The organism is Mycobacterium sp. 1245805.9, assembly GCF_001672915.1.
GTDB lineage: Bacteria > Actinomycetota > Actinomycetes > Mycobacteriales > Mycobacteriaceae > Mycobacterium.
The window spans coordinates 1-56,011 of sequence record NZ_LZKR01000223.1; the positions used below are offsets into that span (position 1 = coordinate 1).

Sequence of the window (56,011 nt, forward strand, 5' to 3'; positions counted from 1 at the left end):
GCGACGTCGGTGCCGACGACCGCGTAGGCCGACTCCGGCTTGGGCGTCGCCGCGCCGGTGGCCGCCCGATCCAGCAGCGCATCGTCGGCCAGCTCCCAGTAGCTGGTGGACGCCCCTTCCGGGCCGGTGATCTCGCCGTCGTCGACGTCCAGGTCGTCGGGCGCCACGGCCAGCTTGGCCGCCGCGACGTCGAGGTAGATCGCCCGCGCCTCGGCGCACGCCTGGCGCAGCGCCGCGCCCGACTGCTGGATCGAGCGGCTGCCGGCGGTGAAGCCCTCGTCGGGGCTGCGATCGGTCGCCGCGGCGGTCATCCGCACCCGCGCGATGTCGACGTCGAGCTCCTCGGCGGCGATCTGCGCCAGCGCGGTCAACACGCCCTGCCCCAGCTCGACCTTGCCGGAGCGCACCTCCACGACACCGTCCGGCCCGATCCGAACCCATTCGCCCAGAACGGGATTGGCCGCCAACGACTCCGGCAGGTCAGGCATCCACCGACCCCCGCATCTCGGCTGCCGCGCTGAGCACCGCCGCCACCACCCGGTTGTGCGAGCCGCAGCGGCAGAGGTTGGGGTCCAGGGCGGCGCGGACCTCGGCCTCAGTCGGGTCGGGATTGGCGGCCAGCAGCGCCGCCGCGGCCACCACGATGCCCGACATGCAGTACCCGCACTGCGCCGCCTGCCGCGCGATCAAGGCGCGCGACACCGGGTGGGGCTCGCCGTCGTCGCCGAGCCCCTCCACCGTGCGGATCGACTTGTCGCCCACCGACCACAGCGGGGTATCACACGAGTAGATCGGACGGCCGTCGGCCAGCACAAAGCAGGCGCCGCACAACCCGACCCCGCAACCGAACCGCGTTCCCTTCAACCCCAGGTGGTTGCGCAACACGTACAGCAGCGGTGTGTCGTCCTCGACGTCGACCTCGTGGCGCCGCCCGTTGACCGTAAGAATTCGCATGGACTCCAGCATCCTCCGCCGAGGCGCTAGGGCAGGATCGACAGGTATGGATCAGCTCTGGGCAAACCGGGCGGCCAGCTCCGAAGCGGCTGTCGCGCAACGCCACCTGAAGCGGTTGTGGGCGCTGCCGGCGACGCAGCTGGGGGTGGTGGCCTGGCCGGCGGGTCGGGGGGACCGGCTGTTCGGCACCTGGCACTACTGGTGGCAGGCGCACCTGCTGGACTGCCTCCTCGACGCCCAGCTGCGCGACCCGCAACCGCACCGGCGCACCATGATCGACCGGCAGGTCCGCTCACACCGGCTGCGCAACAACCTGCGGTGGACCAACAGCTATTACGACGACATGGCCTGGCTGGCACTGGCGCTGGAACGTGCGGCAAGGATCGCCGACGTCACGCGCCGCCGCGCCCTGCCGAAGCTGGCCGACCAGTTCGTCAGGGCCTGGGCGCCCGACGACGGCGGCGGCATCCCGTGGCGCAAGCAGGACAAGTTCTTCAACGCCCCGGCCAACGGCCCGGCGGGCATCTTCCTCGCGCGCTACGGCGACCATCTGAAAAGAGCAGACCAGATGAGCGACTGGATCGACCGCACCCTGATCGACCCCGAGACGCACCTGGTGTTCGACGGCATCAAGGACGGCTCGCTGGTCCGCGCCCAGTACACCTACTGCCAGGGCGTCGTGCTGGGCCTGGAGATGGAGCTCGCCGCGCGGACCGGCGCGGAGGCCCGCGCCCGACACCAGGCGCGCCTGCATCGGCTGGTCGCGGCCGTCGGCGAGCACATGGCGCCCTCCGGCGTGCTGCAGGGCGCCGGCGGCGGCGACGGCGGCCTGTTCGCCGGCATCACGGCCCGGTACCTCGCCCTGGTCGCCACCACGCTGCCGGGCGACTCGGCCGACGATGCCATGGCCCGCGACGCCGCGCGCACCATCGTGCTGTCGTCGGCGAAATCGGCCTGGGACTACCGGCAAACCGTGAACGGGCTGCCGCTGTTCGGCCCGTTCTGGGACCGCGACGCCGAGCTGCCCCCCGAAAGGTCCGAGGCCGGCACCGACGCGGAGTTCGTCGAGGGCGCGGTCAACTCCTCCGAGATCGCCGAGCGGGATCTGTCGGTTCAGCTATCGGGCTGGATGCTGATGGAGGCCGCCTGTAACGTCACCGCCGTGAGCGCGACATGAGCAAACTCAACGGCGACTGGATCCCGGACGAGGCAACGCTTGCCGACGCCAACCTGACGCGCTTCATGGCCTGGCTCGCCGAGACCGGTCGCGGCGAGTACGGCGACTACCCCGGGCTGCTGCGCAAGTCCGTCGACGACATCGACTGGTTCTGGGACGCCGTCTGGAATTTCTTCGACATCCAGGCGGACAGCCCCCCGAGCGCGGTGCTGGGCAACCGGTCCATGCCGGGCGCCGAGTGGTTTCCCGGCGCCACGATCAACTACGCCACCGAGGTGTTCCGGCACGCCACCGACGCGCGCCCGGCGATGATCGTCGTCGGTGAGGACGGCTCGACCGAGTGGCCGTGGGCGCGGTTGCAGCGGGAGACCGCGGCGTTCGCGGCCTACCTCCGCAACGTCGGCGTCGGGCCCGGCGACGCCGTCGTCGGCTACCTGCCCAACGTCGCCGAGGCCGTCGTCGCCGCCCTGGCCGCCGCCAGCGTCGGCGCGATCTGGGCGGTGTGCAACCAGGACGTGTCCGTCGACGGCGTGATCGCCAGGCTGGGCCAGGTCGAGCCCGCCGTGCTGGTGGCCACCGACGGGTCGGTGTACGCCGGCAAGCGCATCGACCGGCGCGCCGAGCTGGCCACGATCCGCGCCGCCATGCCGACGCTGCGGGCCACCGTGGTGGTGCCGCGCCTCGGGCTACCGATCGACGACGACGCCGTGCCGTGGGCGACGGCGGTGGAAGCCGATGCCCCCCTGGACATCACGCCGGTCCCGTTCGCCCACCCGCTGTGGGTGATGTTCTCGTCGGGAACGACGGGCAAGCCCAAGGGCATCGTGCACGGCCACGGCGGCGTGACGCTGGAGCACCTGAAATACCTGACCCTGCAACTGGATCTGCATCCGGACGACCGCTTCCTGTGGTACTCGTCGACCAGCTGGATGATGTGGAACTTCCTGGTGTCCGGGCTGCTGGTCGACACGACCATCGTGCTCTACGACGGCAGCCCGACGCATCCGGGCACCGACGGGCTCTGGAAGGTCGCCGCCGACGCCGGCGTCACGTTCCTCGGCGCCGGCGCGGGCTACCTATTGGCTTGCGCCAAGCAGGAATTGAGGCCGGGCGAGGCACATCCGCTGGACGCGGTGCGCGCGGTGGGATCCACCGGGTCCCCGTTGCCGGCGTCCGGATTCCGCTGGGTGCAGGAGGGGCTCGGCCGGCCGGTCCCGGTGGTCTCGATGAGCGGCGGCACCGACGTCTGCACGGCCTTCATCGGCGGCTGCCCGATCGTGCCGGTCAAGGCCGGCGAGCTGTCGTCGCTGTGCCTGGGCGCGGCCATCGAAGCGTGGAATGGCCAGGGCAACCCCGTCATCGGGGAAGAGGGCGAGCTGGTGGTGACCAAGCCGATGCCCTCGATGCCGGTGTTCTTCTGGAACGACGAGGACGGCAGCCGGTACCGCGCCGCGTACTTCGACAAGTACCCGGGGGTATGGTGTCACGGCGACTGGATCACCATCAGTGAGCGGGGATCCGTTGTGGTGCATGGCCGTTCGGACGCCACGCTGAACCGGATGGGCGTGCGGATGGGCAGCGCCGAGATCTACACGGCGGTCGAACGCCTGCCCGAGGTGCAGGACTGTCTGGTGGTCGGCGTCGAGCAGGACGACGGCGGCTACTGGATGCCGTTGTTCGTGGCCCTGGCCGACGGCGCGGAGCTCGACGAGGACCTGCGGTCGACGATCGTCGCGGAGATCCGCCGGCACGCCTCGCCGCGCCACGTGCCCGACGACATCCTGGACGTGCCGGGCATTCCGCGGACGCTGACGGGCAAGCGGCTGGAGATCCCGATCAAGCGGATCCTGCTCGGGACCGCGCCGGACCAGGCCGTGCAGCAGAGCTCGATTGATCGGCCCGAGCTGCTAGAGGCTTTCGTTGCGTACCGCAGAAGTCGGGTGTCCTGAGTCGGGCTCCTCGGTCCCGCGCCGGCGGCCCCGGTAGCCGCGCCAGGCGGCGATGAACGCGGGGATCAGCGACACGAACAGGATGCCCAGGATGATCTTTTCCAGATTCTGGTGCACGAACGGCACGGTGCCCAGGAAGTAGCCCGCCAGCGTCACGCCGCCGCCCCACGTGATGCCCCCGACGATGTCGAACCCTAGGAACACCGGGTAGCGCATGTACGACACCCCGGCGATCACCGGGACGAACGTCCGCACGAACGGCGCGAAGCGGGCGAGGATGACCGCCCACGGCCCGTACTTCTCGAAGAACGCGTGCGACTCCGTGACGTAGTGCTTCTTGAAGAACCGCGAATCTTCCTTCTTGAACAGCGCCGGCCCGATCCGGCGCCCGATGAAGTATCCGGTTTGGTCGCCCAGCACCGCGACCACCGCGACAGACGGCGCCAGCACCCAGATGCTCGTCGGCGGGTTCGGGTGCGCGGTCAGCAGCCCGCCGGTGAACAGCAGCGATTCGCCCGGCAGCAGCGGAAACAGCAGCCCCGTCTCGATGAAGACGATGACCAGGATCCCGGGCAGCACCGCTTTGCCGAAGACGCCGCCCGAGCCCAGCCAGTACATCGGGTCGAGGATGTTCGGCAAAGCCGTCACCACGGTGCTCACGATGCTTCAACATACCGGTCTTGCGATACTGGACGGACCCAGCCGCCAGGAGGAGCCATGCCCATCGCCACCCCCGAGGTGTACGCCGAGATGCTCGGACGCGCCAAGGAAAACACGTACGCCTTCCCGGCGATCAACTGCACCTCGTCGGAGACCGTCAACGCCGCGATCAAGGGCTTCGCGGACGCCGGCAGCGACGGCATCATCCAGTTCTCCACGGGCGGTGCGGAGTTCGCCTCCGGCCTCGGGGTCAAGGACATGGTGGCCGGCGCCGTCGCCCTGGCCGAATTCACCCACAGCATCGCGGCCAGATACCCGATCAACGTCGCGCTGCACACCGACCACTGCCCCAAGGACAAGCTGGACAGCTACGTGCGGCCGCTGCTGGCGATCTCGGCCGAGCGGGTGGCCGCAGGCCAGGACCCGCTGTTCCAGTCGCACATGTGGGACGGCTCGGCGGTGCCGGTCGAGGAAAACCTCGCCATCGCGCAGGAGCTGCTCAAGGAGGCCGCGGCCGCCAAGATCATCCTCGAGGTCGAGATCGGGGTGGTGGGCGGCGAGGAGGACGGCGTCGCCCACGAGATCAACGACAAGCTGTACTCCACTCCCGAGGATTTCGAGCGGACGGTCGACGCGCTGGGCCACGGCGAGCACGGCAAGTACCTGCTGGCCGCGACGTTCGGCAACGTGCACGGCGTCTACAAGCCCGGCAACGTCAAGCTGCGCCCCGACGTGCTGGCGCTGGGCCAGCAGGTGGCGGCGGCGAAGCTGGGCCTGGCCGCCGACGCCAAGCCGTTCGACTTCGTGTTCCACGGCGGCTCGGGTTCGCTGAAGTCGGAGATCGAGGAGGCGCTGCGCTACGGCGTGGTGAAGATGAACGTCGACACCGACACCCAGTACGCGTTCACCCGCCCGATCGCGGGCCACATGTTCGCCAACTACGACGGCGTGCTCAAGGTCGACGGCGAGGTGGGCGTCAAGAAGGTCTACGACCCGCGCAGCTACCTCAAGAAGGCCGAGGCCGGCATGAGCGAGCGGGTCGTGGAGGCCTGCAACGACCTGCACTGCGCCGGCAAGTCGCTGGGCTCGAGCTAGCCGCTCGCGCGAACGTGCGGCTGGCCGCACGCTCGGTGTCCAACGTGCGGCTGGCCGCACGCTCGGCACAGGTTAGCCGCTGGGGGACTGGCAGATCTTCCACTGGTCGTCGCGGTACTGCAGGTCGAGGCTGCGCGTCGAACGCAGCGACGGGTCGTACGCCATGAACGTGGTGATGTTGGCCTCGGCGTGCTGGCCGTTGACGACGACCTGGTCGATGCTGGCGATCACCGGGTACTGCTTGGCCGCCGAGACCCGCTGATAGGTTTCCTGCCACGCGTGTTCGTCGTAATCCACGTATCCGTCGCGGACGGTCCCGCACGTGACGGTGCGCAACGCGGTCAGGTCGCCCCGCTGCACCGCGACGTCATACTGCTGGATGGTGTGCCGAACCTGGTCTTCCTCAGACACTTTCGAGTGTTTGCCGCGGGTCAGCAGCACGGTACCCAGGATCGCGATCGCCGCCAGCGCCAGCACGACAACCACCAGCGCCAGCACCCAGCCCCAGTTGAACTGCCGGGTGGTGCGCAGCTTTGCCCCCAGTCGCGGCGGAATCGCTTGTGGCACAGCGGCTTTCGGGGGAGCGCCGAGCTGGGTCGTCGCGGGTTCGCCGGGCGGCGGCGACGCGATGACCTCGGTGGCGGGCTCGGCGGACGACGTCGCGATGACCTGGGTCTCCTTCGCGTCGAAGCCGGGGGCCGTGAAACGACGCTCGCGCTGCTGGCCCTCCGCGGCCTCGGCGTCGCTGTCCTGATCGCCCTTGTTGATCACCACGGTCTCGGTCTCGGGGTCGACGGGCACCAGCGGCTGGTCCTCGGCTGCCCCTTCGGGTTCGGGTGGATTGGGCATAGAGGGAGCTTAGCGACCCGCCGCGGCGGAACGGCAAAATAGACGCCATGACGTCGATGGGAGATCTCCTCGGACCCGATCCGATTCTGCTGCCGGGCGATAGCGACGCCGAGGCGGAGCTGCTGGCCAACGAGAACCCGACCGCGGTCGCGGCCGCGCACCCGTCGGCGTCGGTGGCCTGGGCCGTGCTCGCGGAGGAGGCGCTGGCCGAGGACAAGGCCGTCACCGCCTACGCATACGCGCGCACCGGCTACCACCGCGGCCTGGACCAGCTGCGGCGAAACGGCTGGAAGGGCTTCGGCCCAGTGCCGTACGCGCACGAGCCGAACCGCGGCTTCCTGCGTTGCGTGGCGGCGCTGGCGAAGGCCGCCGACGCCATCGGGGAGAGCGACGAGAACCTGCGCTGCCTGGATCTGCTCGACGACTGCGACCCCGCGGCGCGCCCAGCTTTGGGTCTTTAGCAGGCCTCTAAAAGCCTTCCTCGCAGTCGGCGCGCCGTTCCGGCGGCTCGACCTGAACGGTGGCGTGGTCCAGCCCCCGCGCGGACAGCACCGCGCGCGCGTCCTGCAGCACCCGGGCGGAGTCGCCGTCGCTGGTGAGGTGTGCGGTGCACATGTCCTTGCCCGGCGACAGCGTCCACACGTGTAGGTCGTGCACCTCGGTCACGCCGTCGACCGCGCCCAGCGCGCCGCGCAGCTCCTCGACGTCGATGTGGGCCGGCGAGGCCTCGGACAGGATCCGCAGCGCGGCGCGCGCCAGCGAGATGGCTCGGGGCGCCACCCACAGCGCGACCAGCACCGCGACCACGACGTCGGCGTACGGCCAGCGCGTCGTCACGGTGACGATGCCGGCGATCAGCACGCCCAGGCTGCCGACGCTGTCGGCGACCACCTCCATGTAGGCGCCCCTGACGGCCAGGCTGCTGCCCGAGTGCGCCCGCAGCAGCAGCGCGACCACGAGGTTGGCCAGCAGGCCGAGCAGGGCGACCACGATCATCGGCACACCCGGGATCGACGGGGTCTCCTTGAGCCGCTGGATCGCCTCCCACAGGATGAACAGGGCCACCCCGATCAGCAGCCCGGCGTTGGCGACGGCCGTGAACACCTCGGCCCGATGCCAGCCGTAGGTCCGCGCGGCCGACGAGCTGCCGCGGCGGGCCAGCGTCACGGCGGCCAACCCCATGAACACCGCGACGACGTCGGTCAGCATGTGTCCCGCGTCGGCCAGCAGCGCGATCGAGTTGATCAGCAGCGAGGTGGTCAGCTCCACGACGAAGAACACCGCGAGGATCGCCGCGGCGGCGATCATGCGGGGGATCATCCGCGACGAGTCGCCCTCGGCGGGGCTGTGGTTGTGGCCGGCGCCCATAGCCAGCAATATATGCGTAATCACGCATATATTGCAAGGGTTAGAACCAGGCGCTCCAGAATCGGGTGAGCTGGTAGCCCCAGCCCACCAGCTGCTCCGGCACTCCGGAGAAACCGAACAGCCAGAGCACGACCGCGAAGAACCACCGGCTGCCCGCCAACAGCAGGAACAGCAGGATGAAAAAGCCCCACTGCTTGGCCGGGGCCAGCGCGCGCTGCGTCTCGGGGCTCAGGTGCGGCTCGAGGGCGTCGTAGCCGTCCAGGCCCGGGACGGGCAGCAGGTTCAGCAGCACGGCGGTGAGCTGGAGGAAGCCCAGGAAGGCCACCCCCGACCACAGCACCGCGTGGTTCGGGTCGAAAAGGAACCGCGTCGCCACCAGCAGCAGCACCGCCAGCACCAGGTTGGCCGCCGGCCCCGCCAGGCTGACCATGGTCCGGCGGGCGGGCGTCATGAACCACGTCCGCACGTACACCGCCGCGCCCGGCAGGCCGATCCCGCCCAGCGCGACGACCACGATCGGCAGCAGCAGCGAGAGCGCCGGGTGGCTGTAGCGCCGTGGGTCCAGGGTCAGATACCCGCGCACGGCGACGTCGTGATCGCCGAATCGCCAGGCCGTCGCCGCGTGCCCGAATTCGTGCAGGCACAGCGACACCAGCCAGCCGGCGATCACGAAGATGAACACCCCGGCGTAGGACAACGGCCGCACGCTCGACCCCGCCAGCCAGGCCAGCGCGCCGCCGGCCGCCGTCAACGCGACCAGGGCCAGGAAGAGCGGGCTGGGCCGCACCGATTCGTGTTGCCGGGCGGGGAAGCTCACCCGCTCGAAATTACCTTGGCACCCGCCTTGGCTGCGGGCGCAGCGCCCAGGAGGCGACGGTCAGGCCCACGAGTATCAGCGGACCGACCAGTGTCGTGGCGGGATCGCAGACCCACAGATGCGACGCCGTCGCTCCGGTGTAGATGAACATCAGGCCCGCATATGCCCACTCCTTGACCAGGGCGAGACGCGGTGCCAGGAGGACCACCCCGGCCGACAGGTAGCAGACGCCGAGGATGGTCATGAAATACGGCGGATAACCCAGGTGCGTCACGACACCCTTGAACGGTTCCAGGCGCAACGCGCCCATCACCCCGCCGCCAAAACACTCGGCGGCGAGCAGGGTGGTAGTCGTCCAGTAGATCCAATCGCGGCGGGCGGACGGTGTCATCGGCAAAGCCTCCTCACAAGGTCGACACCCCGCCGGCCTGAAGTTGACCGGCCAACGCTCTGCTAGCGGACCAGCAGCCACCCTTCGACGTTGCGGTAGAACGTCGATCGGCGCGACGCCGGGGGCGCCGCGACGCCGTCGCGCACGACGGTGACACCGGTGCTGCCCAGCTGGGCGGCCCGGCCGGGAACCCAGCGGCCCCGTCGTACCGAGGCCCGCAGGCCGGGCATGGCCAGCGTCGGCTCGATCCGCACGGCGGCGACCTCGCCGTCGAACAGACGGGTGTCGTCGACGACGGCCTCGCCGTGCACCACCCGCGCGCCGTCGGGGGGCAGCCAGTGCGCCCGGCCCACGATCACCGACCCGGCCTCGTCGCGGATCAGGGTCACCCGCCGGGCGGAGCCACCAAGGGCGCGCCGCGCCGCGCGACGCCCGGCCGGGACGCGGTAGGCACGGGTGGCCGGGGTGCGCCGGGCCGGCACGTAGGCCACCTCGACGTCGAGCCGCTCGGCTCGCAGCAACCGGGTGAGCACCGCGGCCAGGTCGGCGTCGGCGCCGAGGTCCACCAGCCGCCGGTATTGCTCGATCGCGGCGGCGACATCTCCCGTGTGGACCGGCAGGCCGGTCAGCGCCCGCGGTACCCGCCGCTCGCCGAACACCAACACCCCCACGGTTTCCATGCGTCGGTCGCAACCTCCTGGGTTAACCCTGGGATAGGGTGTGTCACCGGCTGGACCACAATAAGCAGGGTTTGAACACGTGGGATTAGGCGGGAGCAAGTCATGCCGGCAATCGTCCTCATCGGCGCCCAGTGGGGCGACGAGGGCAAAGGTAAGGCAACTGACCTGCTCGGCGGGCGCGTGCAGTGGGTGGTGCGCTATCAGGGTGGCAACAATGCCGGGCACACCGTCGTCCTGCCCACTGGGGAACACTTCGCCCTGCACCTGATCCCGTCGGGCGTGCTCACCCCCGGGGTCACCAACGTCATCGGCAACGGCGTGGTGATCGACCCCGGTGTGCTGCTCGACGAGCTGAAGGGGCTCGAGGACCGCGGCGTCGACACGTCCAGGCTGCTGATCTCGGCCGACGCCCACCTCCTGTTGCCCTACCACGTCGCCATCGACAAGGTCACCGAGCGCTACATGGGCAACAAGAAGATCGGCACCACCGGCCGTGGCATCGGCCCGTGCTACCAGGACAAGATCGCGCGCCAGGGCATTCGGGTCGCCGATGTGCTGGAACCCGACCAGCTGACCCACAAGGTCGAGGCCGCCCTCGAGCTCAAGAACCAGATCCTGGTCAAGATCTACAACCGCAAGGCGCTCGACCCGCACCAGGTGGTCGACGCGCTGCTGCAACAGGCCGAGGGGTTCCGGCACCGCATCGCCGACACCCGGCGGCTGCTCAACACCGCGCTGGAGGAGGGCGAAACGGTCCTGCTGGAGGGCTCGCAGGGCACCCTGCTCGACGTCGACCACGGCACCTACCCGTACGTCACGTCGTCGAATCCGACCGCGGGCGGTGCGGCCGTCGGCTCCGGAATCGGGCCGACCCGGATCACCGCCGTGCTGGGGATCCTCAAGGCCTACACCACCCGCGTGGGCTCCGGCCCGTTCCCCACCGAGCTGTTCGACGAGAACGGCGAATACCTGTCCAAGACCGGCGGCGAATTCGGGGTCACCACCGGGCGGCGCCGGCGCTGCGGCTGGTTCGACGCCGTCATCGCCCGCTACGCCACCCGCGTCAACGGCATCACCGACTTCTTCCTGACCAAGCTCGACGTGCTGTCCAGCCTGGAGACGGTGCCGGTGTGCGTCGGCTACCGCATCGACGGGGTGAGCATCAACGACATGCCGATGACCCAGAGCGACCTCGGTCGCGCCGAACCGATCTACGAGGAGCTGCCCGGCTGGTGGGAGGACATCTCGGACGCGCGGGAGTTCGACGACCTGCCGGCCAAGGCGCGCGATTACGTGTTGCGGCTGGAAGAGCTTGCGGGAGCACATGTTTCGTGCATCGGCGTCGGTCCCGGGCGCGATCAGACCATCGTGCGCCGCGACGTCCTGGCGGCCCGCCCGTGACGGAACCCGACCCGAAAGAACTCGACCCGGAATACGAACACCACGGCGGCTTTCCCGAATACGGCCCGGCCACCCCCGGCCCCGGATTCGGCCGGTTCGTCGCGGCCATGCGCCAATTGCAGGACCTCGCGGTGTCCGCCGACCCGGGGGAGGACGTCTGGGACGACGCGGCCGACCGCGCCGCGGCGCTGGTGGAGGTGCTGGGCCCGTTCCAGGCCGAGGAGGGCAAGGCGCCGGCCGGGCGGACGCCCGACCTGCCCGGCATGGGCAGCCTGCTGCTGCCGCCCTGGACCTTGACCCGCTACGCCCCCGACGGCGTCGAAATGACCGGATATTTCAGCCGGTTTCACGTCGGCGGCAACCACGCCGTGCACGGCGGCGTGCTGCCGCTGCTGTTCGACCACATGTTCGGGATGATCTCGCACGCCGCCGGGCGCCCGATCAGCCGCACGGCCTTCCTGCACGTCGACTACCGCAAGGTCACGCCCATCGACATGCCGTTGCTGGTGCGCGGGCGCGTCACCCGCACCGATGGCCGCAAGGCGTTCGTCGCGGCCGAGCTGGTCGACGGTGACGACGCGGTGCTGGCCGAGGCCAACGGCCTGATGGTGCGCCTGCTTCCCGGCCAGCCCTAGGGTTTGCCGAACCGACCTATCCTTGAGCGGTGACTGACGGCTTGAGCCAAGGACAGGACGACAAGACGACCGCGCTGGCCGTGTCGCCGCACCCCGCCCCGCAACCGCCCGAGGACCGCAGGCCGACGGTGCTGCTGCTCGGGTCCGGCGAGCTGAGCCGGGAGCTGGCGGTCGCGCTGCGCCACCTGGGCGCGCGGGTGGTCGCGGCGGGAGACGACCGGGAACTCCCCGCGCACGGCGTGGCCGACCAGTCGCTGACGCTCCCGCTCACCGACGGCGGCGAGCTCTCGAAGGCGATCCACCAGCTCAACCCGGACTTCGTCGTGACCGTGGCCGACGCGGTGGCCAGTCATGCTCTCGAGGCGCTGACCGGCGAGCGCACCCAACTGGTGCCCAACGCCCGCACCGTCCGGCTCACCTCCGACCGCGAGGCCCTGCGCCGGATGGCAGCCGACGAGTTGGGGTTGCCCACCGCGCCGTTCTGGTTCGTTGGCTCGGTCGGCGAGCTGCAGGCGGTGGCCGCCCACGCCGGCTACCCGTTGCTGGTGAAGCCGGTGTCGGGGCGGGGACATTCGGTGGTCTCCGGGCCCGACGACATCGAACCGGCCTGGCAGCGCGCGCAGGGGAGTTCGACCGGGCGGGTGCTGGCCGAGACGGTGGTCGAGGTCGACTTCGACGTCACCCTGCTCGCCGTGCGCAGCGAGGGCCCGAACGGTCCGCTGATCGAGTTCTGCTCACCCATCGGCCACCGCGACGTCGACGGCGCCGTGCTGGAATCCTGGCAGCCCCAGCAGATGAACGAAGCCGCGGTGGACGCGGCCAAGTCGATCGCCGCGCGAATCGTCAAGGCGCTCGGCGGGCGCGGCCTCTTCTGCGTCGAGTTGATGATCAAGGGCGACGAGGTGTACTTCGCCGACGTCAGCGCCCGCCCGCACCCGAGCGTCTGGGTGACCCTGCGCAGCCAGCGGCTTTCGGCGTTCGAACTGCAGGCCCGGACGATTCTGGGCCTGCCGGTGGACACCATGATGATGTCGCCGGCCGCCGCGCACGCGATCAATCCCGGTCCCGACGGCGGGCCGTCGGCCACCGACGCGCTGACCCGCGCGCTGCGGGTGCCGGAAAGCGATCTGCGGGTCTTCGCCCGCGGCTCCGGGCCCGCCGGCCGGGGCGTGGCGTTGGCAACGGCACCGGACGTCGCGGCCGCGCGCGCCGGTGCCCGGCAGGCCGCGAACGCCCTGAATACGCGGGAGTCACGCGGATGAGTTACGCGGACCAGTCAAGCTGAGGATCGCGTGGGCCACCTCGTCCGGGTGGGTCAGCATTCCGTTGTGCGTCCCCGGAACGACGATGGGTTTTACCCCGAGCCGGGCAGCGAATTCCGGCCCCGGCTGCGGCATCGCTTGATCGCTGTCGCCGGTGACGTAGGCGGCGGGAATACCGAGACTCGCCGCATCGACGTCGAGAGCGTCAAGGAAATAACCGCCGGGCTGCGGGGTCACCAGATCGGCCACCAACCGCTGCAGCTCCGGGGCAACGCCTTGCATCAGCAGCTGCTCGACGTGTTCCAGGCTCGATGGAATGGCGTCGAAAGGCGATTCGTCGATCAACCGCAGTATCACCTCGCGGCTGTCTGGCGGGGTCTCATCGACGAGGGACCTGCCGCCAACCGGCACGAACGCGTTGTAGTAGACGATCTTGGTGACCCGGTCGCCGAGAAAGTGAGCGGCGCCGGTCGCGGGGTAGCCGCCCCAGCTGTGCGCGGCGAGGATCACGTCGTCGAGCTCCCGCCGGCACACCTCGTCGACGATGTAATCGACCGCGTCCCTGAGCTGATAACCCGACGGATCATCGCCGTCGCCCAGGCCGGGCAGCGTCAGGGTGATCGCCCGACGACTCGCGGCGCGAAGGCGCTTGGCAACCGGTCGCCAGGACCAGGCCCCATGCCAGGCGCCCGGGATCAGCACATATGTCGGCCCTTGCGCGTCGAGAGTCATCTGGCAAATGCCTCGATCAGGCTGAATTCCGTTTCGGTGGCGACGATTTGGGTCATCTCGAAGCCGGCCTCGTCGAGGAGTCGCCGATACTCCTTCGCTGTGCGTTCACGCCCATCGTTGAACAACAACATTTCGATGTCGGCCAACTTGCCGATGAATTCGCTGCTGTCTTCGGGGATTACCGTCTCGACGAGCAGCAAGGCCGCGCCCGTTGGCGCAGCCCATTTCACATTCCGCAGGATTTCCAGCGCGGCGGCATCGGACCAGTCGTGCAAAATGTGCTTGAGCACATAGGCGTCACCCCCGGCCGGTACACCGCTGAAGAAGGACCCTTCGACCAGCCGAACCCGTTGTGCCACATCCAACTTCTGTAGTAGCGGCGCTGCTTCGGCCACCACATCGGGAAGGTCGAACAGCACACCCTGCGCCTTTGGGGCCGAGGCAAGGATGGCGGCGAGCAAGCGGCCGTGACCGCCCGCTACGTCGACGACGGTTCGGTATGGCGTGAAGTCGTACGCCGCTACGAGCGGCCCATCCACGTACGCCGACAAGCCCGTCATCGCGTCATTGAAAATCGCGCTGTATTCGGGTTCGTCGCGCAGATAGTCGAAGAACGGCTTACCCCGCAACGCCCGGACCGGCGAAGTCCCAGTCCTGATGGCCTCGGTGAGCAGGCTCCAATGTTCGCGCTCCCGCGGTGCGCCCACGAGCCGCGCCAGCGCCGCCATGGATACCGGGGCGTCCGAGCGCAGCAGGTCCGCGCGCGGCGTCAGCTCATAGCGGCCATCGTCGCCTTGAGCGAATATGCCCTTACAGATCAGCGCACGCAAAGCCCTGCGCAGCGCATCGGGATCAGCTCCGACTTTGCCGGCGAGATCATCAAGGTGCAGCGGCCGGTCGGCGAGCGCATCGGCCACTCCCAAGTCGGCGACCGCGGTGATCGTCTGGGCTACCCACCCGCCCAGTATTAATCCCTGCATCTCTTTCGCCGGGGAAGACACCTGTCGGTCGAATTGCGTTGTCTCCGAGTTGTTCACCTAACCTCCTCATGCTGTTGACAAAAAGCGGTCGCGCCGCCGTCAGGCGGTTTGGTCGAATTTCGGACGGCAGTGTTGCCTACCAGCTCATCGCGACGGCGGCCGCCACCAACACGACCGTGACGAGGCCATGGAGAACAAGCTGTCGCAGAACGGTGGCGTGGGCAAACAGGTCCAATTCGGTCGACTGCGAATAATCCGGGAGCACATATTGATTGCGCTTCGAGGCGAATCGCAGTCGCGCGCTTCGCTGTGCGGTCACGCTTTGTTCACCTATCGAGCCGGTCGGCCGAACCCGCTGGCCCGAAGTCGAATTGCACGCAGCGTTGCGGAGGCTTGACAGACATCGGAGGTTCGCCGAAGGTAGCTGCCCACGCGATGGTGATCACAAAGACCAGCAGTACCGTGATCAAGCTATGAACACACACTTGGCGCACGGTGCTCGCCAGGGACGGCGTCAGTCGGTAATGCTCCGGAAAATGCGTCACGGTATGCCTTTCGGTGTCGGGGGATCGGAAGGGTGTAAATCACTTCAGCGAGTAGCGGATCGGCAGGTGTTTGAGGCCACCGACGAACGTCGTCGCGGAAAGTTCGGGCTTGCCCGCTAGCTCGATCGATCCCAGCCGGGGGAGCAGTTCACGGTAGAAACTGCCGATCTCCATCCGCGCCAGCGCGGCGCCAAGGCAGAAGTGCACGCCATACCCGAAGGCCAGATGCTTGTTGGGGTCGCGGCTGACGTCGAAGCGGAACGGATCGTCGAAGACCTCCTCGTCGCGGTTTCCGGACACGTACGCCAGATACACCGACTCTCCTTCAGCGATGTCCACCCCTCGAACCGTTGTGTCGGCGGTTGCGGTTCGCATGAATTCCTTGACCGGCGTGGTCCACCGGATCATCTCCTCGATCGCCGTCGGCATCAGCGTGAGATCCTGCTTCAATCGCCATAATTCACTGGGGTTTTCGATGAGCGCACGCAGCCCACCGGAGATGGCATCCTTAGTGGTGTCATGGCCGGCGGCGGCGATGATCACGTAGTAGGACGCAGTGTCCACGTCGGAGAGCGGTTCGCCGTCGATGCGCCCGTTCGCGATGGCCGAGGCGAGGTCGCCGGTGGGTTCTCGGCGGCGCGTCGCGGTCAGCGTGGCGAAGTAGTCGAGGAACTCCTGCATCACTGCGAGCACGGTCTCGGGTTCTTGACCCCGCTGGTATTCGGCGTCATCGCGGCCGAACATCTCCTGTGTCAGCATGCGCATCCGAGGAAAGTCCGATTCGGGAAGACCCAGCAATGACAGGATGACGTAGAGCGGAAAGTAGACCGCGATGTCGGTGACGAAGTCGCACTCGGGTCCGATCTCGCGCATCTTGTCGACATAGCGCTTGGCCAGCTGGTCCACCTGCGCCTTCAGGTCGCGCATCGCCGCCGGGCGGAACCAGTTCACGCCGATCGCGCGCACCTTGCGGTGGTATGGATCATCCATCTCGACCAGGGTGCGCAAGCCGGTCCCGGCGTCTTCCTGCGCCATGCGCAGATCGTCGGTATCGGCGGGCGAAAGCAACGGACGGGGCGCGCTGACGAACAGCTCGTTGTCTCGTTCGATCGCCATGATGTCCGCGTGCTTGGTGATCGCCCAGAACGGCCGATACGGCGGATGGTCCACCCACGCAACCGGATTGGTTGCCCGCAGTTGTCGTAGCGCCGTATGCAGCCGCTCGTCGTCCGCGTAGGCCGTCGGGTCGGCCAGGACTTTGGCGGTAGCAACCATCGCGGGTGTGTTCACGTCAATTCCTCAGAGCTTGATCGGCTCTAGGCGGCCGAGGATCTCCTCGCGCCGCGCCTCAAACTGGTCCGGCAGCTGGAATCGCTTGCCCAGCTCCTGCGGCGACTCGTCGCAGTCCCAGCCGCCCTCGTTGTGTGTGACGGCCAGTTCGAAGAGGACACCACCGGGCGACCGGACGTAGACCGACTTGAAGTACTTGCGGTCTCGGATTTCGGACATATCTGTGTAGCCCGCGCCCTCGATCTCGAGTTTCAGGTCATTCTGATTCTCGAGAGTGTCTGCGTTCCAGGCGAAGTGGTGGATGGTCCCGGCGCCGTAGGTCCAGGTTCCCGGCGCATCTGTGCGATTGACAACGAGCTCGACCGCGCCGCCGAGGCCAAACTTGCCGGCCTCCAACGCAAATCGGTCACCTTCGGTCAAGCCCTCGCGCGCACCCAGGTGATTGGCGGCGAACTCGACGGCGGTGTCCGGCCCCGTCACGTGTACACCGACGCCGTAGATGCCGTGGATGGCATACTCCTCGGGCACCCCGCTGCCGCTGTAACCACGACGAGGGTCGTTGTCGACCTCGACCAGTTGGTACTCAATGCCGCACGGATGCCGGAACAGCACGCGACGTCGGTCGAACACGGTCGCGTCCCGGACGTCCGCGGCACGCGCGCGCAACCGCGAGGACCAGTAGTTCAGCGAACCCGCGGGAGCGGCGAGCAATACCTCCCGTGCCTGGTTGGTGCCACGCCGGCCGTGGATCCCGGCCTGGCCAAAAGGGAAGGTGGTGAGCACCGCGCTCGGGTCGCCGTCGGCGTTGCTGTAATACAGGTGGTAAATCGGGATCGACCCGTCAAACAGCACCGTCCGTTTGATCAGCCGCAGCCCGAGCACCTTGACGTGGAAAACGACATCCTCTTGGGCGCCGCTCACCGACATGGTGATGTGGTGACTATCGATGATGTACGACATTCGATCTCTCCCGTGTTTTCGCTGCGGTGATTCTCTCGAGCGGGCTGGCCCATTGGCGGCGAGATCTGCTTCCCGTCACAGCTTCGACGTTAAGAAGCGACAGGCCCGGTAGCGAACCTGCGCCCACTGACTGGGCTTTGCCGGCCCGGCCCCTGTTTCACCGCGCACGAAATAGTGTGGCGATAGCGGATGTTCGGCAGCGAGCGGTATCGAGGAGCGAGCGTTCATGACGGGTGACTCTGGTAGGCGAATCGCGATCTGGTTGGCAACGATTCCGGTATTGGTCGCCATGCTGGTGCTCACCACGGGGTGTGGCTCGACGACGACGACCTCATCGACGGACACGCCGGCGTCCGTCGGATTACCACAAATCCTGCAGCGCGGCACGGTTCGCGTGTGCAGTACCGGCGACTACCGCCCGTTCACCTATCGCGACCCACAGGGCATCTGGAGTGGGCTCGACATCGACATGGCCATCGACATGGCCACTCGGCTGGGAGTCCGATTGGACATCGTGCCGACCACGTGGGCAAGTGTTGTCGATGATCTGGGCAGCAAATGTGATGTGGCGATGGGGGGAATCACCATCACGCTCAACCGTGCCGAGCACGCGATCTACAGCGCTCCTTACCTACGTGACGGGAAAGCCGCCATCGTCCGTTGCGCCGACAGACCGAAGTTCCAGACACTTAGCGACATCGACCGCCCGGATGTCCGTGTGGTCGTCAACCCAGGTGGCACCAATGCTGAATTCGACAAAGGCCATCTCCACAACGCGCGCATAGTGAACTATCCAGACAACAACACGATCTTCGGACAGATCGCCAACGGTGCCGCCGACGTCATGATCACCGATATCAGTGAGATCCGTTGGCAGGCAAGCCAGGATCCGCAGCTCTGCGGTCAGAGTCTGGACCATCCGTTCACATTCGAGCAAAAGGCCTATCTCATCACTCGAACGGCGACGGACGTGCAGCAGTGGATGAATCTGTGGCTCAACATGTCACAGAACGACGGAACCTATGCAGCGCTAAGCCAGAGGTACTTCGGTGCGGTAATCGGACCGTGACTTCAGGTGACGCTGGGAAGCGCGATGGCGGTGAACACCGCGTCGGGGTCGTAGTGATTTTTGGCGGCGATGAGTCGTGTGGCGTTGTCGCCGTACGCGTTTGCGATCTGCTCGTGGTCGTCGGGCCCGAGCAGATTGGCGTATCCGCCGGCAACCGCGTGCGGCGCAAGCGCGTCCGACAACGCCTCTGCCCAGGCGCGGTGGGAGGCGCCGTCCCCGCCCTCCCAACAGGCGACGATCTCGACGACGAAATGCGGGCTGCGGTTCGCGAACGCGGTCTGGTCCGGGGCTACGCGAGTCGATGCGCCGTGACAGTGGTGGATGGAGATGAGGCTGCGTGGCGAGGTCAGCGTCCGCGCGGCCTCCACCAGGGCATCGATGACTTGGGGCAGGTACCCCGCAACCGTGCGCGTGCGAACCGCCCAGCGCAATCCACGGACACACCCGACGTCGAACAGGTGCAGTATTTCACCGTAGGCGACGGACGCGACTTTTGTGGTAAGCGGCGTTCCCAGCGTTGCGAGCAGATCGACGGCCGCCAGGCCGCAAAGAATCTCGCCGCTCCAGGTCGGCTGAAGGTAAACCACCGGGTCGCCATCGGGGCCGGGCAGCACACCGCTCTGGACGGTCAGCGCGTCAGGCGCCGTCGACAACAGCTCCTCCAGTCCACGCCACACCGTCGCGGCCTGCGACAAAGGAAACATGATCATCCCGCCGATCACCCGCTTCAGTGGATGCAACCGCACGCGCATCGACGTGACCACGCCGAAGTTGCCGCCGCCACCGCGCAGTGCCCAGAACAGGTCTGGCTCGTGAGTCGCATCGGCTGTGACCATTCGGCCGTCCGCCAGGACAACCTCTGCGCCGACCAGGTTGTCCAAGGCAAGGCCGAACCGCCCGTTGAGCGGTCCGTAACCCCCGCCGAGTGTCAGGCCGGTCATGCCAACCGCACCGCAGTTGCCGGTGGCGGCAACCAACCCGTAGGGCGCGACCGCCTCGATCAACTCAGCCGCTGTGACGCCCGCACCCACTGTTGCGACCCGCGCCCCGGTATCGACTGTGACACTTCGCATCCCGGACATGTCGATCACCAGACCGCCGTCGCACACAGCGCGGCCCGCCCAGTCGTGGCCGCCGCCGAGCACTGAGAGCCGCAGCCCCCGGTCACGCGCCACACCGATCGCCTCCTGCACGTCGCGCGGTGTCTCGGCCCGCATGACCAATGCCGGACGATGTTGCACCGCCGCATTCCAGATCAGCGGCGCACCGTCGGGCACACGCACCTGGGTGGCGTTAATGCGGCTGGCCAGGTCGTTGGCTGCAGCGGTTATCACGTCGGTTGTACTCATTTGTCTCCCATCGGTTGACGACCACGTCGAGCGAGAAGCGTGTTTCGCGGGGTCCAGAAATGCGGTGGACGCCTTGAGATTCCAGTGGCGCCAGCGCCATTCACGGCAGCATTTGCTTCCGTCACACTTGTGACGCTAAGGAGCGACGCAGCCAACGGCGAGTCCGTGCCCACTGATTGGGCGTTTCTCGCTTTCGACCACGCATGTCAGCCTTGAAAGGTGTTGGCGCGATGGTGTTTGCGCCTGCACGACGAAGGCGCGCAAGGCGTTACGAGTCGCAGCTGCGGCGAACTTGACGAGGCGCAGCCGAAGTGCCGGCTCGGTTCACGCCGTTCTTGCCGACGATCCTCCAACGACTGTCACGGGAGTACCTTCTCCTGAGCCATTTTTCGCCGGAGTCGTGGCCGTCACGGCCATGAGTTTAAGAATCCGCGCGATAACAGGCCAATCGATGCCCACTGAGTGGGCGATCACCAATTCATGGTGTATGAAGGAGCCCGGTGATACGCGCGCCGGTGGCTCTGGTGGCAGCGAGCAGTCCGAGCGGTGGTCGCGGTGCCGCGACGATCGTCGACAGGGCTGCCACAGCGCCGTTGCCCAGCGGAATCGCTACCGCGACACAGCTCATATCTGCTCTCAGCTCGCCTGCGTCCACTATCGGTGCGGTATAGCCCAATTCGGTGTGGGCCCGCGCAGCCGCGCATCTGGGTGGTACCGGGGTCCCAGGCTGGGCGCTCACTCCCAACGGAATCCGAGCGTCCACCGATTCGAGGTACACCGGCTCACCGCCGATCATCGCGGATAACTGCACCGCGGCACCGGTAGCGGTTGCGAGTTCGGCGATCGGCCGACGGGCGGCCGCCCGCAGTCGCCGCTCCGAGCTCACTCGCGCGGCCAGGCCCAGCAGGCTCGGGCCGAGCCGATAGCGGGGGCCTTCGCGACTGACCGCCCCGACGGCGATCAACTGCTTCAGCAGCCGACGGACGGTCTCCCGGGGGATCCCGCTCGCGTTCGCCAAATCGATCAACCGCACCGGCTCCAACGCACCCACGAGGTCCAACAGTTCAAATGCGCTCTCGATTACCGCCCGACCGTCGTTGTGAAACGCCCCGTCCGCACATTTACCGCTGGCTACACCACCGGTCAATCGATCCAACTCACATTGGTCCACCGTCGACCCCTTTATGCTCTGATGCGCGCACCACCGTCACCACATCGCAGGGTTCAACACGCAAACACAGCAAACTATGCCGAATGTCGAGAACAAAAACTCTTGCCCACCGCGAGCCCTGATTTTGTCAGAGCAGCCCGAGTAGTTGCAGGTCGCTGACGTACTTGGCGATGATCTGCGGCGAGACGTGCGGAATGTCCTTGTCCGGGCCGATTTTCGCCTCCCGCACCGCGGCGCGGAACTGCTCGGTGGGTGCCATCGAGCCGTTGATCGGCTGCTGGGGCTTCTGGTAGTTGTGCAGCAGCGGCAGCAGTGAGGCGTTGCGCTGCTTTTCGGGCAGCCCGCGCAGGCTGGTTTCGAAGCGCTGCAGCCAGTCGCCGTAGTCGTCGACTCGCCGGATGGCGCAGCCCGCCTCGATGAGCCAGTCGACGAACTGGTCCATCCCGATGCCGTCGTCGTAGGGGTTCATCACGTGGAAGGTGCGGAAGCCATCCGCGCTCTGGGCGCCAAGGGTGGAGATGGCCTCGGCGATGAACTCCACGGGCAGCCCGTCGTAGTGGGCGCGCTGCCGGTGGCCGTCGGCGTCGCGCTCGTAGAACGAGGCGGGCGCGATCCCGGTCGCGGCCAGGCTGAGCATCATCCGGGTGAACATGTCCGGGACGTTGAGCTGGCCGGCGTAGGTGGTGTCGGCCAGGATCATGTCGCAGCGGAACACCGCGACGGGTAGCCCGCACAGGTCGTGGGCCTCGCGCAGCAGCACCTCGCCGGCCCACTTGCTGTTGCCGTAGCCGTTGGCGTAGCTGTCGTTGATCGCCCGGGTGGGGCTGATCTGGCGGATGTCGGCGTCCTCGGTGAACTTGCCGGGCTGGATCTGGTCGCCCACCCCGATCGTGGAGACGTAGGTGTAGGGCTTGATCTTGGTGGTCAGCGCGAGCCGGATGAGCTCGGCGGTGCCCAGGGCGTTGGGGCCGAACAGTTCGCTGTAGGGCAGCACGTGGTTGACCAGGGCGGCGGGGTCGACGATCGCATCGACGGTGTCGGCTAGCCGCTGCCAGGTCTGGGCGTCCAAACCGAGGTCGGCTTCGCCCTTGTCGCCGGCCAGCACCTCGAGGTGGTCGGCGGCCAGCGCCTGGTAGTGGGCCAGCAGGTGGGGGTCGCCTTGAAACTCACCACCGTCGAAGGTCTTGTCCAGCCGGGCGCGGGCCTCCTCATCGGAGCGGGCGCGCACCAACGCGATCACGGTGCCATCCACTAGGTCCATGCGCTCCAGCCATTCCAGGGCCAGGTAGCGGCCCAGGAAACCGGTGGCGCCGGTGAGCAATACGGTGCGCACCTCGGAGGTGGGCTTGGGCAGCTCGGGCGCGCCCGCCAGCGTCGAGGCCTCCAGGAACTTGTCCAGCGTCAGCTCGGCGGCGTGCACCTCGGTCGCGTCGCGCCCGTGCACCGAGGCGAAGCTGGGCCGCTTGGTGCCCTTGCGCTCGCCCTCGATGTAGGTGGCGATGGCGGCCAGGTCGTTGGCCGGGCTGACGATCACCCCGACGGGCACGTCGACGTCGAAGATCTCGCGCAGCAGGTTGCCGAAGGTCAACGCCGACAACGAGTCTCCGCCCAGGTCGGTGAAGTGGGCGTGGGGGGACACCTCGCTGGTGGCGGTGCCCAGCAGGGCGGCCGCGGCGCGGCTGAGTGTCTGTAGCACCGGCGCGTCGGCGCCGCTGCGGCGCAGCTCGGCCAGCTCGTTGGCCTGGCTTTGGGCCAGCTCGGCGTAGAGCTGTTCGAGCCGCTCGCCGTAGTGCTGCTTCAGCTTCGGCCACGCCAGCTTGCCGGCATCAGTGAGCAGACCGTTTTCCAGACTGAAAGGCGTTGTCTCGATGAGGAAGTCGCGCGGCACCTCATAAGACTGCAGCCCGGCCTCCCTGGCGACGTTCTGCAGCGAACCGGCGATCAGCGGCTTGAGCTCGTCGAACGGGTAGCGCTCAAGGGCGTGCCCGGTGGGCACCACCACCGCCAACAGGTAGGGCTGTGCGCTGTTGCCGTAGACGTAGATCTGGCGCACCAGCGGGCTGTTGCCGAACACCGCCTCCAGCTTGGCCAGGGTGACGAATTCGCCCTGCGCGAGCTTGAGCACGTTGTTGCGGCGATCGACGTAGACCAGCTTGTCGGGGGCGACCTCGGCGAACACGTCGCCAGTCCGGTAATAGCCGTCCTCGTCGAACACGCCCGCGGTCACCTCGGGCCGCTTGTAGTAGCCGGGGAACATGTTGTTGGTCTTGAGCAGCAGCTCACCGCGCGGGTACGGCCGGTCGGTGGAGAAATAGCCCAGTTCCGGGACGTCGACCAGCTTGTAGTCGATGATCGGCGGGCGCTGCACCACGCCGTCGAACAGGACCATCCCGGCCTCGGTGGCGCCGTAGCCGTCCAGCAGGTGCATCTCGAGCAGCGACTCCACCCAGTTCCTCAGGTCGGGGGAGGTGGGCGCCGAGCCCGTTATCGCGAAGATGAACCGCCCGCCCAGCAGGTGGTTGCGCAGCTCGTCCATCACCTCGGCCTCGTCGGCCCCGCGGTCGACCCGACGCTGGTACTCGCCGTAGATGGTCTCCCAGATCCGCGGCACGAAGATCAGCTCGGTGGGCCGGACCAGCTCGAGGTCCTCCAGCAGCGTCGAGAGGTCGCTCTTGGCGGCGAAATACGCTGTGCCGCCGTTACCGAGCGTCTCGTACACCACGAAGCGAGCCATCCCGTGGCTCATCGGCATGAAGTTCAGCGTGATCGACGCGGCACTCGCCCCAACGAATTTGCGGGTCGACCATTGCCACATCTTGACAACGGCGCTTTCCCGGTATATCGCGCCCTTGGGCGCGCCGGTGCTGCCGGAGGTGTAGAGCAACAACGCCAGCGGGTCCTCGTCGCACGGCGCCGGCAGTGGCGCGTCGGGCAGCGATTTGCCGCGCTCGAGAACGTCGGCCAGGGCCTCGACGGTGACGGCGGTGCCGGCCAGCCGCGCCCGGGCGGCGTCGACGGCCTCGCGCTCGTCGTCGACCTCGGGGTGGTAGTCGAACACGACCAGCTTGGCCGGTGCCGGTCCGCTCAGGATCAACTCGACGGCGTTGGGAAGGTAATCGACGCCGGCCGCGATAGCGGACGGTTCGGTCTCGGTCACGATCGGCAGCAGTTGGTTGATCGTCGCGCTGGTCTGCAACGGCACCGACACGGCACCGACCTGACCCAGCGCCACGTCGATAGTGACGTAGTCGACGCTGGTGAAACCGAGAATGCAGACGCGATCGCCGGCAGACACCCCATCGTCGGCCCATGCGCGGGCGAGCGCGTCGATGCGCTCGCCCAGCTGCCGGTAGGTGATCGTGTCGAAGTGCGGCAGCAGCCGCACCGATGTGCGTCTGGTAGCGGCGTCGCTGACAAACTCGAACGCCCGCTGACCCATTGCCGGTCGATCCGCGTAACCCTCCAACGCCGTGCGAACGATCTGCGCAAGTCGGAGAGCAGGCTGCTCGAGCGCCGCGGCGATCGTCTCGCTCGGCATCGCGGCAGCGAACTGCGGGTCGGTCGTAGACAATTCGGCGATGCGACGTTGCAGCCGCTCGCCGCGGACATCAGTTGGCATGGAACTCCCTGGGTCGATGGTCATCGCTCGACGCGCCGAGCAAAGCTGTCGCCGCCCAGCAGCAGATCAGCTGCGTGCTCGCCGATCATGATGGAGGGCGCGTTGGTGTTGCCGGTGGTGATGGTGGGCATGATCGAGGCATCTGCGACGCGCAGCCGGTCGACGCCGCGCACTCGAAGATCGGGCCCGACAACGGCATCCGGGTCGTCTGCGGCGCCCATCTTGCAGGTGCCGACCTGATGGTGGTATGTGCCCACCGCCTGCCTGACGAAGGCGCGCAAGGCGTTTCGGGTTGTGGCTGCGGGTCCCGGAGCGACTTCGGCCTTGCGCCACGGCATGAAAGTCGCTGAGGCTCCGATGTCGCGGCAGATTTCGACCGCATCAACCATCGCTTCGAGATCGGTGTTGTCGGCTAAAACGTTGGGATCAGCCAGCGGCGGGTCGCTCGGGTCGGCGGAGGCCAGCCGCAGGGTCCCCCGCGCCTTCGGTGCCACCAGTCCCGCGGCGATCGTATACCCGTGCTCGGGCGCCGGGCCGCCGCCCGCGGCGTAGGGAATGTGGATGAACAGCGGCTGCAAATTCGGTGCAGCGCCGTGCCACCCGGTGCTGCGCGCGTAGAGCTGCGCCTCGAGCAGATTGTTGGTCCCGACCGTCAAAGGCTCCTTGGCCTCATAGATATTGCTGACCAACAGATGATCGTGCAGGTTCTCTCCGACGGCGGGCAGGTCCACCATGGTGGGAATACCGACGGATTGCAGGTGTGCACTCGGCCCGATCCCGCTGAGCAGCAATAGTTTTGGTGAGCCCAGGACGCCTGCGCTGAGGATGACCTCCGCGAGGGCGTACGCGCGCCGAAGCGGTTGGGCTTCTTGTGAATACGTGACCCCCACGGCTCGGCCCTTCTCCAGGAGCACCCGGTGGACGAGGGCGCCGGTGGTCACCGTCAACCGGGGATGAGCCTGCATCGGCGCGACAAAGCTCTTCCATGCACTCATCCGTCGGCCGCGGAACGCGGTGATGTGGTTGTATCCGACGCCGACCATCTCTTCGGCGTTGAAATCGTCGATCCATTTGTGTCCGAGGTCCAATGCCGCCTCGATGAATGCTTCGGACAGTGGGTGCGGATCGGAGATCGGGGTCACCGGTAACGGTCCGCTGGCGCCGTGGTACTCGTCGCCGCCCAGTTCATGTGCCTCAGAGCGCTTGAACAACGGCAACACCCGATCCCAGCCCCAACTGGGGTCACCGGTCGCCTGCGCCCAACGCTCGTAGTCACTGGCGTGCCCGCGTATGTAGATCATTCCGTTCAATGAGCTGCTGCCGCCCAGGACTTTGCCCCGAGGCCAAAACAGCCTGCGATTGTTGGCATGCTGCTGTGGGGTGGTGAATACTCCCCAGTCCTGTGGGCCGCCAAATAGCGTTGGCCAGCCCTGCAATGAGTGAATCGCGGGGTCGATATCGGCCAGGCCGGCCTCGATGACGTGCACGCTGCGGCCAGCCTCGAGCAACCTTCGCGCCACGACACTGCCGGTCGATCCCGCACCTACCACGACATAGTCCGCAACCTCACGCGCGAAAACCATTGGAGCTTCTTTCCGTAGCGTTATCCCGGCGGGTGTTTCCCACGAACTTGGCGAGGCGCAGCCGACGCGCCGGCCGGATCGTCCTGATTGTGCGTGCGGTCACCACGAATTGTTTTGAACCTATGTTGATTTCGCACTCCAGCGGGGTCAGCGGCATCTCGACCGCTTCCGGAGGATCGTCTGCTGAGCCATCGTTCGCCGGGGTCGGGGCTGTCACGGGCTTGACGTTAAGAATCCGCGCGACAAGAGGCCAATCGATGCCTACTGAGTGGGTTGATCACCGATTCACGGTGTATGAAGAAGGCTGGCGATGCGCAGACCCGTGGCCCTCGTAGCCGCCAGCAGTCCGAGCGGTGGGCGTCGTCCGGCGATGACCGTCGACACGACGGCCGTGGTGTTGTCGCCGAGAGGAATTGCGATGGCAACACAGCTGAGATCCGGCAGCACCTCGGCGGCGTCCACTATGGGTGCGGCTCGGCCTAATTCGGCATAGGCCCGCGCGGTCGCCGTGCCGGGCGGCACCCGAGCCCCGGGTTTGGCTGTGAATTCCACCGGAATCCGAGCGCTGATTTCGTCGAGGTATACCGCCTCGCCGCCGATCAGCGCGGACAAGTGCACGGCAGCCCCGGTGGCGGACGCCAGTTCGGCGATCGGCCGCCGGGCGGCCGCCCGCAACCGACGCTCCGAGCTTACTTGCGCGCCCAGACCCAGCAGGCTCGCACCGAGCCGATAGCGGGGGCCGTCGCGACTGACCGCCCCAACGGCGATCAATTGCTGCAGCAGTCGGCGGACCGTTTCCCGGGGCATCCCGCTTGCGTTAGCCAAGTCCAGCAGCCGCGCCGGTTCCAACGCAGCCAGGTGATCTAGCAGCTCAAATGCGCTCTTGATGACCCCGCGAGATTGGTCCACCATCGGCTCCAGGCGCGACGACCGGCAGTGTCAGCCGGCCTTGTGCGCCGTCAGCAGGTAGGCCGGCAGCTTGATCCGGCCCTTCTCGTCGCGGTCGCGCTGGCGAAATTCGGGCGGTCCGTCCGCGGCCGGGGGAATGTTCGCGTGGATGTAGGCGGGCCGGATCTCGTCGATCTCCCAGTACTTGCTCACCGCGGCGCGAAGTTCGTCCTCGTCGACCTCGTTCGGCTTGGGCTCGAAGTCCACGGGCAGGGCGCCCTTGGCGAACACCAGCACGAAATAGCCGGCGCCGGGCGCCGCCGCGCGGTGGATCGAGCGCAGGTAGCCGTCGCGCTCCTCGACTGGCAGCGAGTGGAACAGGGTCGAGTCCGCGATGGTCGAGAAGCGCTCTTCCGAACCGGGCGGGTAGCCGGTGAAGGACGTGATGTCGGCCTGCACGAAGCTGGCGGTGGTCAGGCCGCGTTCGGCGGCCGCCTTGGTGGCGGCCGCGATGGCGGTGGGCGCGAGGTCGATGCCGACAACGTTGTGGCCCCGCGCGGCCAGTGCCAGCGACAGTTCGGCGAACCCGCATCCGGCGTCGAGCACGTCGCTGCGAAACTTTCCGGCCGCGATCAGCGCCGCCAACTCCGGTTGCGGCTCACCGATGTTCCACGGCGGCGGCCCCTCGAATTCCCCCTGCTCGCGGTAAGCGCTTTCCCAGTCCGTGATTTGGGATGACATGTTTCTCCTATGTGTGTCACGGCATCTCAGGCGACGCCGCGGGCCAACGGGATGCGGTACAGCGGTTGGCAGTCTTGCGAAACGCGCTTGGCCAGCTTTCGTGATTGTTTGGCCAGGTAGCCAATTAGCGCGGGGCGGCTCAGCAGGCCATGGAAGTACAGGCCATCGGCGGCAGGTAACGGCGACAACCTAATCGGTACGCCATCGGGTGTGAGCACTCCCAAGTGTCCGACCAACGGCTGCAGCCCCGGCCGATACCCAGTCGCGCAGATCATCACGTCGGGCTGGATCCGCGCACCGTCGGCCAGCGCCACCTTGGCACCCTCCAGCGCGGTGACCGCCCCAACCACCTCGACGGACCCGTCGCGCACTGCGTCGACAACCTCGGGGTCGACGACCGTTGGCGCGGCGTGCAGCCGATGCGCTTTCGAGAAGGGCCCCTCATCGGGCACGGGCAGGCCCAATGCTCCGAGATCGCCGAACGCGCGGCGGCGCGCGGTGGCCACGATCCGGTCGGCAATCCGCGGGGGCAGGTGGAACAGTGGAATGGATACCACGTCGTTGGGCAGTCCCCCAGGCCCTTTGCGCGGCAGGATGTTTGGTGGAGTTCGCACTGACAGCCACACCTTGCTCGCTGCGCCTGTGCTCAGATCGTGGGCGATTTCCATGCCCGACGATCCGGAGCCGACAACCAGCACGTGCTTGTGAGCGTACGGCGCCGGGTCTCTGTAACGGTTTGAGTGCAGTAGCTCACCGGCGAAGACGCCCGGCCAGTCCGGGATGAAGGGCGTGTGCTCGTAACCCGTTGCAACCACGACGACTCGGGCGTCGATGTCCCCGTTCGACGTTGTCAATCGCCATCCCGGGGACCGTCGGTCGATGCGTTCAACCGCGGTGTTGAGCCCGAGCTCGATGCCATCCTCGCGCGCATGCCGGTCAAGGTGCGCGACGACTTGGTCGCGAGTCGGATAGAGCGGAGTGCCTTTCGGGTATTGCCGCCCGGGCAGGTGGGAAAATTGTCGACCGGTGTTGAGTCTGAGCCGGTCATACCGATTGCGCCAGGACGCCCCCACCGCATCGGCTCGATCGACGAGCAATGGCCGAATTCCCTTGTCCTTCAGGCTCAGGGCGGCAGCGATCCCGGCCGGCCCGGCACCGATAATCACGACCTGGGCGAAATGCGGGGGTGGACTCACGCCTACGACCGTAAAAGCCGCGCCATAGGCGGCGAACCGCACGCCCACTGAGTGGGCTTTTGGTAGGTGTCACGGGGCCGGATTTCTGGAAAAGCGGCTTTCACCTGCAAGGACTCTGCTGCGCGATACCTGGGCAGCTCGGCCGTTGTAGATTGAACTTGCTTCATGAGATGCCGTCGCCAAGCTCCGACTGGATGGCACGCCAACCCCACGCTCGTGGGTGGCTCGGATGACGAAGCGGCCGGCACCACCGGTGACGACAAGAGCGCCTCGGTTGGGCGCGGATATTGTGGCTCACAAAGTTGGCGAAGGACGAGGTAAACACCCATGAGCACCGGGCAAGCACGCGCATACGCAGGAGACATCACCCCGCTCGAGGCATGGAAGCTGCTCAGCGACAATCCCCACGCGGTGCTGGTCGACGTCCGCACCGACGCCGAATGGCGGTTCGTCGGCGTGCCCGACCTGTCGAGCCTGGGCCGCGACGTGGTGTACATCGAGTGGGTCACCGCCAACGGCGTGCCCAACGCGAACTTCGCCGACGAGCTGAAGAGTCACGTCCCACCCGCGGACGACGAGCGGCCCGTGATATTCCTGTGCCGCTCAGGCAACCGTTCCATCGGCGCGGCCGAGGTGGCGACGCAGGTGGGCCTGACTCCGGCCTACAACGTGCTGGACGGCTTCGAGGGCCAGCTCGACGCCAGCGGGCATCGCGGTGGAAACGGTTGGCGCGCGCTCGGATTGCCCTGGAGGCAAGGATGACCGACGACCAGTCGGTCCGCACGCCCAAGGCGCTGCCCGACGGCGTCAGCCAGGCCACCATCGGCGTGCGCGGCGGCCTGCTGCGGTCAGGTTTCGAGGAGACCGCCGAGGCGATGTTCCTGACCTCCGGCTACGTCTACGAGTCGGCGGCCGTCGCCGAGCAGTCGTTCACCGGCGAGCTGGACCACTTTGTCTACTCGCGCTACGGCAACCCGACCGTGACGATGTTCGAGGAGCGGCTGCGCCTGATCGAGGGGGCGCCCGCGGCGTTCGCCACCGCGAGCGGCATGGCCGCGGTGTTCACCTCGCTGGGCGCGCTGCTGGCCGCCGGTGATCGGCTGGTCGCGGCGCGCAGCCTGTTCGGGTCCTGCTTCGTGGTGTGCAACGAGATCCTGCCGCGGTGGGGGGTCGAGACGGTCTTCGTCGACGGCGACGACCTGTCGCAGTGGGAGGAGGCGCTGTCGGTTCCGACGCAGGCGGTGTTCTTCGAGACGCCGTCCAATCCGATGCAGTCGCTGGTCGACATCGCCGCCGTGACCGAACTTTCGCACGCGGCGGGCGCGAAAGTCGTGCTGGACAACGTCTTTGCCACACCCCTGCTGCAGCAGGGCTTCCCGCTCGGGGTGGACGTGGTGGTGTACTCGGGAACCAAGCACATCGACGGTCAGGGCCGGGTGCTGGGCGGCGCCATCCTGGGCGACAAGGAGTACATCGACGGCCCGGTGCAGAAGTTGATGCGGCACACCGGCCCGGCGATGAGTGCCTTCAACGCCTGGGTGTTACTCAAAGGCCTTGAGACGCTGGCGGTCCGGGTCGAACACAGTAACGCGTCCGCGCAGCGCATCGCGGAGTTCCTCGAGACCCATCCGGCGGTGAGCTGGGTGCGCTACCCCTACCTGACGTCGCATCCGCAATACGACCTGGCGAAGCGCCAGATGACCGGCGGTGGGACGGTGATCACCTTCGCGCTCGATTGCATCGAAAGTAAAGCCAAGCAAAGGGCTTTCGAGGTGCTGGACAAGCTGCGCCTGATCGACATCTCCAACAACCTGGGCGACGCCAAATCACTCATCACCCATCCGGCGACCACAACGCACCGCGCCATGGGCCCGGAGGGGCGCGCAGCGATCGGGCTGGGCGACAACGTGGTTCGCATCTCGGTCGGGCTGGAGGGCACCGACGACCTGATCGCCGATATCGATCAGGCCCTGAGCTAGCCGGCTGCTTGTTGTTCGGCTTGTTCGGCTTGGGTCAGCGCTTCTTGCACTTCCATCCAGTTCTGGGTAACCACCCTGGCGTAGATCATCTGCGTGGTGATTGCCATTTGGCTCCGGCCGTCGCCCAGGAAGGTGATGAACCAGGCCACGACGGTGGTGAACCGGTTCTTGAAGCCGACGAGGTAGAGCAGGTGGAGGCCCAGCCAGGCCAGCCAGGCGATGAAGCCGCCGAATTCCAGCTTGCCCACCTGCGCAACCGCGCTGAATCGGGAGATGGTGGCCATGCTGCCCTTGTCAAAGTAGTTGAAGGGCTTGCGATTTGCCGGGTCGTCGGTGCCTTTGACTATGTTTTTGATGCGGTCGGTGGCATAGCGTGCGCCCTGAATCGCACCCTGGGCCATGCCGGGCACGCCGGCCACCGACATCAGGTCGCCGACGACGAAGACGTTCGGGTGTCCCTTGACGGTCAGGTCGGGCTCGACGATCACCCGTCCGGCCCGGTCGGTTTCGGTGCCGTCGGACTGTTCGGCGATCATCTTGCCCAGCGGGCTGGCCTGCACGCCGGCCGCCCACACCTTGCACGCGCATTCGATGCGGCGCTTGGTGCCGTCCTTCTCTTTGATCGTGAGGCCCATGTAGTCCACGTCGTCGACCATCGCGTTGAGCTGGACTTCGACGCCCATCTTCTCCAACCGCCGTTGCGCTTTCAGGCCTAGCTTCTCGCCCATCGGCGGCAACACCGCGGGCGCGGCGTCGAGCAGGATCACCCTGCAGTCGCGGGGCTCGATGGTCCGAAACGCCTGCTTGAGGGTTCGGTGCGCGAGTTCCTTGATCTGTCCGGCCACCTCGACGCCGGTGGGTCCGGCGCCGACGACAACGAAGGTCAGGCGGCGTTTCCGCTCGGCGGGATCGTCGGTGACCTCGGCGGCCTCGAACGCGCCGAGGATGCGGCCGCGCAGCTCGAGGGCGTCGTCGATGGTCTTCATGCCCGGGGCGTACGTCGCGAACTGGTCGTTGCCGAAGTAGGACTGCTGGGCGCCGGCGGCCACGATCAGGCTGTCGAACGGCGTCACGGTCTCCATGCCCATCAACTTCGACGTGACGGTATTGGCCTTGAGGTCGATGGCGTAGACCTCACCCAGCAGCACCCGCACGTTTTTCTGCCGCTGCAGGATCAGCCTGGTGGCGGGCGCGATCTCGCCTTCGGACAAAATGCCGGTGGCCACCTGATAGAGCAGCGGCTGGAACAGGTGAGTGGTCGTCTTCGAGATCAGGGTGACGTCGACGTCGGCCCGTTTGAGCGCCTTGGCCGCATTCAGCCCCCCGAAACCGCTTCCGATGATGACGACGTGATGGCGCGACATGCCTACCCCTTCGTGTCGTGGTCCCCGCGGCCCATCACCACCCTATGTCCTATCGGCCGGCGCTAGCCGACTTGGTAGGAATCGCGCGACACCCGGAAGAAGTGACCGGTGCTGCCGTCGCTGCACGTCACCCCCGATGGCTCGCTGTCGCAGGTGATGGTGCCGACGACCCGCCGCTGGCCGTAGTCGAGCGTCGGCGAGCCGTCGGGGAACTGGTAATCCGAGTGCCAGATACCCGCGATCGGTGCACTGCCCTGGCCGAGAAGGAAGACGTTGCCCCGCCCACCCAACTGGTAGTCCGGGGGGCGCGGGATGAACCACGTGTAGTCCTTGATCTCGCACGAGGCAGCCTTCGCCGTCATCGAACAGCCGATGTTGCCCGACGGGGACTGGAAGTCGTAGCTGTCATCCGCGTGAGCGGTGGCCGCGAGGCCGATGGTTACCGCCACGGTCGCCGGGACGAGCAGCGCGAGCTTTGTGATTATCATGGCCTTGTCCTTTCCCGGCATCTCCGGTGTCTGGGTGTTCCGTTGATGCACAGGGTCTGGCAGGCGCCTTGCCTAATCCTTGCGTGGTCCTTGTCCGACGGGTTTCAGAAAGGCCACGCCGCGGCGTTGGTCTTGTACTTCCCGTTGAGTTGGTTGCAGAAGTCGTCGTTGGTGCCGGCGAGGAAGATGTAATAGGCCTCCGCGTTGCTGCGTCGGCTGTCGTAGGAATTGGGTGTCGTCCAGCCGCTGTTGCACGCGGCCGTGTCCGAACCCGTGGTGGGCTTGCGCCAATTGGTCTTGGCGCAGGCGTTCAGGGCGTCGACGTTGGGGGTGGCGCTCTTGGCGGCGACGAGCATCGCGCCACCCCACAGCCCGTCGTTGCGCCGGTAGGCGCGCGCCCCGAATCCCGCGTTGTTGGTCTGGCAGGCCAGCGCCCGCTTGAGCAGCCCGAACGGGGCGGCGAGCTGGGGATTGCTGAGCGCGGCGGCGGCCGTGATGAACTGGGCCGCGTCCGAGCCGTCGACCTCCTGGACATTCGGGTTGCCGAGGCCGGTCAGCTGCTGCGCGATCCCGGAGTTGTTGCCCCCGCCGATGATCGGTCCGCCGCCACCGGACGTCAGCGCGGGCAGCGTGACGGGATCGGCGGCGGCGACGGGGGCCGACAGGGCCACTCCGCAGGCGGCGGCCAGGACGCCGATCCGGTACAGGACAGATCTCATAGCGGTACTCCTCTCAGCGGAACGCGTCGCTGCCGGTGAACGCCTGGCCGAGGACGAGCTGGTGCATCTCCGGTGTGCCCTCGTAAGTCAGCACCGATTCCAGGTTGACCATGTGCCGGATGACGGGGTATTCCAGCGATATCCCGTTGCCGCCCAATATGGTTCGCGCGGTCCGGCAGATCTTGATCGCCTCGCGGGTGTTGTTGAGCTTGCCGAAGCTGACCTGTTCGGGGCGCAGGCCGGCGCCGTCCTTGAGGCGGCCGAGGTGCAGCGACAGCAGCTGCCCCTTGTGCAGTTCGACGGCCATGTCTACGAGTTTGGCCTGCGTCAGTTGGAATCCGGCGATCGGGCGGCCGAACTGGGTGCGCTGCGTGGCGTAGTCCAGCGCGGACTGCCAGGCCGACCGCGCCGCCCCCATCGATCCCCAGATGATGCCGTAGCGGGCCTCCGACAGGCACGACAGCGGGCCGCGCAACCCCGTCGCCTCGGGCAGCATCGCGTCCGCGGGCAGCCGCACGTCGTCGAGCACCAGCTCGCTGGTGATCGACGCCCGCAGCGACAACTTGTGGTGGATGGTGTTGGCGGTGAAGCCCGGCGTTTTGGTGGGCACGATGAAGCCGCGGATCCCGTCGTCGGTCGCGGCCCACACGATCGCCACGTCGGCGACCGAGCCGTTGGTGATCCACAACTTTCGCCCGTTCAGCACCCAGTCCGAACCATCTTGCCGCGCACGGGTTTTCATCGCGGCCGGATCGCTTCCGACGTCGGGTTCGGTCAGCCCGAAACAGCCCAGCAGTTCGCCGGCGGCCATGCCGGGCAGCCACTGCTGCTTTTGCTCCTCGGAGCCGAACTTCCAGATCGCGAACATCGCCAGCGACCCCTGCACGGAGACCATTGACCGGATGCCCGAGTCGGCGGCCTCTAGCTCGGTACACGCCAGGCCGTAGTGCACGGCCGATGCGCCGCCGCAGCCATAGCCGTGCAGATGCATGCCGAGCAGCCCGAGCTGGCCGAACTGCTTGGCCAGCTGGCGGACCGGAAGGTCGCCGATCTCGAACCACTCGCCGATGTAGGGGAGGACGTGCTCGGCGCAGAACTTTCGCACGGTGTCGCGCACCGCGAGCTCGTCGCCGGACAGGGAGGCGTCCAGGCCCAGCGGGTCGTCCCGGTCAAAGGCCGGAGGTGCATCAGTGCTCATAGGACCCAGCCTGCCACCCGGTAGTCTCGCGGCATGCGGAGGCTCCAGGGGATCGCCTACCTGCTCGTCGACGTCGTCGCCGTGCTGGTGTTCTGTGCCGCCGGACGCCGCAGCCACGCCGAAGGGCTCACCCTCGGCGGCCTCGCGATCACGGCCTGGCCGTTTCTGGCCGGGACCGTCGTCGGGTGGCTGCTTTCCCGCGCCTGGCGGCGGCCCACCGCCGTCGCCCCCACCGGGGTGATCGTCTGGCTGTCCACCGTGGTCGTCGGCATGCTGCTGCGCAAGGCCAGCTCGGCGGGCGTGGCGGCCAGCTTCGTGGTGGTCGCCGCGTCGGTCACCGCGGTCCTGTTGCTCGGCTGGCGGGCCGCCGTGGGCCTGGCCCTGCGGCGCCGCTCCAACGCCTGAGCGGATCATGGCACCCGCCAGCTGGAAACCGGCCGCCGGCGACGGCCTGACCACCACGTTCGACGCCGTCGTCCGGGCCGTGGCCACGAACAAGGGCCTCCTCGACGACCCGTTCGCCGAGTCGCTGGTGCGCGCCGCAGGCGTGCAGTACTTCACCCAGGTCATCGACGACGAGCGATACGCCGACGACGGCGGCGGCCACCCGATCACGGCGGGCCTCATCTACGTCCAGGCGGCCTACGGCAGGTTCCTGGACGAGTTTCTCGCCGACGCGGGCCGCTCCGGCATTCGCCAGGTGGTGATCCTGGCGTCCGGCCTCGACACGCGGCCGTACCGGCTGTGGTGGCCACCGGGCACCACGGTGTACGAGATCGATCGGCCGGACGTCCTCGACTTCAAGGCCGAGGTGCTGCGGGGGCTGAACGCGCGGCCGGCCGCGCACCGCCGCGAGATCGGCGTCGACCTTCGTCAAGATTGGCCCGCGGCGCTGCGGCGGGCCGGTTTCGACACCGCGACGCCCACGGTCTGGGTCGCCGAGCAGCTGCTCGTCGGCTACCTGCCGCCCGACGCGCAGCACCGGTTGCTGCAGGGCGTCACCGAGGCGAGCGCGCCCGGCAGCCGCTTCTCCGCCGATCACATGGCCAGCTGGACCCCGGAACGGCAGGCCGCGCGGGAGGCCTTCGTCGAGAGTTGGCGGCGGCACGGCCTCGACGTCGACCTGGCCAGCCTGACGTACGCGGGCGAATACCGCTACGTCCCCGAATACCTGGCGGCCCATGGCTGGGAGACGGCCCAGCGGAACGTCGTCGAGTTGTTCGCGGCCCTCGGTATGAGCGAATACTGGCGCGGCCGGCCCGAGGACGTCGAGCTCATCCCGCGATATGTGACCGCCACCCGGCCCGGAATGCCTCCGGACGACGAGCGTTAGACGTTAGGTGATGACGGAAACCCAGCTCGAGTTCGTCTCGGCCACCCACGACGACCCGTTGGCCCGGCCGTTGCTGGCCGAGCTGGCCGTCGAGTACGCGCGGCGATACGGCGGGACGCCGGACGCGCACCTGGCCTGGCTGCCCGTGCCGGCGGACGAGCTGGCGGCGCCCGACGGCGGCCTACTCATCGGGGTGGTGAACGGGGCGCCGGTCACCGGCGGGGCGTTTCGGCGTTTCGACGCCGACACCGCCGAGCTCAAGCGCATCTGGACCGACAGCGCGCACCGGCGCCGCGGCTACGCCCGGGCCCTGCTGGCGGCGCTGGAGGCCGAGGCCGCCGGCCGCGGGTACCGGCGGCTGTATCTGATCACCGGCAACCGGCAACCCGAGGCGGCGGCGCTCTACGACGCGACGGGCTACACCCGCATCCCCGCCGACCCGGTGCCGGACTGGGGGCCGTTCCTTCCGATCGCCTTCGAAAAGTGGCTGGCATGAACGGTCACTTTCTCCTGGGCGTCGCGCTCGACGGGTACGGGTGGCACCCGCACGCGTGGCGGGCCGCAGTGGCGGCCGGCGCGCCGTCGGTGCTGGACGGACGGTATTGGGCCGACCTGGCGGCCACGGCCGAACGCGGGCTGCTGGACTTCCTCACCATCGACGACAGCCTGATGCCACAGATCGGGCGAAGCTCCCGGATCCATCCGGACCGGCTGACCGGCCGCGCCGACGCCGTCCTGGTCGCGGCGCGGATCGCCCCCGCCACCCGGCACATCGGGCTGATCCCGGTGGCCACGGTCACCCACACCGAGCCCTTCCACGTCTCCAAATCCATTGCCACGCTTGACTTTGTGTCGCACGGCCGGGCCGGCTGGCAGCCGCGGGTGAGCGCCACCGCGCACGAGGCGGCCCTGTTCGGCCGCCGCGACGTGACCCAGGTCCCCCTCTTCGAGGAGGCCGTCGAGTACGTCGACGTGGTGCGCCGGTTGTGGGACAGCTGGGAGGACGACGCAATCATCCGCGACGTGGGCACCGGGCGCTACGTCGACGTGGACAAGCTGCACTACATCGACTTCGCCGGAAAGTACTTCTCGGTCAAGGGCCCTTCGATCACGCCGCGCCCGCCCCAGGGCCAGCCGGTGGTGGCCGCGCTGGCGCACGTCGGCCCCGCCTACGAGTTCGCCGCGGCCGGCGCCGACGTCGTGTTCATCACGCCCACGGACGGCGCGTCGGTGCAGGGCATCCTCGCGGAGGTGCGCGCGGCCGGTGGCACCCACCTGAAAGTCCTTGCCGATGTGGTGGTTTCGTTCGGCGGCGCGGGCGACTTCCGCTCCGATGCGCTCGTCTTCACCGGGGGCGCAACGGAATTGGTGGAACTGCTGCTGGACTGGCAGCGCCTCGGCATCGACGGCGCCCGCCTGCGCCCCGCCGTCAACGCCACCGACCTGCCGGTCATCGTCGACGAGGTGGTGCCGCTGCTGCAGCGGGCCGGGCTCTTCCGCACCGGCTATCGCGACGGCGAAACGCTGCGCGCCCGCCTCGGCCTGCCCGTGGCGCCCAATCGCTATGCGGCGGTGAACCGATGACCCCGGTGCCGCTGTCGATCCTGGATCTGTCGCCGATCAGCGCGGGCTGCGACGCCGCGACGGCCCTGCGTAACACCATCGACCTGGCCCAGCGCGCCGAGCGGTGGGGATATCGCCGGTACTGGCTCGCCGAGCACCACTTCGTCGGCGTGGCCAGTTCGGCGACGGCCGTGTTGATCGGCCAGATCGCGGCCGCCACCAACAGCATTCGGGTGGGTTCGGCCGCCATCCAGCTCGGGTACACCACGCCGGCCGCCGTGGTCGAGAGCTTCGGGATGCTCGAGGCCTTCTATCCCGGCCGCATCGACCTGGGCGTCGGCCGGGGACAGCGACGCGACACCGGGTACAAGCCGAAGTCGCCGTCGACCAAGTCCCGCCCGCCGCGGCAGTGGCACGAGGTCGACGGCGTGGTGGTGCCGCTGCCCTTCGACCTGCGCGGACTCCTCGACAAGGAACGGGTGCAGGCGACCATGGGGATCCTGCAACAGCCCGGGGCGGTGGCGCCCGGCTTCGCCGAGCAACTCGCCGACATCATCGCGATGCTGGACGGCACCTACCAGGTCGAGGGTTTCGACGTGCACGCGGTGCCGGGCGAGCGAAGCGGGCTGACGCCGTGGATCTTTGGCAGCACCCGCGGGGAGAGCGCCAAGCTGGCCGGCGCGCGGGGGTTGCCGTTCGTCGCCAGCTATCACATCACCCCGGCGACCGCGCTGGAGGCCATCGAGGCCTACCGGGCCGCGTTCGTCCCGTCGGCCGCCTTCGCGCGGCCCTACGTCTTGGTGTCCGCCGACATCGTGGTGGCCGACGACACCGCCACCGCAAGGCATCTGGCGTCCAGTTACGGGCATTGGGTCTATTCCATTCGGACGGGAGTCGGCGCGGTGCCCTATCCCGATCCCGACGACTGTCCCCCGCTCACCGACGAGCAGCTGCCCGTGGTGAAGGACCGGCTGGAAACGCAGTTCGTCGGCAATCCGGACGAGGTCGCCGAGCGGCTGTCCGCGCTGCAACGCGTCACCGGCGCAGACGAACTCGTCGTCACCTCCGTCACCCACCGGCACTCCGACCGGCTGCGCTCGCACGAACTGATCGCCAAGCGGTGGGGAATCAGCGGATGAGCGTGCGGGAGGGCAAGCAGCGCAAGCCGATTCATTTGGCCGCCCACTTCCCGGGCGTCAACAACACCACGGTGTGGACCGACCCGAGTTCGGGCAGCCAGATCGAGTTCGAGTCGTTCGTGCACCTGGCCCGCATTGCCGAACGCGGGCTGTTCGACTTCTTCTTCCTGGCCGAGGGGCTGCGGCTGCGGGAGCACCGCGGCCGCATCTACGACCTGGACGTGGTGGGCCGCCCGGACACCTTCACGGTGCTGGCCGCGCTCGCCGGCGTCACCGACCGGATCGGGTTGACCGGGACCATCAACACCACCTTCAACGAACCCTTCGAGGTGGCAAGGCAATTCGCGTCGCTCGACCACCTGTCCGGCGGCCGCGCCGGCTGGAACATGGTGACCTCGTCGGACGCCTTCACCGGCGCCAACTTCCGCCGCGGCGGTTTCCTCGACCACGCCGACCGGTACGCGCGGGCCGAGGAGTTCCTCGCCGTGGCCCGCCAGTTCTGGGACAGCTGGCAAGCCGGCGCCGTGCTGGCCGACGTCGGGGCGGGGGTCTATGCCGACCCCGACCGGATCCGCAGCGTCGAACACCGTGGCCCGCAGTTCGACGTGCGCGGCTTCGCCACACTGCCGGCGGGGCCGCAGGGGCACCCGATTCTGCTGCAGGCCGGCGACTCCGCCGACGGCCGCGCGTTCGGCGCCCGCAACGCCGACGCCCTGTTCACGCTGCACTCGTCGCTGGAAGACGGGCAGCGCTACTACGCCGACGTCAAGGGCCGCGCCGCGTCCTATGGCCGGGATCCCAACCAGCTCAAGGTCTTTCCGGCGGCGACGTTCGTCCTCGGCGACACCGATGCCGAGGCGCAGGACCGGGCGCGGCACATCCGCTACCAACAGGTCAGCGGCGCGACGGCGATCGCGATGCTCGAGCAGGTCTGGGGCCGCGAGCTGTCCGACCATGACCCGGACGGCCCGCTGCCCGATTTCGACCCGGTCGTCGACAGCGCGATCACGCAGGGCCGGGTGCGGCACGGCGACCCGGTCGCCGTCGCCCGCAGCTGGCGCGAACGCGCTTTAGCCGAGAACCTGTCGATCCGCGAGCTGGTCATTGCGGTCACCAGCCGCCAGCAGTTCGTCGGCACGCCGACGCGAATCGCCGACGAGATCGACACCTACATCCAGGCCGACGCGTGCGACGGCTTCATCCTGGTGCCGCACCTGACGCCGCGCGGCCTCGACGAGTTCGTCGACCGGGTGGTGCCGGTGCTACAGGAACGCGGCGCGTTCCGCACGGAGTACACCGGCGCGACGCTGCGGGACCACCTGGGGCTGTAACGCGCCCTACTTGTGGTACGCGTCGTCCTGGATGACCTTCACGCCGCGCCAGCCCCAGTAGACGCAGTGGCGCTGGATCAACCCGTCGGCGATCTCCATGACCTCGACGAAATCCATTTGCTCACCGTCGGGCGCGTCGCGCGGGTATTCGAACATCATCGTTCGCGCACCGTCGGTGAGGTAGCCGGTGCGGTAGTAGGTGCGCAACGGCGGCTTGCGGGCGGCGACCCGCTCGAGCAGCGGCCGCAATTCGCTGTGGCCATGGACTATTCCGGTTTCGGTGCCCAACGTCAGCGGAACCGCCGGGCTCTCCAGCACGGCGTCGGGGGCATAGAGCGCCAGGAGCGCGTCGACGTCGTCTTCGCTGAGCGCCTTGTCCCACTCGTGGTAGATGCGTTCGGCCGCCTGCTGGAAACTCTCGTTGTCTGGCATGCGCACCGAGTACCCGGCTGGCGCGAATCTCATCACGATTCGACCGAGGCGGAAAGCTTGGTGCCGGCGAGTTTGACGAGGCTGACGATCGCGGCGCTCACGCCGCCGATGTATGCCTTGGCCATGTCAAGCGTGGACGCGTCGGCGCCGCCCGGCAACGAATTGAGCCACGCGACTGCGTCGTCGCGTTCGTTGTCCTGATACACCCGCACCGGACACGGCATCCACGCGCCGATGCTGCGGGCCGGCATCCGAATCCAGCCAAGATCGCTCACAACCGCGCAGCCATCGAGCAGCCGTGAGTAGCTCACCCCGAGTCGGGCATCCGCCCACAGCGCACCCGGTGTGATGCGCTGGAAGCCCGGGCCGAACTGGTACGGCCGTTACGGTTCCGACGGCTTCCAAGGCCTGGACCCCGTCGGGCATGCCCGTTAGTTCTTTCAGCACAACGCCCCCTCGCTCAGCAGGTTACGTAATTGCCTAGTGCAACTATTGCCTAATGATATAATCATGTTGGCTGCATTGGAGGAGGTCCGCGCATGAAGGTTGCCATCGTCGGAGCCGGCATCGCCGGCCCGACGCTCGCGTACTGGCTTTGTCGTTACGGCCACGAGCCGACCCTGATAGAAAAGGCGCCGCGGCTGCGCACGGGCGGCTACGTGGTGGATTTCTGGGGTGGCGGCTATTCCGTCGCCGAACGGATGGGGCTTACGCCGGAATTGCACGCCGCCGGTTACGTGGTCCGGGAAGTGCGCCTGGTGGACCGGAATTCGCGGAAGGTGGGGGGCTTTTCGGCGGAGTCGTTCCAGCGCAACCTCGATGGCCGCTTCGTCACCATTCCGCGCGGGGATCTCGCGGCAATGATCCATCGCTCGATCGACCCGCATGTCGAAACCGTGTTCGGTGAAAGCGTTTCGGCCATCGCGCAAGACGGCACCGGGGTTCGGGTCACGTTAGCGCGCGGCCAGTCGCGACGGTTCGACTTGGTCGTCGGCGCCGGTGGCATCCATTCGCCGGTGCGCGGCTTGGTGTTCGGGCCCGAGTCTGAATTCGAGGTCGACCTCGGCTACCGCGTGGCCGCCTTCGAAGTCCAGGGCTACCGGCCGCGCGACGAACTCATCTACCTCGCCTACACCACCCCCGGCCGAATGCTCGCGCGGTTCGCGATGCGGGGCGAAAAGACTTTACTTCTTTTCGTTTTCACTGCCGAGCACATGCGCGGTCCCGACCCACGGGACCTGCCGGAGGTCCGGACCACCCTGCGTCAGGTCTTCGGCGACACCGGGTGGGAATGCCCCGAGATCCTGCGAGAACTCGACGGCGCCCCCGACGTGTACTTCGACCGTGTGAGCCAAATCGTCATGGACCGCTGGTCGCAGGGGCGGGTCGCGCTCATCGGCGACGCCGCGGCCGCGGTCTCGTTGTTGGCGGGGGAGGGGACGGGTCTGGCGATGGTGCAGGGCTACGTGCTCGCCGGCGAACTCGGCCGCGACGGTGCCGATCACCGCGAGGCGTTTCTGCGCTATGAACGGCGGCTGCGTCCGATCGTCGAGGCCAGGCAGCGGTCGGCGCGCGCGTTCGCCTCGATGTTCGCGCCGAAGACTGCGCTCGGATTGTGGGCCCGGAATCAGTCATCCAAATTGCTGGACATCCCGTGGCTGGCCGACCGGCTCATCGGGAGCGAATTCCGCGACGACATCGCCTTGCCCGAGTATGTCGATTCGCGCTAGCTCTTCGCCCAGTTCGTCATTGCGCCCGCTTGAGCGCCGCCTCCGTCGCCTCGCGGATGGGGCCGCGCCACACGTCGCCGTGACCGGGCAGCAGCACCTCGGTGTCCAGCGCGGCCAGCGCCTCCAGGCTGCGCAGGCAGTTCTGCTGGTCGTGGCTGAACACCGCCGGTAGCAGTTGGGGCCCGCCGCGGCGCAGCAGCGGGTGGCCGGTGATCAGCGCGTCGCCACTGGCCAGCACGCCGTCGACGACATATGAGCAATGCCCGCCGGTGTGTCCCGGGGTGGCGACGGCCGTCGGGTTGCCGGGCAGGCCGGCGGCCACCTCGGCGGTCAGCGGCAGCGTCGACGGGATGCCGTCGCGGATCAGCCCGCCGTTGCGCACCACGTGAACGCCCCAGACCGCCCACCGCGGCCGCCAAATGCGCAGTGCCACATCGAGAATGGACACCTGCTCCAGGTACTCGCGCTTGGCGTGCCCCACCTCGTCGGCGTGGCAGTACACCGGGGTGCCGTGCTCGCGGGCGAACCAGATCGCCGAGCCCAAATGGTCGATGTGTGCGTGGGTCAGCAGGATGGCGCGCACGTCGCCCGCGCCGTAGCCCAGCTGGCACAGCGAGGCCAACACGTCCTCGCGGTCCCCGGGGTATCCGGCGTCGATCAGCATCACGCCGGCGCCGTCGACGACAAGGGTCCAGTTAACGGCGTGGCCCTGGGCGAGGTAGACGGTGTCGGTGACCTGAACTAGCTGCGCCATGCCCGCGAGTCTAGGAGTAGAAATAAGCCGTGGCTGAACTCAAACTTGGATACAAGGCGTCCGCCGAACAATTCGCACCCCGTGAGCTCGTCGAACTCGCTGTCGCCGCCGAAGCGCACGGCATGGACAGCGCAACCGTCAGCGACCACTTCCAACCGTGGCGGCACAAGGGCGGGCACGCCCCGTTCTCGCTGGCCTGGATGACCGCGGTCGGGGAGCGCACCGAACGGATCGTGCTGGGCACCTCGGTGCTCACCCCGACCTTCCGGTACAACCCCGCCGTCATCGCCCAGGCCTTCGCCACCATGGGCTGCCTCTACCCGAACCGCATCTTCCTGGGCGTCGGCACCGGCGAGGCGTTGAACGAGATCGCCACCGGATACGAGGGCGAGTGGCCGGAGTTCAAGGAGCGCTACGCGCGGCTGCGCGAGTCGGTGAAACTGATGCGCGAACTGTGGCTCGGCGACCGTGTCGACTTCCAGGGCGAGTACTACAAGACGAAGGGCGCCTCGATCTACGACGTGCCCGAGGGCGGTATCCCGATCTACATCGCCGCGGGCGGACCGCAGGTGGCGAAGTACGCCGGGCGCGCCGGCGACGGTTTCATCTGCACCTCCGGCAAGGGCGAAGAGCTCTACAAGGACAAGCTGATCCCCGCGATGCGCGAGGGCGCCGAAGCGGCGGGCAAGAACCCCGACGATATCGACCGGATGATCGAGATCAAGATCTCCTACGACACCGACCCGGAACTGGCCCGGGAGAACACCCGGTTCTGGGCGCCGCTCTCGCTGACCGCCGAGCAGAAGCACAGCATCGACGACCCGATCGAGATGGAGAAGGCCGCCGACGCGCTGCCGATCGAGCAGATCACCAAGCGCTGGATCGTCGCGTCGGACCCCGACGAGGCCGTCGAAAAGGTCGGGCAATACGTCGAGTGGGGCCTCAACCACCTGGTGTTCCACGCGCCGGGTCACGACCAGCGCCGGTTCCTGGAGCTCTTCGAAAAGGACCTGGCGCCCAGGCTGCGCCGACTTGGCTGAACCCGGGCCTTTAGCGGCACCTTCGTCAAAGGCCATCTACATCGCCGCGCCCGAGCCGGAGACCGGCAAGTCGACGATCGCGCTGGGGCTGCTGCACCGCCTGACCGCGACCGTCGCCAGGGTCGGCGTGTTCCGCCCGATCACGCGCCTCGGCGAGGACCGCGATTACATCCTCGAGCTGCTGCTCGAGCACACTACCGCCGGCCTGTCCTATGAGCAGTGTGTCGGCGTGACCTACCAGCAGCTGCACGCCGACAGCGACGGCGCGATCGCGAGCATCGTCGACTCCTACCACGCGATGGCGCAGGCCTGCGACGTCGTCGTGATCGTCGGCAGCGACTACACGGACGTCACGCGGCCCGCCGAGCTCTCCGTCAACGCGCGCATCGCGGCCAACCTCGGCGCGCCGGTGCTGCTCGCGGTGAGCGGCAAGGGGCGCACCCCGACCGAGGTAGCCGGCGTCGTCGAGGTGTGCCTGGCCGAGCTGAACGCCCAGCACGCCCACACCGCGGCGGTGGTGGCCAACCGGTGCGACCCGGCGCGGCTGGCGGAGGTCAGCGCGGCGTTGCGGGCGTTCACCCAGCGCAGCTACGTGCTGCCCGAGGCGCCGCTGCTGTGCGCGCCGACGGTGGCCGAGCTGGAGCGGGCCGTGGGCGGGACACCGGTCAGCGGCGAAGCGTCGCTGCGCGAGCGCGAGGTCACCGACGTGCTGGTCGCCGGGATGACCGCCGATCACGTGCTGGAACGGCTGCGCGACGGCCAGGCGGTGATCACCCCGGGCGACCGCTCCGACGTGGTGCTGGCCGTCGCCAGCGCCCATGCGGCGGAAGGGTTTCCGTCGCTGTCGTGCCTGGTGCTCAACGGCGGGTTCGAGCTGCATCCGTCGATCGCGGCGCTGGTGAGCGGTCTGCGGCTGCGGCTGCCGATCATCGCGACCGCGCTGGGCACCTACGACGCGGCCAGCGCGGCCGCCGCGGCCCGCGGCCGGGTCACCGCGACGTCGCAGCGCAAGATCGACACCGCGCTCGAGCTGATGGACCGCCACGTCGACATCGCGGATCTGCTTGCCCAGCTGACGATTTCGGTTCCGACCGTGATCACCCCGCAGATGTTCACCTACCAGCTGCGGCTGCGGGCCCAGGCCGACCGCAGGCACATCGTCCTCCCCGAGGGCGACGACGACCGCATCCTCCGCTCCGCCGGCCGCCTGCTGCAGCGCGGCGTCGCCGACCTGACGATCCTGGGCGACGAGGCCCAAATCCGGCTGCGCTCGGCCGAACTCGGGGTGAATCTCGACGGGGCTCAGGTGATCGACCCGCTGGAGAGTGAATTGCTTGGTCAGTTCGCCGACCAGTACGCGGAGCTGCGCAAGGCGAAGGGCATCACCGCCGAGCACGCCCGCGAGATCATGCGCGACGCCACGTATTTCGGCACCATGCTGGTGCACAACGGCGCCGTCGACGGCATGGTGTCGGGCGCAGCGCACACCACCGCGCACACCGTCCGGCCGGCGTTCGAGATCATCAAGACCGTGCCGGACGTCTCCACCGTCTCCAGCGTCTTCTTCATGTGCCTGCCCGACCGGGTGCTGGTCTACGGCGACTGCGCGATCATCCCCAATCCGACGTCCGAGCAGCTCGCCGACATCGCGATCAGCTCCGCCCGCACTGCCGCGCAGTTCGGCGTCGAGCCGAGGGTGGCCATGCTGTCCTACTCGACCGGCGACTCCGGCACCGGCGCCGACGTCGACAAGGTCAGGGCAGCAACGGATTTGGTGCGCCAACGCGATCCGAACCTGCTGGTAGAGGGGCCCATTCAGTACGACGCCGCGATCGAGCCGTCCGTCGCGGCCACCAAGCTGCGGGATTCCCCGGTGGCCGGGCACGCCACGGTGCTGATCTTTCCGGACCTCAACACCGGCAACAACACCTACAAGGCGGTGCAGCGCAGCGCCGGGGCCATCGCGATCGGCCCGGTGCTGCAGGGGCTGCGCAAGCCCGTCAACGACCTGTCCCGCGGCGCGCTGGTCGAGGACATCGTGAACACCGTCGCGATCACCGCGATCCAGGCACAGGCCCTCCATGGCTGACGCGGGCCGCCTCGTGCTGGTGATCAACTCCGGATCGTCGTCCCTGAAATATCAACTGGTGGACCCGGATTCGGGCGCGGCGCGGGCGTCGGGCCACATCGAGCGGATCGGCGAGGACGGGTCCGAAGTTCCCGATCACGAGGCCGCGCTGCATCGCGCCTTCGACACGCTTGCCGGGGACGGCATCGAACTGCGGACCTGTGGGCTGCTGGCGGTCGGGCACCGGGTGGTGCACGGCGGCAACGAGTTCTACCGGCCCACGTTGATGGACGACGCACGGATCGCCGCGCTGACGAAGCTGTCCGAGTTGGCCCCGCTGCATAATCCGCCCGCGCTCAAGGGAATCGAGGTGGCGCGCAAGCTGCTGCCGGACTTTCCCCACGTGGCGGTGTTCGACACGGCGTTCTTCCACGACATGCCTCCAGCCGCGGCGACGTACGCCATCGACCGCGAGGTGGCCGAGCGGTGGCAGATCCGCCGCTACGGGTTTCACGGCACGTCGCACCGCTACGTCAGCGAACAGGCCGCCGCCTTCCTGGACCGCCCGCTCGGTGGCCTGAAACAGATTGTGCTGCACCTGGGTAACGGTTCCTCGGCGTCGGCCATCGCCGGCACCCGGCCGATCGACACCTCGATGGGCCTGACCCCGCTGGAGGGCCTGGTGATGGGCACCCGCAGCGGCGACATCGACCCCAGCATCGTCAGCTACCTGTGGCACCGGGCCCAGATGGCCGTCGACGACGTCGAGTCGATGCTCAACCACCGGTCCGGGGTGCTGGGCCTGGCCGGCGAACGGGACTTCCGGCGGCTGCGGTCCATGATCGAATCCGGCGATGGCGCGGCGCAATTGGCCTACAGCGTGTTCATTCACCGGTTGCGCAAGTACATCGGCGCCTACCTGGCGGTGCTAGGGCACACCGACGTCATCAGCTTCACCGCCGGGATCGGCGAGAACGACGCGGCGGTGCGTCGCGATGCGGTGGCTGGCCTCGAGGAGCTGGGGGTCGTGCTCGACGAGCGCCGCAACCTTAGCGGCGGCCGGGGCGCGCGGCAGATTTCCGCGGAGTCGTCGCCGATCGCCGTGCTGGTGATACCGACCAACGAGGAACTGGCCATCGCCCGCGACTGCGTGCGCGCGCTAAGCGGTTAGGAAGCCCAGGCTCTTTCGTCCCGGGCTGCGACCGCGCTGTGTGTGCACCCACGGCTTTGCCTGTGAACTGGCGGCGGGATTCGGCCGATTTTCTCGCCCTGTATGCACACGTAAAGCCACCCATTCACACGCAATCACCCTGTGGATAGAGGAACTCGCGGGTTGGGGTCGGCGTGCGACCGTTCCGGCATGGAATTGGGAAAACCGTTCATCGGCAGCGAGGCATTGGCATCCGGGGCGTTAAACCGGCATCAACTGCGCACGCGTTACAGCGCAGTCTTTCCGAACGTCTACCTACCGAACGGTGCCGAGCCGTCCCTTGAGCAGCGGATCACCGCGGCCTGGCTGTGGTCGAAGAGGTCGGCGACGATCGTGGGAGCGGCCGCAGCGGCGCTGCACGGCTCCAAGTGGATTCCCGCCAATGTTCCGATCGAGCTGAACCAGGCCAACACGCGGCCACCGCTCGGCGTGCTGACGCGGCGCGACGCGCTGGCCGACGGCGAGACGCAGGTGATGGGCGGGCGCACCGTCACCACACCCGAGCGCACCGCCTTCGACATCGGCCGGCGCGGCGCCATTCGTTCGGCCGTCGTCCGGCTCGACGCGCTCGCGCGCGCAACGGGTTTCAAGACCGAGGACGTGCTGCGCATCGCGAAGTGCCATCCCCACGCGCCTGGGCTGCGGCGATTGGAGGCCGCGCTGCAGCTCGTCGATCCGGGCTCCGCGTCACCTAGGGAAAGCTACCTGCGGATGCTCCTCATCGACGCCGGGCTGCCCAGGCCGCAGACCCAGATACCGGTACTCGGCGTCGATGGCATGCCAGTCGCTCACATCGATGTGGGCTGGGATGAGTACATGGTCGGCGTTGAATATGACGGTGATCAACACCAGACCGACCGCCGGCAATACGTCTACGACATTCAGCGCTTGGAGACGCTCGAGCGAATGGGCTGGATCATCGTCCGGGTCGTCGCGGAGGATCACCGCGCAAATATCGTGCGCCGAGTCCGCGCGGCGTTGATCGAACGCGGTTGGGCCGCATGCTGACTCGTTGAGTGTGAGCTGGCGGTTTTGAGTGTGAGGCAGTGGCGGGATCCGGGCGTTTTTCCCGCCCAGGATTCACACGCTGATGCATCGGCTCGTTGAGTGTGAGCTGACGGTTTTGAGTGTGAGGCGGTGGCGGGGTCCGGGCGTTCTTCCCGCCCAGGATTCACACGGAAAGTCCAGGATTCACACGCGGCGCGAAGAGGGCCGCCAAAACCCAAGCCCGAACTAGAACGTGCTCGTGGGACGCACCTTGTTGGCCATGTCCACCAGCGTGTAGCGGTGCCGCTGCGTGGGCGCGACGCGGGCCAGGCTGCGCAGCGACGCCTCGACGCCCAGCCGCAGGCCGTGCTCGGTGAACGGGAAGCCGAGGATGTGGTTGGTGCTGGCCTCGTTGTCCTGCAGCCAGTCCATCGCACCGCCCAGCACCAGGGCGCGGATCTGCAGCACCCGCGGCTCGGTGGGCGGCAGCGCCTCCACGCGGCGGGCCGCGTCGCGGATCTGCGCCTCGGTGATCTCGCGGGTGGAGCGGCCGGACATCAGCGTCACCGCGCTGGTCAGCCGCGCGGTGGTGAAATGCCTTGAGGTGGGCGGCACCTCGTCCAGCGTGTTCACCGCTTCCTCGCGATTGCCTTCGGCCGAAAGGGACCTGGCCAATCCGAACGCCGCGGAGATCACACCGTCGTTGGTCTTCCACACCGTCTCGTAGAACTTGTGCTCGTCGGGCTGCCCGGCCAGTTCGGCGGTGGCGGCCAGCGCCAGCTTGGGCGCGAGCTCGCCGGGAAAGGTGTCCAGCACCTCGGTGAAATGCTTTGTGGCCGAGTCGTAGTCGCCGGTCAGCAGCTCGGAGACGGCCCGGTACCACACCAGCCGCCACCGCCAGCCGACCCGCTCGGCGAGGTCGTCGAGCTTGCGGGTGGCCTTGGCCACGTCGCCCAGGTCCAGCAGCGCGCGGACCTCCATCAGCGGCAGCTCGATCGACTCGGCCACCTCGATGCCGTCGGCGTCCAGCGAACCGTGCCGCGCGGCGCGCAACGAGTCCAGCGTCTGCACCGGCTGGGACAGCACCGTCGCCTGCAGCACCGGGGCGGCGACGTCGGCCGGATCGACCAGCGGCACCGGCAGCGCGGTCACGATCTCGCGGGCCGTCAGCTTCTCGGAATGGACCTGGCCGTCCAGGTACACATCGGTGTGCGCGACCAGCAGGTCGACCCCGAACGTCGAACGGCTGGGGGAGAAGATCGTCGACAGGCCGGGCCGCGGGATCCGCGTGTCCTGGGCGACCACCTCCCGCAGCACGCCCATCAATTGGGCCGACATCTCCTCGGCGGTGGAAAACCGGCGCCGCGGGTCGGGGTCGGTGGCGCGGCGCAGCAGCCGGCCGAACGAGTCGTAGTTCTTCAGCACGGGGTCGTCGTCCGGCAGCCCGTCGACGTAGCGGCCGTTGCGGGTGCGCAGGTTCAGCGTCAGCGCCGCCAGCGTCCGCCCCACCGTGTAGATGTCCGTGGCCACCGTCGGGCCGGTCCGCACGATCTCCGGCGCCTGGAAACCCGGTGTGCCGTAAAGATATCCGAACGAATTGATCCGCGACACCGCGCCCAGGTCGATCAGCTTGAGCTGCTCCTCGGTGAGCATGATGTTCTCCGGCTTCAGGTCGTTGTAGACCAGGCCGATGGAATGCAGGTAGCTCAGCGCGGGCATGATCTCGAGCAGGTAGGCGATGGCCTCGGAGACGGGCAGCTTCTCGGACTTCCCGTCCTTGAGTTGGCGCCGCAGCGACTGCCCGCCGATGTACTCCATGACGATGTAGCCGACCGGCTCCCCGTGCCGGTCGGTGTGCTCGACGAAGTTGAAGATCTGCACGATCTGCGGGTGCACCACCTCGGCGAGGAACTGGCGCTCGGCCATCGCGATCGCCTGCGCCTCGGCGTCCCCTGAATGCACCAGGCCCTTGAGCACAACCGGGCGGTCGTTGACGTTGTGGTCGACCGCCAGGTACACCCAGCCCAGCCCGCCGTGCGCGATGCAGCCCTTCACCTCGTACTGGCCCGCGACGATGTCGCCCGGATTCAGCTGCGGCAGAAACGAATACGGGCTCCCGCAGGCGGGGCACCAGCCCTCCGACGCGCCCTTGCCCTCCGAGCCCGACCGGCCGACGGGCTTTCCGCAGTTCCAGCAGAAGCGCTTGGACTCCGGCACCACCGGGTTGGTCATCAGCGCCTCGAGCGGATCGATGTCGCGCACGCGCGGGATCTCGACCAGCCCACCGGCGAGGTGCCGGGTCGGCGGCAGCACCCGCGTTGCCACCGTCATCCGCTCCGGCGCGTCGGTGTCTATGCCGGGGATGAGGAAATCGTCGTCGTCATCGTCGTCGAAGTCGGGACGGAACAGCGCCTGGGTGGCCTGCGGCCGCGACTCCGCCGCCGCGCCGGTCTGCACGTCGGGCGCCTGGGTGCCGACCTCTTCGGAATCCATCGGCTCGCCCATCAGTCCACATACCTCGGCGTCGGCGGGGCGGGCGCCGGTCCCAGAACCGTCAACCACTTGCGGTACAACGTGTTCCACGTCCCGTCGCGGCGGATGCGTTCCAGCGTGCCGTTGACGAACCGGACCAGCCCGGGGTTGTTCAGGTTGACACCGATGCCGTACGGCTGGGTGGCCATGTTGGGCCCGACGATGTGCAGGTACGGGTCCTCCTCCACCAGCCCGGCCAGGATCGAGTCGTCGGTGCTGACGGCGTCGATCTCGCGCTGCTGCATGGCCACCAGGCAGTCGGCCCAGTTCACCACCGACACGATCACCGGCGCCGGGTCGATCTGCTGGATGCGGTGCAGCGACGTGGTGCCCCGCGCCACGCACACCCGCTTGCCGGACAGGTCGGCCGCCCGGACGATCGGCGAGTCGCGCGGCGCCAGGATGCGCTGGTTGGCGTCGAGGTAGACGGTGGAGAAGTTCACCAGCTTGCGCCGCTCGCAGGTGATCGTCATGGTCTTGACGACGACGTCGACCTCGTTGCGCTGCAGCGCGGTGACCCGTTCGTCCGATGACAGGATGCGGTACTCGACGTGCGACGGGGCGCCGAAGATGTCGCGCGCGATCTCGCCGGCGATGTCGACGTCGAAGCCGGTGATCTCGCCGGTGATCGGGTCGCGGAAGCTGAACAGGTTGCTGCCGATGTCGAGCCCGACGATCAGCCGGCCGCGGGCGCGGATGTCGGCGACGGCGGCGTCCGCCTCGGCCTTGTTGGGGAAGGGGCGCAGGCTGGCGGTCAGGTCGCAGCCCTGACTCGGGTCGTCCGGGGGCAGCGGCGGCTCCGGCGGCAGCTGCTGCATGCCGACCGGCGTGGGCGGCGGCAGCGTCGGCACGGTCGCCACGGTCAGCGACTCGGTGTGGCCGCAGCCGGCAAGCAGGCCGACCGCCGCGAGCGCCGCCAGGCGGCGCCTGATCACCGGTACTCCTTGAGCCGCGGCCACAGGCCCAGCGCGACGGCGATGGCCGCGCCGAGGGACAGCACCACGCCGCCCACCTGGGCGCCGGACAAGCCGCTGCGCGCGTTGAGCACGTCGTTGCGCAGGTGGGTGCGGCTCTGGTCCATGGCCTTGCCGAGCTCGTCCTCGAGCTTGTCGAACGCCGGGGTGGAGTCGTCCTCGCCGCTGCCGAGCGCGACCTGGGTGGCGGCGCGGTAATTGCCCACCGAGATGTAGGAGTTGATCCGGTCGTTGGCCTGCCGCCAGCGCAGCAGCAGCTGATCGGCGCCCTGCAGGTCGGGCTTGTCGACGGCGTCGCTGCGGGACATGTACTGGTCGAGCTGCTGATGCATGGAGTCGATGCGCTGATAGAACGACTGCTTGCGCATCTCCTCGTCACCGCGGCGGATCAGCGAGAGCGTCTCGTCGGCCCGCGCCTGCTGCGCGGTGATGGCGACGTTGGTGACGGTCCGCAGGGACTCCGCGGCGGTGTCCTTGGCGCTGCGACTCGCGGTCGTCGAAATGGTCAGCGCGGTCCCGACCCATACCACCATGACGAGGATACCGAGGGCGCCGACGACCAGCCCCGGGTTGATTCGGCGCCGGGTGCGGCGGGCCAGCCAGCGATGCGAGAACGCGCCGAAGACCACCGTGCTGGCGACGACGAGGATCACCGGGGCGGGAAAGTGCGTGGATGCGGTGGTTTCGCTGTCCACCCGATCGGAGGTCGCCTGGTACAGCTGCGCCGCGTCGGGCAGGATCCGCGACTGCATCAGCCCCGAGGCCTCCGACAGGTACGACGACCCGACCGGGTTGCCCTCCCGGTTGTTGGTCCGCGCGATCTCGATCAGCCCGGTGTAGACGGCCAGCTCGGCGTTGATCCGGCCGAGCAACTGGATGAGCGGTTCGTCGGTCAGCCCGCTGGATGCCCTCGTCACGGCCACCGCGGCGTCCGTGATCGCCTGCTCGTAGCGCTGCCGCACCGGGCGCGGCTCGGCCTGCGCGATGAACGCGGTGGCCGCCGCGGCGTCGGCCACCGACAGCGTGGTGTAGAGCCGTCCGGCGGCGAACGACAGCGGCTCGGTGTGGTTGAGCACCGTGGACAGCACCTGCTGGCGGTGGTTGATGGTCGTCGAGGTGGCGAAGGCGCTGGAGACGCCGAGGGCCGCCAGCACGATCCCGATCGTCAGGATGCGGCCCGGCGTCGTCGAGATGAACCACCAGCGGGGATGGGCCGGTTCGGCCGGCGACCGCGACCCCTTCGGTTCGGTCGACGGGTGCGCCAGCTCAACCGTCACGTCTACTCAGCCCTCATAACTTTCGGCCCACGAACCCGGATAAGCGAATTCTAAGAGAATGTTCGGGCGGATGGGGGGAGGCGAGTCAATTGACCGGCGGGGTCGCCTGCCTATCCTGATCTCGTGCAGGGCGACGGCGACGGATGGGTGGTATCCGACAGCGGCGCCCACTACTGGGGCCGCTACGGCGCGGCCGGGTTGCTGTTGCGCGCGCCGCGGCCCGACGGCACGCCCGCGGTCCTGCTGCAGCATCGCGCGGTGTGGAGCCACCAGGGCGGGACGTGGGGCCTGCCGGGCGGCGCCCGGGACAGCCACGAGACGCCGGAGCAGACCGCCGTCCGCGAGGCGCACGAGGAGGCCGGCCTGCTGGCCGAGCGGCTCGCCGTGCGCGCCGCCGTCGTCACCGCCCTGGTGGCCGGGCTCGGCGGCACCCGCTGGACCTACACCACCGTCGTCGCCGACGCGGCCGAGTTGCTGGACACCGTGCCGAACCGGGAAAGCGCCGAGATGCGCTGGGTCGCCGAGAACGAGGTCGCCGACCTGCCGCTGCATCCCGGCTTCGCGGCCAGCTGGCAGCGGCTGCGCACCGCGCCTGCGCTGTTGCCGCTCGACCAGGGCGACGAACGGCGCCACCACCTGCCGCGCACGCTGGAGGTCGAGGCCGGGGTCTTCGTGTGGTGCATGCCGGGTGACGCCGACGAGGAGCCGTCGCAGCTTTCTCGCCTGGTCAGCTCGCTGCTGCAAGCGCCGACCTGAGCGCCTCGGCCGCCGCGCGCGGGTCCTCGGCCGCGGTGATCGCCCGCACCACCACGATCCGGCGGGCGCCGGCCTCGAGCACCTGGGGCAGCCGCCTTGTGTCGATGCCGCCGATCGCGAACCACGGCTTGGCCCCGCCGACGCGGGCGGCCTCGCGCACCAGCTCCAGGCCCGGCGCGGCGCGACCGGGTTTGGTCGGGGTGGGCCAGCACGGCCCGACGCAGAAGTAGTCGGCCTCGGCGGCGGCCGTGGCCATCTGGCCCGCGTCGTGGCTGGACAGGCCGATCAGCACCTCCGGCCCGGCGATGTCGTGTGCCACGGCCGGCGGCAGGTCGCCCTGGCCCAGGTGCAGCACGTCGGCGCCGGCCGCGCGGGCGATGTCGGCGCGGTCGTTGACCGCGAACAGGGCGCCGTGCCGGCGGGCCGCGTCGGCGAGGATCTCGAGCGCGGCCAGCTCGTCGCGGGCCTCGAGCGGACCGAATCGCTGCTCACCCGCCGACCCCTTGTCGCGCAGCTGGACGATGTCGACCCCACCGGCCAGGGCGGCGTCGACGAACTCGGCCAGGTCGCCGCGCTCGCGCCGCGCGTCGGTACACAAATACAGGCGCGCTGCCGCGAGGCGGGTGGACGGTTGGTGCACACCGCGACGCTAGCGCGCTAGCGTGGAACCCGAAGAGCACGGGAGTCCTAGCGACCGGGGACTGAGAGTGGGCGCGCACGCCCTTACCGTCACACCTGATCCGGGTCATGCCGGCGAAGGGAGCAAAGGATGCAAGTGGCCGACTCGGTCTCAGTCATAGGCGGCGGCGTCATCGGGCTGTCGGTGGCGCGCCGGGCGGCGCGGGCCGGCTGGTCGGTCGCCGTGCACCACACCGGCGAACCGGGTGCGTCCTGGGTGGCGGGCGGCATGCTCGCCCCGCACAGCGAGGGCTGGCCCGGCGAAGAGCGGTTGCTGCGGCTGGGCCTGGAATCGCTGCGGCTGTGGCGCGAGGGCGGCTTCACCGACGGCTGGCCGGCGGGGGTGATCACCGCCCGCGAGTCGCTGGTGGTGGCCGTCGACCGCGCCGACGTGGCCGACCTGCGCACCGTCGCCGACTGGTTGTCCGAGCAGGGCCACCCGGTGGCGTGGGAGCCGGCCGCCCGCGACGTGGAACCGCTGCTGGCGCAAGGCATCCGGCACGGCTTTCGCGCGCCCACCGAGCTGGCGGTGGACAACCGCGCCGTGCTCGACGCGCTGCGCCGCGACTGCGAAAGCCTCGGGGTGCGGTGGGCCGGGCCGGTGAGCGACCTCGAGCGGGTCGAGGCCGACGCGGTGGTGATCGCCAACGGCGTCGACGCGCCCGCCCTGTGGCCGGGGCTGCCGGTGCGGCCGGTGAAGGGCGAGGTGCTGCGCCTGCGCTGGCGGAAGGGATGTATGCCGTTGCTGCAAAGGGTGATTCGCGCCCGCGTGCACGGCCGGCAGGTGTACCTGGTGCCGCGCGCCGACGGCGTGGTCGTCGGCGCCACCCAGTACGAGCACGGGCGCGACACCGCCCCGGTGGTGTCGGGGGTGCGCGACCTGCTCGACGACGCGTGCGCGGTGCTGCCGGCGCTCGGCGAGTATGAGCTGGCCGAGTGCGCGGCCGGGCTGCGCCCGATGACACCCGATAACCTGCCCCTCGTGCGACGCGTCGACGAGCGAACCCTGGTCGCGGCGGGCCACGGCCGGTCCGGATTCCTGCTGGCGCCGTGGACCGCCGAACAGATCGTCGCCGAGCTGGCCCCGGTCGGAGCGCG

The 56,011-nt window shown here is 68.4% G+C and carries 55 protein-coding genes and 2 riboswitches (1 of these 57 cut by a window edge); of the genes, 23 read left to right on the top strand and 32 right to left on the bottom strand.

Annotated elements, in window-relative coordinates:
• Both A9X00_RS28670 and A9X00_RS28675 read right to left on the bottom strand, forming a co-directional pair.
• The coding region (locus A9X00_RS28670; protein ID WP_156772347.1) for a molybdopterin cofactor-binding domain-containing protein at positions 1-488 on the bottom strand (488 nt) is incomplete at its 3' end.
• On the bottom strand, positions 481-954 hold the full coding sequence (locus A9X00_RS28675; RefSeq protein WP_156772348.1) for a (2Fe-2S)-binding protein: 474 nt from the start codon (positions 952-954) through the stop codon (positions 481-483). The genes A9X00_RS28675 and A9X00_RS28670, both read right to left, overlap by 8 nt.
• A gap of 46 nt (positions 955-1,000) precedes the next feature.
• On the opposite strand from A9X00_RS28675, the gene A9X00_RS28680 reads away from it, so the two are divergent.
• On the top strand, positions 1,001-2,131 hold the full coding sequence (locus tag A9X00_RS28680; RefSeq protein WP_067161608.1) for a glycoside hydrolase family 76 protein: 1,131 nt from the start codon (positions 1,001-1,003) through the stop codon (positions 2,129-2,131).
• A complete protein-coding gene (locus tag A9X00_RS28685) occupies positions 2,128-4,080 on the top strand; it encodes an acetoacetate--CoA ligase (RefSeq protein ID WP_067161611.1) in 1,953 nt (650 codons plus the stop codon). Before A9X00_RS28680 ends, A9X00_RS28685 begins: the two co-directional genes overlap by 4 nt.
• On the opposite strand, the gene A9X00_RS28690 is transcribed toward A9X00_RS28685, so the two are convergent.
• Positions 4,039-4,740 (bottom strand): DedA family protein, encoded by a 702-nt coding sequence (locus tag A9X00_RS28690; protein WP_067161614.1) that lies wholly within the window; start codon positions 4,738-4,740, stop codon positions 4,039-4,041. The two genes, A9X00_RS28685 and A9X00_RS28690, sit on opposite strands and share 42 nt — an antisense overlap.
• Positions 4,741-4,797: 57 nt before the next feature.
• On the opposite strand from A9X00_RS28690, the gene fbaA reads away from it, so the two are divergent.
• Positions 4,798-5,835 carry a class II fructose-bisphosphate aldolase gene (gene fbaA, locus A9X00_RS28695; protein WP_067161617.1) on the top strand — a complete coding sequence of 346 codons (1,038 nt, stop codon included), beginning with the start codon at positions 4,798-4,800 and terminating at the stop codon, positions 5,833-5,835.
• 72 nt (positions 5,836-5,907) lie between these two features.
• Here the strand turns inward: fbaA and A9X00_RS28700 are convergent, their stop codons facing one another.
• A complete protein-coding gene (locus A9X00_RS28700) occupies positions 5,908-6,684 on the bottom strand; it encodes a hypothetical protein (protein ID WP_067161620.1) in 777 nt (258 codons plus the stop codon).
• A 47-nt stretch (positions 6,685-6,731) separates the two neighbouring features.
• Here A9X00_RS28700 and A9X00_RS28705 point away from each other — a divergent pair, with 47 nt between their 5' ends.
• A complete protein-coding gene (locus tag A9X00_RS28705) occupies positions 6,732-7,145 on the top strand; it encodes a DUF3151 domain-containing protein (RefSeq protein ID WP_067161623.1) in 414 nt (137 codons plus the stop codon).
• A 7-nt stretch (positions 7,146-7,152) separates the two neighbouring features.
• Here the strand turns inward: A9X00_RS28705 and A9X00_RS28710 are convergent, their stop codons facing one another.
• The 4 genes from A9X00_RS28710 to A9X00_RS28725 form a co-directional block, all read right to left on the bottom strand.
• The gene (locus tag A9X00_RS28710) at positions 7,153-8,052 is read right to left on the bottom strand and encodes a cation diffusion facilitator family transporter (protein WP_067161626.1); all 900 of its coding nucleotides are present in this window, start codon (positions 8,050-8,052) and stop codon (positions 7,153-7,155) included.
• Between the two features lie 40 nt (positions 8,053-8,092).
• Positions 8,093-8,869 (bottom strand): site-2 protease family protein, encoded by a 777-nt coding sequence (locus tag A9X00_RS28715; RefSeq protein WP_067161629.1) that lies wholly within the window; start codon positions 8,867-8,869, stop codon positions 8,093-8,095.
• A 10-nt stretch (positions 8,870-8,879) separates the two neighbouring features.
• Positions 8,880-9,260, bottom strand: coding sequence for a DoxX family protein (locus A9X00_RS28720; protein ID WP_067161632.1), 381 nt, complete (start codon positions 9,258-9,260; stop codon positions 8,880-8,882).
• 62 nt (positions 9,261-9,322) lie between these two features.
• The gene (locus tag A9X00_RS28725) at positions 9,323-9,940 is read right to left on the bottom strand and encodes a peptidase M50 (protein ID WP_067161635.1); all 618 of its coding nucleotides are present in this window, start codon (positions 9,938-9,940) and stop codon (positions 9,323-9,325) included.
• A 102-nt stretch (positions 9,941-10,042) separates the two neighbouring features.
• On the opposite strand from A9X00_RS28725, the gene A9X00_RS28730 reads away from it, so the two are divergent.
• Genes A9X00_RS28730 through purT form a run of 3 tightly spaced genes read left to right on the top strand, consistent with a single transcriptional unit; the run spans position 10,043 to position 13,238 of the window.
• On the top strand, positions 10,043-11,341 hold the full coding sequence (locus A9X00_RS28730) for an adenylosuccinate synthase (RefSeq protein WP_067161638.1): 1,299 nt from the start codon (positions 10,043-10,045) through the stop codon (positions 11,339-11,341).
• Positions 11,338-11,976: a PaaI family thioesterase gene (locus A9X00_RS28735; protein ID WP_067161640.1), complete on the top strand. Its 639-nt coding sequence runs from the start codon at positions 11,338-11,340 to the stop codon at positions 11,974-11,976. The genes A9X00_RS28730 and A9X00_RS28735 overlap by 4 nt, the downstream gene beginning before the upstream one ends.
• A 29-nt stretch (positions 11,977-12,005) precedes the next feature.
• Positions 12,006-13,238, top strand: a complete 1,233-nt coding sequence (purT, locus tag A9X00_RS28740; protein WP_067161643.1) for a formate-dependent phosphoribosylglycinamide formyltransferase — start codon at positions 12,006-12,008, stop codon at positions 13,236-13,238.
• On the opposite strand, the gene A9X00_RS28745 is transcribed toward purT, so the two are convergent.
• The 5 genes from A9X00_RS28745 to A9X00_RS28765 form a co-directional block, all read right to left on the bottom strand.
• Positions 13,227-13,970 carry an alpha/beta fold hydrolase gene (locus A9X00_RS28745; RefSeq protein WP_232006979.1) on the bottom strand — a complete coding sequence of 248 codons (744 nt, stop codon included), beginning with the start codon at positions 13,968-13,970 and terminating at the stop codon, positions 13,227-13,229. The two genes, purT and A9X00_RS28745, sit on opposite strands and share 12 nt — an antisense overlap.
• On the bottom strand, positions 13,967-15,007 hold the full coding sequence (locus tag A9X00_RS28750) for an acetylserotonin O-methyltransferase (protein WP_232006980.1): 1,041 nt from the start codon (positions 15,005-15,007) through the stop codon (positions 13,967-13,969). The genes A9X00_RS28745 and A9X00_RS28750 overlap by 4 nt, the downstream gene beginning before the upstream one ends.
• A gap of 79 nt (positions 15,008-15,086) precedes the next feature.
• Positions 15,087-15,269 (bottom strand): hypothetical protein, encoded by a 183-nt coding sequence (locus tag A9X00_RS28755; protein WP_067161648.1) that lies wholly within the window; start codon positions 15,267-15,269, stop codon positions 15,087-15,089.
• Between the two features lie 265 nt (positions 15,270-15,534).
• Entirely contained in the window at positions 15,535-16,770 is a 1,236-nt protein-coding gene (locus tag A9X00_RS28760; RefSeq protein WP_082975594.1) for a cytochrome P450, read from the bottom strand.
• 24 nt (positions 16,771-16,794) lie between these two features.
• Positions 16,795-17,745: a VOC family protein gene (locus A9X00_RS28765; protein WP_067161654.1), complete on the bottom strand. Its 951-nt coding sequence runs from the start codon at positions 17,743-17,745 to the stop codon at positions 16,795-16,797.
• Between the two features lie 226 nt (positions 17,746-17,971).
• Between A9X00_RS28765 and A9X00_RS28770 the strand changes: the two genes are divergently transcribed.
• A complete protein-coding gene (locus A9X00_RS28770) occupies positions 17,972-18,814 on the top strand; it encodes a transporter substrate-binding domain-containing protein (RefSeq protein ID WP_156772349.1) in 843 nt (280 codons plus the stop codon).
• Between the two features lie 2 nt (positions 18,815-18,816).
• On the opposite strand, the gene A9X00_RS28775 is transcribed toward A9X00_RS28770, so the two are convergent.
• The 8 genes from A9X00_RS28775 to A9X00_RS28805 all read right to left on the bottom strand — a co-directional run bounded on the left by A9X00_RS28775 (position 18,817) and on the right by A9X00_RS28805 (position 29,361).
• Positions 18,817-20,163 carry an FAD-binding oxidoreductase gene (locus A9X00_RS28775; protein ID WP_067161659.1) on the bottom strand — a complete coding sequence of 449 codons (1,347 nt, stop codon included), beginning with the start codon at positions 20,161-20,163 and terminating at the stop codon, positions 18,817-18,819.
• Positions 20,164-20,641: 478 nt separating this feature from the next.
• Complete coding sequence (locus A9X00_RS28780; RefSeq protein ID WP_067161662.1) at positions 20,642-21,334, bottom strand: helix-turn-helix domain-containing protein; 693 nt, start codon at positions 21,332-21,334, stop codon at positions 20,642-20,644.
• A gap of 127 nt (positions 21,335-21,461) precedes the next feature.
• Positions 21,462-24,953, bottom strand: a complete 3,492-nt coding sequence (gene car / locus A9X00_RS28785; RefSeq protein WP_067161665.1) for a carboxylic acid reductase — start codon at positions 24,951-24,953, stop codon at positions 21,462-21,464.
• Positions 24,954-24,973: 20 nt separating this feature from the next.
• Entirely contained in the window at positions 24,974-26,536 is a 1,563-nt protein-coding gene (locus A9X00_RS28790) for a GMC family oxidoreductase (protein WP_067161668.1), read from the bottom strand.
• Complete coding sequence (locus tag A9X00_RS31055) at positions 26,520-26,753, bottom strand: hypothetical protein (RefSeq protein WP_156772350.1); 234 nt, start codon at positions 26,751-26,753, stop codon at positions 26,520-26,522. Before A9X00_RS31055 ends, A9X00_RS28790 begins: the two co-directional genes overlap by 17 nt.
• 68 nt (positions 26,754-26,821) lie before the next feature.
• Positions 26,822-27,445 carry a helix-turn-helix domain-containing protein gene (locus tag A9X00_RS28795; RefSeq protein WP_197515306.1) on the bottom strand — a complete coding sequence of 208 codons (624 nt, stop codon included), beginning with the start codon at positions 27,443-27,445 and terminating at the stop codon, positions 26,822-26,824.
• A 30-nt stretch (positions 27,446-27,475) separates the two neighbouring features.
• The gene (locus A9X00_RS28800; RefSeq protein WP_067161674.1) at positions 27,476-28,165 is read right to left on the bottom strand and encodes a class I SAM-dependent methyltransferase; all 690 of its coding nucleotides are present in this window, start codon (positions 28,163-28,165) and stop codon (positions 27,476-27,478) included.
• A gap of 26 nt (positions 28,166-28,191) precedes the next feature.
• Positions 28,192-29,361 carry an NAD(P)/FAD-dependent oxidoreductase gene (locus A9X00_RS28805; RefSeq protein WP_067161676.1) on the bottom strand — a complete coding sequence of 390 codons (1,170 nt, stop codon included), beginning with the start codon at positions 29,359-29,361 and terminating at the stop codon, positions 28,192-28,194.
• 161 nt (positions 29,362-29,522) lie between these two features.
• A riboswitch (SAM riboswitch) is annotated at positions 29,523-29,633 on the top strand.
• A gap of 55 nt (positions 29,634-29,688) precedes the next feature.
• Here A9X00_RS28805 and A9X00_RS28810 point away from each other — a divergent pair.
• Positions 29,689-30,123, top strand: coding sequence for a rhodanese-like domain-containing protein (locus A9X00_RS28810; protein ID WP_067161680.1), 435 nt, complete (start codon positions 29,689-29,691; stop codon positions 30,121-30,123).
• Positions 30,120-31,340, top strand: a complete 1,221-nt coding sequence (locus A9X00_RS28815; RefSeq protein WP_067161683.1) for an O-succinylhomoserine sulfhydrylase — start codon at positions 30,120-30,122, stop codon at positions 31,338-31,340. The genes A9X00_RS28810 and A9X00_RS28815 overlap by 4 nt, the downstream gene beginning before the upstream one ends.
• Here the strand turns inward: A9X00_RS28815 and A9X00_RS28820 are convergent.
• The 4 genes from A9X00_RS28820 to A9X00_RS28835 form a co-directional block, all read right to left on the bottom strand.
• Positions 31,337-32,704, bottom strand: a complete 1,368-nt coding sequence (locus tag A9X00_RS28820) for an NAD(P)/FAD-dependent oxidoreductase (RefSeq protein WP_067161686.1) — start codon at positions 32,702-32,704, stop codon at positions 31,337-31,339. The two genes, A9X00_RS28815 and A9X00_RS28820, sit on opposite strands and share 4 nt — an antisense overlap.
• A 62-nt stretch (positions 32,705-32,766) precedes the next feature.
• Positions 32,767-33,192, bottom strand: a complete 426-nt coding sequence (locus A9X00_RS28825; protein WP_156772351.1) for a hypothetical protein — start codon at positions 33,190-33,192, stop codon at positions 32,767-32,769.
• A gap of 104 nt (positions 33,193-33,296) precedes the next feature.
• Positions 33,297-33,911: a hypothetical protein gene (locus tag A9X00_RS28830; protein ID WP_067161689.1), complete on the bottom strand. Its 615-nt coding sequence runs from the start codon at positions 33,909-33,911 to the stop codon at positions 33,297-33,299.
• 13 nt (positions 33,912-33,924) lie between these two features.
• The gene (locus A9X00_RS28835) at positions 33,925-35,109 is read right to left on the bottom strand and encodes an acyl-CoA dehydrogenase (RefSeq protein ID WP_067161692.1); all 1,185 of its coding nucleotides are present in this window, start codon (positions 35,107-35,109) and stop codon (positions 33,925-33,927) included.
• 33 nt (positions 35,110-35,142) lie between these two features.
• Here A9X00_RS28835 and A9X00_RS28840 point away from each other — a divergent pair, with 33 nt between their 5' ends.
• From A9X00_RS28840 to A9X00_RS28865, 6 genes are read left to right on the top strand one after another with little or no spacing between them, the layout of a single operon-like run.
• The gene (locus A9X00_RS28840) at positions 35,143-35,514 is read left to right on the top strand and encodes a DUF3054 domain-containing protein (protein ID WP_067161695.1); all 372 of its coding nucleotides are present in this window, start codon (positions 35,143-35,145) and stop codon (positions 35,512-35,514) included.
• A gap of 7 nt (positions 35,515-35,521) precedes the next feature.
• On the top strand, positions 35,522-36,442 hold the full coding sequence (locus A9X00_RS28845) for an SAM-dependent methyltransferase (RefSeq protein ID WP_067161699.1): 921 nt from the start codon (positions 35,522-35,524) through the stop codon (positions 36,440-36,442).
• Positions 36,443-36,452: 10 nt separating this feature from the next.
• The gene (locus tag A9X00_RS28850) at positions 36,453-36,938 is read left to right on the top strand and encodes a GNAT family N-acetyltransferase (RefSeq protein ID WP_067161702.1); all 486 of its coding nucleotides are present in this window, start codon (positions 36,453-36,455) and stop codon (positions 36,936-36,938) included.
• The gene (locus A9X00_RS28855; protein ID WP_067161705.1) at positions 36,935-38,026 is read left to right on the top strand and encodes an LLM class flavin-dependent oxidoreductase; all 1,092 of its coding nucleotides are present in this window, start codon (positions 36,935-36,937) and stop codon (positions 38,024-38,026) included. Before A9X00_RS28850 ends, A9X00_RS28855 begins: the two co-directional genes overlap by 4 nt.
• The gene (locus A9X00_RS28860; protein ID WP_067161708.1) at positions 38,023-39,144 is read left to right on the top strand and encodes an LLM class flavin-dependent oxidoreductase; all 1,122 of its coding nucleotides are present in this window, start codon (positions 38,023-38,025) and stop codon (positions 39,142-39,144) included. Before A9X00_RS28855 ends, A9X00_RS28860 begins: the two co-directional genes overlap by 4 nt.
• Positions 39,141-40,475, top strand: a complete 1,335-nt coding sequence (locus A9X00_RS28865; RefSeq protein WP_067161713.1) for an NtaA/DmoA family FMN-dependent monooxygenase — start codon at positions 39,141-39,143, stop codon at positions 40,473-40,475. The genes A9X00_RS28860 and A9X00_RS28865 overlap by 4 nt, the downstream gene beginning before the upstream one ends.
• Before the next feature lie 6 nt (positions 40,476-40,481).
• Here the strand turns inward: A9X00_RS28865 and A9X00_RS28870 are convergent, their stop codons facing one another.
• Entirely contained in the window at positions 40,482-40,907 is a 426-nt protein-coding gene (locus tag A9X00_RS28870) for a nuclear transport factor 2 family protein (RefSeq protein ID WP_067161835.1), read from the bottom strand.
• A gap of 32 nt (positions 40,908-40,939) precedes the next feature.
• The gene (locus tag A9X00_RS32280) at positions 40,940-41,218 is read right to left on the bottom strand and encodes an STAS/SEC14 domain-containing protein (RefSeq protein WP_369830804.1); all 279 of its coding nucleotides are present in this window, start codon (positions 41,216-41,218) and stop codon (positions 40,940-40,942) included.
• Between the two features lie 228 nt (positions 41,219-41,446).
• On the opposite strand from A9X00_RS32280, the gene A9X00_RS28880 reads away from it, so the two are divergent.
• Positions 41,447-42,637, top strand: coding sequence for an FAD-binding domain (locus A9X00_RS28880; protein ID WP_067161716.1), 1,191 nt, complete (start codon positions 41,447-41,449; stop codon positions 42,635-42,637).
• A 16-nt stretch (positions 42,638-42,653) separates the two neighbouring features.
• Here the strand turns inward: A9X00_RS28880 and A9X00_RS28885 are convergent, their stop codons facing one another.
• Complete coding sequence (locus A9X00_RS28885; protein WP_067161719.1) at positions 42,654-43,391, bottom strand: MBL fold metallo-hydrolase; 738 nt, start codon at positions 43,389-43,391, stop codon at positions 42,654-42,656.
• Positions 43,392-43,420: 29 nt separating this feature from the next.
• On the opposite strand from A9X00_RS28885, the gene fgd reads away from it, so the two are divergent.
• The 4 genes from fgd (at position 43,421) to A9X00_RS28905 (ending at position 48,717) form a co-directional block, all read left to right on the top strand.
• Positions 43,421-44,431 carry a glucose-6-phosphate dehydrogenase (coenzyme-F420) gene (gene fgd, locus A9X00_RS28890; RefSeq protein WP_067161722.1) on the top strand — a complete coding sequence of 337 codons (1,011 nt, stop codon included), beginning with the start codon at positions 43,421-43,423 and terminating at the stop codon, positions 44,429-44,431.
• Positions 44,424-46,520: a phosphate acetyltransferase gene (pta, locus tag A9X00_RS28895; protein WP_067161725.1), complete on the top strand. Its 2,097-nt coding sequence runs from the start codon at positions 44,424-44,426 to the stop codon at positions 46,518-46,520. The genes fgd and pta overlap by 8 nt, the downstream gene beginning before the upstream one ends.
• On the top strand, positions 46,513-47,670 hold the full coding sequence (locus A9X00_RS28900) for an acetate kinase (RefSeq protein WP_067161728.1): 1,158 nt from the start codon (positions 46,513-46,515) through the stop codon (positions 47,668-47,670). The genes pta and A9X00_RS28900 overlap by 8 nt, the downstream gene beginning before the upstream one ends.
• A 189-nt stretch (positions 47,671-47,859) precedes the next feature.
• A complete protein-coding gene (locus tag A9X00_RS28905; protein WP_067161731.1) occupies positions 47,860-48,717 on the top strand; it encodes an endonuclease domain-containing protein in 858 nt (285 codons plus the stop codon).
• Between the two features lie 225 nt (positions 48,718-48,942).
• On the opposite strand, the gene A9X00_RS28910 is transcribed toward A9X00_RS28905, so the two are convergent.
• From A9X00_RS28910 to glnX, 3 genes are read right to left on the bottom strand one after another with little or no spacing between them, the layout of a single operon-like run.
• Positions 48,943-51,201 (bottom strand): serine/threonine-protein kinase PknG, encoded by a 2,259-nt coding sequence (locus A9X00_RS28910; protein ID WP_067161734.1) that lies wholly within the window; start codon positions 51,199-51,201, stop codon positions 48,943-48,945.
• Positions 51,201-52,187, bottom strand: a complete 987-nt coding sequence (locus A9X00_RS28915; protein ID WP_067161737.1) for a glutamate ABC transporter substrate-binding protein — start codon at positions 52,185-52,187, stop codon at positions 51,201-51,203. Before A9X00_RS28915 ends, A9X00_RS28910 begins: the two co-directional genes overlap by 1 nt.
• Positions 52,160-53,479: a protein kinase G-activating protein GlnX gene (gene glnX / locus A9X00_RS28920; protein ID WP_067161740.1), complete on the bottom strand. Its 1,320-nt coding sequence runs from the start codon at positions 53,477-53,479 to the stop codon at positions 52,160-52,162. The genes A9X00_RS28915 and glnX overlap by 28 nt, the downstream gene beginning before the upstream one ends.
• A 123-nt stretch (positions 53,480-53,602) precedes the next feature.
• On the opposite strand from glnX, the gene A9X00_RS28925 reads away from it, so the two are divergent.
• Positions 53,603-54,235, top strand: a complete 633-nt coding sequence (locus A9X00_RS28925; RefSeq protein ID WP_067161742.1) for an NUDIX hydrolase — start codon at positions 53,603-53,605, stop codon at positions 54,233-54,235.
• Here A9X00_RS28925 and thiE read toward each other — a convergent pair.
• A complete protein-coding gene (thiE, locus tag A9X00_RS28930) occupies positions 54,207-54,875 on the bottom strand; it encodes a thiamine phosphate synthase (RefSeq protein ID WP_067161745.1) in 669 nt (222 codons plus the stop codon). The genes A9X00_RS28925 and thiE overlap by 29 nt on opposite strands.
• 28 nt (positions 54,876-54,903) lie before the next feature.
• Positions 54,904-55,014: riboswitch (TPP riboswitch) on the top strand.
• Here thiE and thiO point away from each other — a divergent pair.
• Positions 55,005-56,011: the 5' portion of a glycine oxidase ThiO gene (gene thiO / locus A9X00_RS28935; protein ID WP_067161747.1), read on the top strand. Its footprint extends 7 nt past the window's final position; the window shows 1,007 of its 1,014 coding nt (coding positions 1-1,007); it begins with the start codon at positions 55,005-55,007; its stop codon lies beyond the right edge, outside the window. It overlaps the preceding riboswitch by 10 nt.

Coding starts and splice junctions, on each gene's coding strand:
- A9X00_RS28675 (WP_156772348.1), bottom strand. CDS start 954: ATGCGAATTCTTACGGTCAACGGGCGGCGCCACGAGGTCGACGTCGAG.
- A9X00_RS28680 (WP_067161608.1), top strand. CDS start 1,001: ATGGATCAGCTCTGGGCAAACCGGGCGGCCAGCTCCGAAGCGGCTGTC.
- A9X00_RS28685 (WP_067161611.1), top strand. CDS start 2,128: ATGAGCAAACTCAACGGCGACTGGATCCCGGACGAGGCAACGCTTGCC.
- fbaA (WP_067161617.1), top strand. CDS start 4,798: ATGCCCATCGCCACCCCCGAGGTGTACGCCGAGATGCTCGGACGCGCC.
- A9X00_RS28700 (WP_067161620.1), bottom strand. CDS start 6,684: ATGCCCAATCCACCCGAACCCGAAGGGGCAGCCGAGGACCAGCCGCTG.
- A9X00_RS28705 (WP_067161623.1), top strand. CDS start 6,732: ATGACGTCGATGGGAGATCTCCTCGGACCCGATCCGATTCTGCTGCCG.
- A9X00_RS28710 (WP_067161626.1), bottom strand. CDS start 8,052: ATGGGCGCCGGCCACAACCACAGCCCCGCCGAGGGCGACTCGTCGCGG.
- A9X00_RS28720 (WP_067161632.1), bottom strand. CDS start 9,260: ATGACACCGTCCGCCCGCCGCGATTGGATCTACTGGACGACTACCACC.
- A9X00_RS28725 (WP_067161635.1), bottom strand. CDS start 9,940: ATGGAAACCGTGGGGGTGTTGGTGTTCGGCGAGCGGCGGGTACCGCGG.
- A9X00_RS28730 (WP_067161638.1), top strand. CDS start 10,043: ATGCCGGCAATCGTCCTCATCGGCGCCCAGTGGGGCGACGAGGGCAAA.
- A9X00_RS28745 (WP_232006979.1), bottom strand. CDS start 13,970: ATGACTCTCGACGCGCAAGGGCCGACATATGTGCTGATCCCGGGCGCC.
- A9X00_RS28760 (WP_082975594.1), bottom strand. CDS start 16,770: ATGGTTGCTACCGCCAAAGTCCTGGCCGACCCGACGGCCTACGCGGAC.
- A9X00_RS28765 (WP_067161654.1), bottom strand. CDS start 17,745: ATGTCGTACATCATCGATAGTCACCACATCACCATGTCGGTGAGCGGC.
- A9X00_RS28770 (WP_156772349.1), top strand. CDS start 17,972: ATGACGGGTGACTCTGGTAGGCGAATCGCGATCTGGTTGGCAACGATT.
- A9X00_RS28775 (WP_067161659.1), bottom strand. CDS start 20,163: ATGAGTACAACCGACGTGATAACCGCTGCAGCCAACGACCTGGCCAGC.
- car (WP_067161665.1), bottom strand. CDS start 24,953: ATGCCAACTGATGTCCGCGGCGAGCGGCTGCAACGTCGCATCGCCGAA.
- A9X00_RS28790 (WP_067161668.1), bottom strand. CDS start 26,536: ATGGTTTTCGCGCGTGAGGTTGCGGACTATGTCGTGGTAGGTGCGGGA.
- A9X00_RS28800 (WP_067161674.1), bottom strand. CDS start 28,165: ATGTCATCCCAAATCACGGACTGGGAAAGCGCTTACCGCGAGCAGGGG.
- A9X00_RS28810 (WP_067161680.1), top strand. CDS start 29,689: ATGAGCACCGGGCAAGCACGCGCATACGCAGGAGACATCACCCCGCTC.
- A9X00_RS28815 (WP_067161683.1), top strand. CDS start 30,120: ATGACCGACGACCAGTCGGTCCGCACGCCCAAGGCGCTGCCCGACGGC.
- A9X00_RS28820 (WP_067161686.1), bottom strand. CDS start 32,704: ATGTCGCGCCATCACGTCGTCATCATCGGAAGCGGTTTCGGGGGGCTG.
- A9X00_RS28825 (WP_156772351.1), bottom strand. CDS start 33,192: ATGATAATCACAAAGCTCGCGCTGCTCGTCCCGGCGACCGTGGCGGTA.
- A9X00_RS28830 (WP_067161689.1), bottom strand. CDS start 33,911: ATGAGATCTGTCCTGTACCGGATCGGCGTCCTGGCCGCCGCCTGCGGA.
- A9X00_RS28835 (WP_067161692.1), bottom strand. CDS start 35,109: ATGAGCACTGATGCACCTCCGGCCTTTGACCGGGACGACCCGCTGGGC.
- A9X00_RS28840 (WP_067161695.1), top strand. CDS start 35,143: ATGCGGAGGCTCCAGGGGATCGCCTACCTGCTCGTCGACGTCGTCGCC.
- A9X00_RS28845 (WP_067161699.1), top strand. CDS start 35,522: ATGGCACCCGCCAGCTGGAAACCGGCCGCCGGCGACGGCCTGACCACC.
- A9X00_RS28850 (WP_067161702.1), top strand. CDS start 36,453: ATGACGGAAACCCAGCTCGAGTTCGTCTCGGCCACCCACGACGACCCG.
- A9X00_RS28855 (WP_067161705.1), top strand. CDS start 36,935: ATGAACGGTCACTTTCTCCTGGGCGTCGCGCTCGACGGGTACGGGTGG.
- A9X00_RS28860 (WP_067161708.1), top strand. CDS start 38,023: ATGACCCCGGTGCCGCTGTCGATCCTGGATCTGTCGCCGATCAGCGCG.
- A9X00_RS28865 (WP_067161713.1), top strand. CDS start 39,141: ATGAGCGTGCGGGAGGGCAAGCAGCGCAAGCCGATTCATTTGGCCGCC.
- A9X00_RS28870 (WP_067161835.1), bottom strand. CDS start 40,907: ATGCCAGACAACGAGAGTTTCCAGCAGGCGGCCGAACGCATCTACCAC.
- A9X00_RS28880 (WP_067161716.1), top strand. CDS start 41,447: ATGAAGGTTGCCATCGTCGGAGCCGGCATCGCCGGCCCGACGCTCGCG.
- A9X00_RS28885 (WP_067161719.1), bottom strand. CDS start 43,391: ATGGCGCAGCTAGTTCAGGTCACCGACACCGTCTACCTCGCCCAGGGC.
- A9X00_RS28900 (WP_067161728.1), top strand. CDS start 46,513: ATGGCTGACGCGGGCCGCCTCGTGCTGGTGATCAACTCCGGATCGTCG.
- A9X00_RS28905 (WP_067161731.1), top strand. CDS start 47,860: ATGGAATTGGGAAAACCGTTCATCGGCAGCGAGGCATTGGCATCCGGG.
- A9X00_RS28910 (WP_067161734.1), bottom strand. CDS start 51,201: ATGGGCGAGCCGATGGATTCCGAAGAGGTCGGCACCCAGGCGCCCGAC.